Source organism: uncultured Aggregatibacter sp., assembly GCF_938046485.1.
Lineage (GTDB): Bacteria > Pseudomonadota > Gammaproteobacteria > Enterobacterales > Pasteurellaceae > Aggregatibacter.
The window spans coordinates 1-40,519 of sequence record NZ_CALIWN010000015.1 but is presented as its reverse complement, the minus strand read 5'-3'; the positions used below and the strand labels follow the sequence as shown (position 1 = coordinate 40,519).

The 40,519-nt window shown below is 42.8% G+C and carries 41 protein-coding genes; 26 read left to right on the top strand and 15 right to left on the bottom strand.

The window, feature by feature from the left end; genetic code table 11:
* The 6 genes from Q0203_RS01885 to Q0203_RS01860 all read left to right on the top strand — a co-directional run.
* On the top strand, positions 1 to 1,754 hold a 1,754-nt coding region (locus tag Q0203_RS01885; protein WP_297929100.1), incomplete at its 5' end, for an AAA family ATPase.
* Between the two features lie 287 nt (positions 1,755 to 2,041).
* Positions 2,042 to 3,085, top strand: a complete 1,044-nt coding sequence (gene mltG / locus Q0203_RS01880) for an endolytic transglycosylase MltG (RefSeq protein ID WP_297929098.1) — start codon at positions 2,042 to 2,044, stop codon at positions 3,083 to 3,085.
* Between the two features lies 1 nt (position 3,086).
* Positions 3,087 to 3,719, top strand: coding sequence for a dTMP kinase (gene tmk / locus Q0203_RS01875; protein WP_297929097.1), 633 nt, complete (start codon positions 3,087 to 3,089; stop codon positions 3,717 to 3,719).
* Entirely contained in the window at positions 3,716 to 4,699 is a 984-nt protein-coding gene (locus Q0203_RS01870; protein ID WP_297929095.1) for a DNA polymerase III subunit delta', read from the top strand. The genes tmk and Q0203_RS01870 overlap by 4 nt, the downstream gene beginning before the upstream one ends.
* Before the next feature lie 3 nt (positions 4,700 to 4,702).
* Positions 4,703 to 5,485 (top strand): YchF/TatD family DNA exonuclease, encoded by a 783-nt coding sequence (locus Q0203_RS01865; RefSeq protein ID WP_297929093.1) that lies wholly within the window; start codon positions 4,703 to 4,705, stop codon positions 5,483 to 5,485.
* 31 nt (positions 5,486 to 5,516) lie between these two features.
* Complete coding sequence (locus Q0203_RS01860) at positions 5,517 to 6,041, top strand: DUF1523 family protein (RefSeq protein ID WP_297929091.1); 525 nt, start codon at positions 5,517 to 5,519, stop codon at positions 6,039 to 6,041.
* 33 nt (positions 6,042 to 6,074) lie between these two features.
* Here the strand turns inward: Q0203_RS01860 and Q0203_RS01855 are convergent, their stop codons facing one another.
* Genes Q0203_RS01855 through udk form a run of 4 tightly spaced genes read right to left on the bottom strand, consistent with a single transcriptional unit; the run spans position 6,075 to position 9,697 of the window.
* A complete protein-coding gene (locus Q0203_RS01855; protein WP_297929089.1) occupies positions 6,075 to 7,253 on the bottom strand; it encodes a sugar transporter in 1,179 nt (392 codons plus the stop codon).
* Positions 7,253 to 8,452: a hypothetical protein gene (locus Q0203_RS01850; protein WP_297929088.1), complete on the bottom strand. Its 1,200-nt coding sequence runs from the start codon at positions 8,450 to 8,452 to the stop codon at positions 7,253 to 7,255. Before Q0203_RS01850 ends, Q0203_RS01855 begins: the two co-directional genes overlap by 1 nt.
* Positions 8,453 to 9,037, bottom strand: coding sequence for a dCTP deaminase (gene dcd, locus Q0203_RS01845; protein WP_295976535.1), 585 nt, complete (start codon positions 9,035 to 9,037; stop codon positions 8,453 to 8,455).
* 9 nt (positions 9,038 to 9,046) lie between these two features.
* On the bottom strand, positions 9,047 to 9,697 hold the full coding sequence (udk, locus tag Q0203_RS01840; RefSeq protein WP_297929085.1) for a uridine kinase: 651 nt from the start codon (positions 9,695 to 9,697) through the stop codon (positions 9,047 to 9,049).
* A 263-nt stretch (positions 9,698 to 9,960) separates the two neighbouring features.
* Between udk and Q0203_RS01835 the strand changes: the two genes are divergently transcribed.
* The 5 genes from Q0203_RS01835 to Q0203_RS01815 all read left to right on the top strand — a co-directional run bounded on the left by Q0203_RS01835 (position 9,961) and on the right by Q0203_RS01815 (position 17,847).
* Positions 9,961 to 11,001, top strand: coding sequence for an ABC transporter substrate-binding protein (locus Q0203_RS01835; protein ID WP_297929083.1), 1,041 nt, complete (start codon positions 9,961 to 9,963; stop codon positions 10,999 to 11,001).
* A gap of 155 nt (positions 11,002 to 11,156) precedes the next feature.
* Complete coding sequence (locus tag Q0203_RS01830; protein WP_297929081.1) at positions 11,157 to 12,191, top strand: ABC transporter substrate-binding protein; 1,035 nt, start codon at positions 11,157 to 11,159, stop codon at positions 12,189 to 12,191.
* Positions 12,192 to 12,257: 66 nt separating this feature from the next.
* On the top strand, positions 12,258 to 14,315 hold the full coding sequence (locus tag Q0203_RS01825; protein WP_297929080.1) for an iron ABC transporter permease: 2,058 nt from the start codon (positions 12,258 to 12,260) through the stop codon (positions 14,313 to 14,315).
* Between the two features lie 16 nt (positions 14,316 to 14,331).
* A complete protein-coding gene (fbpC, locus tag Q0203_RS01820) occupies positions 14,332 to 15,378 on the top strand; it encodes a ferric ABC transporter ATP-binding protein (RefSeq protein ID WP_297929078.1) in 1,047 nt (348 codons plus the stop codon).
* Positions 15,379 to 15,510: 132 nt separating this feature from the next.
* The gene (locus tag Q0203_RS01815; RefSeq protein WP_297929076.1) at positions 15,511 to 17,847 is read left to right on the top strand and encodes a hypothetical protein; all 2,337 of its coding nucleotides are present in this window, start codon (positions 15,511 to 15,513) and stop codon (positions 17,845 to 17,847) included.
* A gap of 111 nt (positions 17,848 to 17,958) precedes the next feature.
* Here Q0203_RS01815 and rho read toward each other — a convergent pair whose 3' ends face one another.
* Complete coding sequence (rho, locus tag Q0203_RS01810) at positions 17,959 to 19,221, bottom strand: transcription termination factor Rho (RefSeq protein ID WP_021616385.1); 1,263 nt, start codon at positions 19,219 to 19,221, stop codon at positions 17,959 to 17,961.
* A gap of 288 nt (positions 19,222 to 19,509) precedes the next feature.
* Between rho and rhlB the strand changes: the two genes are divergently transcribed.
* The 8 genes from rhlB (at position 19,510) to ybeD (ending at position 27,251) form a co-directional block, all read left to right on the top strand.
* Positions 19,510 to 20,766 (top strand): ATP-dependent RNA helicase RhlB, encoded by a 1,257-nt coding sequence (gene rhlB, locus Q0203_RS01805; RefSeq protein ID WP_297929074.1) that lies wholly within the window; start codon positions 19,510 to 19,512, stop codon positions 20,764 to 20,766.
* 65 nt (positions 20,767 to 20,831) lie between these two features.
* Positions 20,832 to 21,140, top strand: a complete 309-nt coding sequence (rsfS, locus tag Q0203_RS01800; protein WP_021616387.1) for a ribosome silencing factor — start codon at positions 20,832 to 20,834, stop codon at positions 21,138 to 21,140.
* A gap of 58 nt (positions 21,141 to 21,198) precedes the next feature.
* The gene (gene rlmH, locus Q0203_RS01795) at positions 21,199 to 21,666 is read left to right on the top strand and encodes a 23S rRNA (pseudouridine(1915)-N(3))-methyltransferase RlmH (RefSeq protein WP_297929072.1); all 468 of its coding nucleotides are present in this window, start codon (positions 21,199 to 21,201) and stop codon (positions 21,664 to 21,666) included.
* On the top strand, positions 21,667 to 23,607 hold the full coding sequence (mrdA, locus tag Q0203_RS01790; RefSeq protein WP_295976527.1) for a penicillin-binding protein 2: 1,941 nt from the start codon (positions 21,667 to 21,669) through the stop codon (positions 23,605 to 23,607).
* Positions 23,594 to 24,715 carry a rod shape-determining protein RodA gene (gene rodA, locus Q0203_RS01785; RefSeq protein WP_290521674.1) on the top strand — a complete coding sequence of 374 codons (1,122 nt, stop codon included), beginning with the start codon at positions 23,594 to 23,596 and terminating at the stop codon, positions 24,713 to 24,715. Before mrdA ends, rodA begins: the two co-directional genes overlap by 14 nt.
* 48 nt (positions 24,716 to 24,763) lie before the next feature.
* Positions 24,764 to 25,636: a septal ring lytic transglycosylase RlpA family protein gene (locus tag Q0203_RS01780; protein WP_297929071.1), complete on the top strand. Its 873-nt coding sequence runs from the start codon at positions 24,764 to 24,766 to the stop codon at positions 25,634 to 25,636.
* A gap of 26 nt (positions 25,637 to 25,662) precedes the next feature.
* The gene (locus Q0203_RS01775) at positions 25,663 to 26,850 is read left to right on the top strand and encodes a serine hydrolase (protein ID WP_033002608.1); all 1,188 of its coding nucleotides are present in this window, start codon (positions 25,663 to 25,665) and stop codon (positions 26,848 to 26,850) included.
* A gap of 98 nt (positions 26,851 to 26,948) precedes the next feature.
* Positions 26,949 to 27,251, top strand: coding sequence for a DUF493 family protein YbeD (gene ybeD / locus Q0203_RS01770; RefSeq protein ID WP_021616393.1), 303 nt, complete (start codon positions 26,949 to 26,951; stop codon positions 27,249 to 27,251).
* Positions 27,252 to 27,340: 89 nt separating this feature from the next.
* Here ybeD and rapZ read toward each other — a convergent pair whose 3' ends face one another.
* From rapZ to lptC, 5 genes are read right to left on the bottom strand one after another with little or no spacing between them, the layout of a single operon-like run.
* Positions 27,341 to 28,195 carry an RNase adapter RapZ gene (gene rapZ, locus Q0203_RS01765; protein ID WP_033002610.1) on the bottom strand — a complete coding sequence of 285 codons (855 nt, stop codon included), beginning with the start codon at positions 28,193 to 28,195 and terminating at the stop codon, positions 27,341 to 27,343.
* 30 nt (positions 28,196 to 28,225) lie between these two features.
* On the bottom strand, positions 28,226 to 28,753 hold the full coding sequence (gene ptsN, locus Q0203_RS01760) for a PTS IIA-like nitrogen regulatory protein PtsN (RefSeq protein WP_297929070.1): 528 nt from the start codon (positions 28,751 to 28,753) through the stop codon (positions 28,226 to 28,228).
* Positions 28,754 to 28,756: 3 nt separating this feature from the next.
* Positions 28,757 to 29,482: an LPS export ABC transporter ATP-binding protein gene (lptB, locus tag Q0203_RS01755; RefSeq protein WP_297929069.1), complete on the bottom strand. Its 726-nt coding sequence runs from the start codon at positions 29,480 to 29,482 to the stop codon at positions 28,757 to 28,759.
* Between the two features lie 8 nt (positions 29,483 to 29,490).
* Entirely contained in the window at positions 29,491 to 30,012 is a 522-nt protein-coding gene (gene lptA, locus Q0203_RS01750) for a lipopolysaccharide transport periplasmic protein LptA (protein WP_295976522.1), read from the bottom strand.
* The gene (gene lptC / locus Q0203_RS01745; RefSeq protein WP_297929068.1) at positions 29,993 to 30,577 is read right to left on the bottom strand and encodes an LPS export ABC transporter periplasmic protein LptC; all 585 of its coding nucleotides are present in this window, start codon (positions 30,575 to 30,577) and stop codon (positions 29,993 to 29,995) included. Before lptC ends, lptA begins: the two co-directional genes overlap by 20 nt.
* 245 nt (positions 30,578 to 30,822) lie before the next feature.
* Between lptC and mlaF the strand changes: the two genes are divergently transcribed.
* The 7 genes from mlaF to murA are packed head-to-tail and all read left to right on the top strand — an operon-like array spanning position 30,823 to position 35,519.
* On the top strand, positions 30,823 to 31,620 hold the full coding sequence (gene mlaF, locus Q0203_RS01740) for a phospholipid ABC transporter ATP-binding protein MlaF (protein WP_296027431.1): 798 nt from the start codon (positions 30,823 to 30,825) through the stop codon (positions 31,618 to 31,620).
* Positions 31,614 to 32,399: a lipid asymmetry maintenance ABC transporter permease subunit MlaE gene (mlaE, locus tag Q0203_RS01735; protein ID WP_021616400.1), complete on the top strand. Its 786-nt coding sequence runs from the start codon at positions 31,614 to 31,616 to the stop codon at positions 32,397 to 32,399. The genes mlaF and mlaE overlap by 7 nt, the downstream gene beginning before the upstream one ends.
* Before the next feature lie 22 nt (positions 32,400 to 32,421).
* Entirely contained in the window at positions 32,422 to 32,934 is a 513-nt protein-coding gene (gene mlaD, locus Q0203_RS01730) for an outer membrane lipid asymmetry maintenance protein MlaD (protein ID WP_297929067.1), read from the top strand.
* A gap of 27 nt (positions 32,935 to 32,961) precedes the next feature.
* Positions 32,962 to 33,603: a phospholipid-binding protein MlaC gene (gene mlaC / locus Q0203_RS01725; RefSeq protein WP_295976520.1), complete on the top strand. Its 642-nt coding sequence runs from the start codon at positions 32,962 to 32,964 to the stop codon at positions 33,601 to 33,603.
* A gap of 3 nt (positions 33,604 to 33,606) precedes the next feature.
* Positions 33,607 to 33,966, top strand: coding sequence for an STAS domain-containing protein (locus Q0203_RS01720; RefSeq protein ID WP_021616403.1), 360 nt, complete (start codon positions 33,607 to 33,609; stop codon positions 33,964 to 33,966).
* The gene (locus Q0203_RS01715; RefSeq protein WP_297929066.1) at positions 33,966 to 34,223 is read left to right on the top strand and encodes a BolA family protein; all 258 of its coding nucleotides are present in this window, start codon (positions 33,966 to 33,968) and stop codon (positions 34,221 to 34,223) included. Before Q0203_RS01720 ends, Q0203_RS01715 begins: the two co-directional genes overlap by 1 nt.
* A gap of 18 nt (positions 34,224 to 34,241) precedes the next feature.
* Entirely contained in the window at positions 34,242 to 35,519 is a 1,278-nt protein-coding gene (murA, locus tag Q0203_RS01710; RefSeq protein WP_297929065.1) for a UDP-N-acetylglucosamine 1-carboxyvinyltransferase, read from the top strand.
* Between the two features lie 89 nt (positions 35,520 to 35,608).
* Here murA and era read toward each other — a convergent pair whose 3' ends face one another.
* From era to Q0203_RS01685, 5 genes are read right to left on the bottom strand one after another with little or no spacing between them, the layout of a single operon-like run.
* Entirely contained in the window at positions 35,609 to 36,514 is a 906-nt protein-coding gene (gene era / locus Q0203_RS01705) for a GTPase Era (RefSeq protein WP_297929064.1), read from the bottom strand.
* Positions 36,511 to 37,191 carry a ribonuclease III gene (gene rnc, locus Q0203_RS01700; protein WP_297929063.1) on the bottom strand — a complete coding sequence of 227 codons (681 nt, stop codon included), beginning with the start codon at positions 37,189 to 37,191 and terminating at the stop codon, positions 36,511 to 36,513. The genes era and rnc overlap by 4 nt, the downstream gene beginning before the upstream one ends.
* A gap of 1 nt (position 37,192) precedes the next feature.
* On the bottom strand, positions 37,193 to 38,215 hold the full coding sequence (gene lepB / locus Q0203_RS01695; protein ID WP_021616408.1) for a signal peptidase I: 1,023 nt from the start codon (positions 38,213 to 38,215) through the stop codon (positions 37,193 to 37,195).
* Positions 38,216 to 38,226: 11 nt separating this feature from the next.
* Positions 38,227 to 40,023, bottom strand: a complete 1,797-nt coding sequence (gene lepA / locus Q0203_RS01690) for a translation elongation factor 4 (RefSeq protein WP_295976515.1) — start codon at positions 40,021 to 40,023, stop codon at positions 38,227 to 38,229.
* 20 nt (positions 40,024 to 40,043) lie between these two features.
* Entirely contained in the window at positions 40,044 to 40,262 is a 219-nt protein-coding gene (locus Q0203_RS01685) for a hypothetical protein (RefSeq protein ID WP_297929062.1), read from the bottom strand.
* Positions 40,263 to 40,519 lie beyond the last annotated feature (257 nt).

Genomic DNA, 40,519 nt, shown 5'->3' with positions numbered 1-40,519 from the left:
AGCTGAATCCCGTTGAACAGGAAATTCTTCGTTTTGCCATGCATTTACGTAGTGAGGGGCCTATGTGTGATTTGCTTGGGTATTTGCCGAAATCGGATTTGCAAAGAACGGCTGCGATCGTGGCGGATTTACTTAAACAGCCGAAAAATCAGATTCTATCTGCCTTAAAGAAAGGCGGTAAACTCAATACTCATGGGATAATTGTTCGGAATTATCGCCTCGATAAGGTACATGATTATTTCTCGTGGGGTGAAACCTTAGATTTTGATGAATTTGTGACACAACCATTAAACGAAAACGTCCTATTAAAATCTTGTACGGAAGTCGCTCAAGTGCCAAGTTTGCAACTGGATGATTTTGCCCATATTGCCGGCATGAAAGAAATGATGTTGACCTATTTGCAACAGGCACTAAAACATCATCAGAAAGGCGTGAATCTTTTAATTTATGGCGTGCCGGGCACCGGTAAAACCGAATTTGCCGGATTGCTTGCACAAGCATTAGGGATTTCGGCGTATAACATTACTTATATGGATTCTGACGGAGATGTTGTGAAGGCAGAGCAACGCCTTAATTACAGTCGCCTTGCGCAAACGTTGTTGAATGGCAAACAGGCGCTTTTAATTTTTGATGAAATTGAAGATGTGTTTAACGGTTCGTTTATGGAGCGTTCTGTTGCACAAAAAAATAAAGCGTGGACAAATCAGTTGTTGGAAAACAATAACGTGCCGATGATTTGGTTATCCAATTCGGTACACAGCATAGATTCAGCTTTTTTACGTCGCTTTGATTTTGTGTTTGAAATGCCGGATTTGCCGTTAAAAAATAAATCGGCGTTAATTTCACAGCTGGCAGACGGTAAATTAACGGCGGAATACGTGCAGCATTTTGCCAAAGTGCGGTCACTTTCGCCGGCAATTTTAACGCGCGTGTTCAATGTAGCAAATGCGGTTGATAACGGCAAAAAAGCCTTTTCGGAGGTTTTGCTTACGCTATTTAATGAAGCCTTACAGGCACAAGGTAAAAAGAAAATTGAGCCGTTGGTAGAAAATAAACTGAGTTATCAGCTTGAGTGGGTTTCCTGCAATGAAAACATTCATAAAATCAGTGAAGGATTAATGCGAACCAAGAAAGGCAGAATTTGCTGTTATGGCCCACCGGGCACAGGGAAAACCGCTTGGGCTGGTTGGCTTGCCGAGCAGTTAGATATGCCGTTGTTGCTGTGCAAAGGATCTGATTTACTCGCTCCTTATGTGGGCGGAACAGAACAAAAAATTGCGGAGGCATTTGAATCGGCGAAGCGTGATAATTGTTTGTTGGTGCTGGACGAAGTGGATACGTTCTTATTTTCACGCGACGGTGCAGAACGTAGTTGGGAACGTTCTCAAGTCAATGAGATGTTGACACAAATTGAGCGTTTTGAAGGTTTAATGGTGGTTTCAACGAATTTGATGAATGTGCTGGATCCGGCAGCATTACGGCGTTTTGATTTAAAGCTAAAATTTGATTATTTAACGCCACAACAGCGTTTGGATTTTGCTAAACAACAAGCAGAAAAATTGAATTTGGGCGCATGGGCTGACACTCATTCAAAACGTCTCCTTGAGCTGGACTTACTCACGCCGGGCGATTTTGCCGCTGTTGCCAGACGACATAATTTTTCCCCCTTTGAGAATCTAGAGGATTGGTTAGAAGCCTTGTGTGGTGAATGTCGAGTGAAGCCGGCGTTTTCCCGTAAAAAGGTCGGTTTTTAATCGTTGCTATATTTTGATTTATATAGACAATATTCTAAACCTCGTTATTGGGGACCATTGCATTTAGGACGATTTATTAAGGAGAACACATGATTTATTTTTCAGATAAACTTATTACGCCCCACCGGAAGATATTAAAGTGGTGATTGAACGGCAGCCTTAAAAAAACACGGCGAAAAACATCGTGAAAAACCACCGCACTTTCTTGCGCCAAAAAGGGCAAAACAACAGAGCTGAAAAAGGAAAGCTTGTGGTATAATCCGCAAAATTTCTCATTTTCTTAATTTATGAAAAAAATCGTTTTATTTTTCTTTTTATGCTTCATTCTACTTGCCGGCACCGGCTTTTGGGGATATCAACAACTACAACAGTTTGTACAGCAACCCGTCAATGTACAAAAGGATCAACTCCTTACCGTAGAACGTGGCACAACCGGTAATAAATTAGTCACGTTATTAGAGCAAGAAGGTATTTTGGACAGTGCCGCATTATTGCCTTGGGCCTTAAAATTACACCCGGAATTGAGCAAAGTGAAAGCAGGTACTTATTTGTTGGATGATGTGAAAACCGTAGAAGATTTGCTGAAATTACTCAACTCCGGCAAAGAAGCGCAATTTAACGTGCAATTTATTGAAGGCAACACCTTTAAAAATTGGCGAAAACACCTCGAAAACGCACCGCACTTAAAGCAGACCTTAAAAGAGAAATCCGAACAAGAGATTTTCCAGTTATTGGCACTGCCAAAAGTCTCAAAAGCCATTGATGAATGGATGAAAATCGACGGTTGGTTGTATCCGGACACTTATAATTACACGCCGAATTCTACCGACTTAGAACTGTTGCAGCGTGCTGCAGAACGCATGAAAAAAGCCTTGGACAAAGCCTGGAATGAGCGCGATAAGGATTTACCCTTAGAAAATCCTTACGAGATGTTGATTCTCGCGTCTATTGTAGAAAAAGAAACCGGCATCGCCGCAGAACGCCCTCAAGTAGCTTCGGTGTTTATCAATCGTTTGAAAGCCAAAATGAAGCTCCAAACCGATCCGACAGTGATTTACGGCATGGGTGAGGATTACAACGGCAATATTCGTAAAAAAGATTTAGACACGCCGACCCCTTATAACACCTATGTGATTGACGGTTTACCGCCAACGCCGATTGCCATGCCAAGCGAAGATGCATTACAAGCCGTGGCGCATCCTGCGCAAACAGAATTTTATTATTTCGTTGCTGACGGCAAGGGCGGTCACAAATTCAGTCGGAACTTGAATGAACACAATAAAGCGGTGCAGGAATATTTACGCTGGTACCGTCAACAAAACGGAAAATAATATGGCAGGCAAATTTATCGTGATTGAAGGCTTGGAAGGCGCGGGCAAAAGCACCGCCCATCAATGTGTCGTGGATACCTTAAAGGAATTAGGCATTAACGATGTCGTCTTCACCCGTGAACCCGGTGGCACACCGTTAGCTGAAAAATTACGCCACCTCATTAAACATGAAACAGAAGAGCCGGTCACAGACAAAGCCGAATTGTTGATGTTATATGCCGCCCGGATTCAATTAGTGGACAATGTCATTAAGCCCGCCCTCGCCCAAGGCAAATGGGTGGTGGGTGATCGCCATGATATGTCGTCACAAGCGTACCAAGGCGGTGGCCGCCAGTTGGGAGAGGCTTTGTTAACCAACTTAAAACAAACCGTTTTGGGCGATTTTGAGCCGGATCTGACATTGTATTTGGACATTGATCCTGCCATCGGTTTAGCCCGCGCCCGTGGACGTGGTGAGCTGGATCGTATCGAACAACAACACCTGGATTTTTTCCACCGTACCCGTGCCCGTTATTTAGAACTGGTAAAAGACAATCCGAAAGCCGTGATGATCAATGCGGAACAATCCATTGAGCAAGTGCAGGCAGACATTAAAAGTGCGGTCAAAAATTGGTGGATTTCGCTATCAAAATGAGCCTTTTACTCCCTTGGCTGACGCCAACTTATCACAAAATCACACAGGCTTTTGATGAGGCTTTAGGGCACCACGCCCTGCTGATTCGCGCCGATGACGGCCTTGGTGTAGAGCAACTTTGCTCCGCGTTGGCAAAACGTCTGATGTGCTTAACGCCCAACGGGGCGGAGGCTTGTGGCGAATGCCATGCCTGCCATTTAATGCAAGCCAACAGCCACCCCGATTTCCAGCCTATCGCGCCCATTGATAACAAGGACATCGGCGTGGATCAAATTCGTGCCATGAACGAACAAGCGACGCAGCATGCGCAGCAAAACGGCAATAAAGTCATTTATATCGAACAGGCACATCGTTTGACAGAAGCCGCTGCCAACGGCATTTTAAAAACACTGGAAGAGCCGCGTCCAAATACCTATTTCATTTTGCAGTGCGATATGCAAAAGGCGTTGCTGCCAACCATTTACAGTCGCTGCCAAGTGTGGAACCTCTTACCACCGTACACAGACACGGCATTACCATGGTTACAATCACAAACATCCGCCGAAACGCAAGATATATTGACCGCACTTCGGGTGAATTATGGCCGACCACTGCTCGCACTTGCCATGTTAGAGCAAAATTTACTGGCGCAACGACGGGAATTTTTACGTCAATTTTGGTTGTTTTATCGCCGTTGTTCGCCTTTGGAATTACTGCCGTTTTTTACTAAAGAACTTGTCTTGCAGCAGCTGGATTGGTTGTCAGCCTTTTTGAGTGATAGTTTAAAAAATAAACTGCATATTCACGAAGACTGGATTTGTCAGGATATTGAACAAGGCGTCATTCAATTTAGCCAAGGACTGTCTACACCGGCATTATTAAAAGCGACACAAATTGTTGGCAAAGTGCGGTCGGATTTATCGGCAAATTCGGCGTTGAATTTAGAATTGATTTTACTCGACGGGCTGACCCGTTTAATTACTGAAGTGTTTGAAGGATAAAATATGTTTATTGTGGATTCCCATTGCCATTTGGATGCCTTAGATTACGAAACATTACATCAAAATATTGCCGATGTCGTGGCAAAAGCAAAAGCACGCGAGGTGAAACATTTATTAGCGATTGGCGTGACCTTGAGCCGTTTTGAAAAAGTGTATCCGGAATTAGCCAAATTCGATAACGTCTCTTTAGCCTGCGGTGTACACCCGCTGGATTTTGAAGAAGAACCTTATGATGCCGCGCGTTTGTTACGCTTGGCGCAAGATCCGAAAGTCATCGCCATCGGCGAAATCGGCTTAGATTATTATTACAGTGCAGAAAACAAAGCCGCCCAACAAGCCGTGTTTGCCAGCCAAATTGACGTGGCCAACCAGCTCAATAAACCGGTCATTATTCACACACGCCAGGCGCGCGAAGACACGATTCGCCTATTACGCGATAATCAGGCAGAAAAGTGCGGTGGCGTTTTGCATTGTTTTACCGAAAACTATGACATGGCAAAACAAGCGTTAGACTTGGGTTTTTACATTTCCATTTCCGGGATTATCACCTTTAAAAATGCGGAAGAACTTCGGGAGGTGGTGCGCAAACTGCCGCTGGATCGTCTACTGGTGGAAACCGATTCGCCTTACTTGGCACCGGTGCCTTATCGAGGTAAACAAAATCAACCGGCATATACCCGCGAAGTCTGTGAATATATTGCGACATTAAAAGGCATTTCAGCCGAGGAAATGGCGCAAATCACCACACAAAACTTCGAGCGTTTATTTAAAATTCAGGTACAATAATTAACTAATCTTATTTCAATAGGACAAAAAGATGAGAAAATTTTTAAAATATTTTTTTATTTCCGTCATTTTTATTTTTCATTTATGTGTTGCTGCAGCGATAAATTATGCGATGCCGAGCTATGATGTCACCAAAGTGACCGGTGTTGAGGTGAAACGGGTGGATAAAGACGGCCCGATTACAAAAGCCAATCCGGCAGACGGCCCGACCCGCGATGTGTATTTTATCAATACGCAACATGAAAACGGTAAAGTGATGGTATATCGCAACGAAGATACCCGTTGGGGTTTTCCGTTCTATTTCAAATTCGGCTCAGCCAATTTACAGGCATTGGCGCAAGCCTTGGGCAATGAAGAAAAAACCGTGGAAATCAAATATTACGGCTGGCGTCTGACCATGTTTGATGAGTTTCCAAATGCGTTATCCGTAAAAGAAATGGCTGAGACAGATTCGCCCAGCCATCCGGTTGTTTCTTATATTCTTTATGTTGTTTTACTCTTTACGCTCTTTTTCTCCATTCAATTTATCCGTGGTTGGTTTGATAGCGAAAATTAGTGTTTTTAGTCCGTTTAAATATGGATCTTAATATCAGCGGGGCGCTTTTCCATAGCGTATATGAACGGACAGAAATAGCATGATCCCCGCTGTTGCAAATACGGCACCGGAAAAACCGATGTTCGCCAGTCCAAGGTGTTGCATGACTTGATTGCCTAATAGCGCACCACCCCCGATACCAACATTATATAACCCTGAGTAAATCGCCATTGCCACATCCGTTGCATCCGGTGCCAGTTGTAGTACTCTCGCTTGCAAACCAAGCCCAATGCCCGAAATGCCGATTCCCCACACAAATGCCAGTAAGTACATGAAAAAAATATTATGACTGAATGGCAATAGCAAGATCAGAGAAACCATCAATATCGCCATGGATGTCAATAAAAATTTAGTCGGCGAGAGGGGATAGAAGCGACTGAAGATCAGGCTGCCGGTGACCCCGGAGAAACCAAAAATCAACAAAATGGCGGTGGCGACATCATTACTCATTTCACCAATACGAATGATGAACGGTTCGATGTAACTATAGGCGGTAAAATGTGCCGAAATGATAAATACCGTTAATGCATAAAGTCCCACCAATAATGGACGTTTAAATAAAGAGGGAAGGCTACTGAGCGAGCCTGCATTGCGACTGACCAAGTGCGGTAGGAATCGGTAAAGTAATAAGAGGATGCAAAAGGCAAGCAAGGCAATGATACCAAAGGTTTCGCGCCAACCGAAATATTGCCCAATTACGCGCCCAAGCGGCAAGCCAAGCACCATTGCCAATGAGCTTCCCATTGCTAACAAACCGATTGCTTGTGCTTTTTTATCTTTCGGTGCAACGCGAACGGCAAGTGAGGTGGTAATGGACCAAAAGATTGCGTGTGTAAAAGCAATGCCGATGCGAGAAAGCAACAGCACCCCAAAGTCCCATGCCAACACGGAAAGCACATGGCTTGCCACAAAAATAATCAATAATTTAATGAGCAGACTACGTCGTTCCAGTTTTGCCGTCATGAGCATAAAAGGTAAGGACATCAGCGACACAATCCACGCATAAATAGTAATCATCAGCCCGGTTTGTTCTACCGGAATCTGAAAACTTTGGGCTATGTCTGAAAGCAAGGCGACCGGTAAGAATTCTGTTGTGTTAAAAACAAAGGCGGCAAATGCCAACAAAACGACACGAAAAAATTTTAAGCGTCGTACGATTTTTAAAGTGCCCATTATTCCCGCCCTAATTTACGTTTAAGAAGATCTTTAAGTTGATTGCGCAAGTTTTTGTCAAATAGCACTTCATATTGTGGGGAGTAGCAATTATTAAAGAAACGCAGGGGCAGAACAAATTCCGAATATTTTTCATTATTTGCTCGAAGCGTTAAATTCACATCACATTGCATGGATTTTAAGTTTACCTGACCGCTTCCTTCCCCTGAAAGTGCGGTGGTTTTTAACAGGATTTTGTCAATCTTCAATTGATTCTCTTGAAGCATAGAACTCATGACAAATTTTTTATACGGTGTTTTGATCGCATCTTTTTGTTTAACTTCGGCATTCTGCCAATTGATCGGCAAATATTGCCCGGCAAGTTCCAATAAATTTACACCGGATAACTCGCCATCATGCGCACTAAAATAGAATTTACCGGCTTTTATTCGCGACTGAACGAACTCAGCGGTAATGTCAAAATCCGTGTTGCCGGTGAGCGTATTCGGAAAGTTAAATAACGCCAATAAACGTTCGATAGGGTAATTTTTGCCTCGAAAACTGACCGCACTTTGATCGGGATCGCTCGCATAATCTAGGTGTGCGAGGCAAACGAAATCGCAATCCGAGATAATATCAGCGGTAACATATTTAGTGTCTTTGGATAAATCGACTTCCGCACGGAGAGTGCCTAGCGGTTGTTGGTTTAGCTCAGCGTCTTCAAACACCACCGCAAAGTCTTTTTCGGCGAATCGGGAAATTTCCCCTTTATTGAAACGAAAATGAAAACGTTGTAGATCACCATATAATGGTTTATCCCATTCAAGCGTTAAGGACTGAGGCCCATTGAATTGCACGCGATCTTGGCGAACATTATCCAGACTGAAATCGGAGAAATGTATTTGTATATTCGCTGCATTATGTGCCTTATCGGAAAAACGAATCTTTTGAATATCTAACTGCGCAAGTTGCACATTGCCGGAAATTAACGTGGAAAAATTCAATTTCCCGGTTAACTTCCCGATAGTCACTTGGTTGTGTTTAACCCCTTCAAAAGCCACATAGGGCTGCGGGAAAAAGCCAATATGAAGATCTTGAACAACTGTTTTATATTGCGCTAATTTGGTACTGACCGCACTTTCCAGCTTATTCAGTTGAACGTAAAAAAGTGCTGAGATCGCCAACATCACGACCAATGTCATCAGGGCGATCTTTTTCATTTATTTATCCTCATCAATACGACTGGCAACCGCGTTTTGTTGATTTTTGTATTTAGCGTCTTTACGGCTGTTATACGGACGTGCCGCCGCGCCACTTAACACTTCAAAACTCAAGGCGCCAATCACCATATTCGGACGCAACGCCAACGGCAACTTACCGGAATTATAAAACTCCAACACGATTTTGCCTTCCCAACCCGGATCGATACGGTGTGCCGTCACATGCACCATTAAACCCAAACGCGCTAAAGAAGAACGTCCGTCCAACCAACCGATAATATTGGCAGGCAGTTTCACCGACTCCAAAGTGGTGGCAAGAGCAAGCACACCGGGGTGTAAAAAGAAGGCTTCATCATCAGCAATAATAATTTCATCGCTCATGACCGACTCCAACTGCGCCGACACTTCTTCTTTCGGACCGCTTAAATCAATGTAAGGTGCGGAATGTTCACGAAACACGCGAAAAGAATTCCCCAAACGAACATCAATGGTCGCGCCATTAATTTTATCGTTAGACGGTCGTGGATTCAGAGAAATCAAGCCTTCATCCAGATAACGCTCAATGTCGGTATCACATAATCTCATGCCAGGCTCCTATTTTTGGCTTAATAATTGCATAATTTGCGCTTTTAACATATTGATGGCAATGCGGTTTTTACCACCGCGAGGGATCACAATGTCAGCGTGTTGTTTAGACGGTTCGATAAATTGCAGGAACATCGGACGCACAGTAGCACGATATTGATCAATGACTGATTGCAAGGTGCGTCCACGCTCTTCCATATCACGCTGTAAACGACGAATAAAGCAAATATCTAACGGCGTATCCACAAACACGGAAATATCTGCCAACTGACGTACACGCTCGTCTGTAAGTAATAAAATCCCCTCTAGAATCACAATACGTTTTGGCGTGAAATGGGTCACTTCATCGGTTCGGGTATGCTCCACATAACTATACACGGGAATATCAACGGCGTTGCCTGCTTTTAAAGCTTTCAAATGCTCAATGAGCAAATCACGGTCCATAGAATTTGGGTGGTCATAATTCGTTTTAACCCGTTCAGACATCTCTAAGTGGCTTTGATCTTTGTAATAACTATCTTCTGCAATAATACCGATTTCTTCACAGCCTAATTCATGACAAAGCTCTTTGTGCACCGTAGAGGCAATAGAACTTTTTCCTGAAGCCGAAGCGCCTGCAATGGCGATAATAATACAAGATGATGCTTGATGCTCTGACATACCGTTTCCCTTTCTCTCATTGAGTAAATAAATTAGCGAAATTATAAAGAAAAAAGCGTTTTTTTGACATAAATAGATCCATTTACAAACAATTTTTATACAATTAATTTTTTACGCAACATATTCGCTCATAAAATTCTTCGTTTTGTGAGACTTCTCACATTAATTGAGGGGTATTTTATGTAACATGCAAACCTCGAAAGCACTTGCTTGAGCGCATTTCGTATTACATTTTCATTTTATGAACAATAAAGAGGTACAACATGAAACTAAAATCACTTTCTCTTGCAATTTCAACCGCACTTTTAGCCGGTGGATTACTCGCATCACAAGCTGCAACGGCAAAAGGACGTTTAGTCGTGTATTGTAGTGCGACGAACATTTTATGTGAAACCACCACCAAGGCATTCGGTGAAAAATATGATGTCAAAACCTCCTTTATTCGTAACGGCTCAGGCAGTACCTTTGCCAAAGTAGAAGCGGAAAAAAATAACCCACAAGCCGACGTATGGTTCGGTGGTACATTCGACCCGCAAGCGCAAGCGGCTGAATTAGGTTTAATCGAACCTTACAAATCCAAACATATTGATGAAATCGTAGAACGTTTCCGTGATCCGGCAAAAACCAAAGGTCACTATGTTTCTGCCATTTACATGGGGATTTTAGGTTTCGGCGTGAACACAGAACGTCTTGAAAAATTAGGCATCAAAGAAGTGCCGAAATGCTGGAAAGACTTAACGGATCCACGTTTGAAAGGCGAAGTACAAATTGCTGACCCACAAAGTGCCGGTACAGCCTACACTGCGCTTGCCACGTTCGTACAACTTTGGGGCGAAGATAAAGCCTTTGATTTCTTAAAAGCTTTACACCCGAACGTTTCCCAATACACCAAATCCGGTGTCACCCCATCCCGTAACGCGGCTCGCGGTGAAGCGGTTGTTGGTATCGGTTTCTTACACGATTACGCCCTTGAAAAACGCAATGGCGCACCATTGGAACTCGTGGTGCCATGTGAAGGCACCGGCTATGAATTAGGTGGCGTGAGCATCTTAAAAGGTGCACGCAATATCGACAACGCGAAATTATTTGTGGATTGGGCATTATCTAAAGAAGGCCAAGAATTGGCATGGAAACAAGGTGAATCCTTACAAATCTTAACCAACACAACGGCAGAGCAATCTCCAACAGCATTCGATCCAAACAAATTGAACCTTATCAATTATGACTTTGAAAAATACGGCGCCGCCGAACAACGCAAAGCCTTAATTGAAAAATGGGTTCAAGACGTTAAATTAGCGAAATAAACACGCTAAAGTGCGGTCGAAAATTCTTGTATTTTTCTCACCGCACTTTTCTTATATTGATAGCTCGTGCCCCGCTGCGTGAGCCTATCACCATCATTAGGACGCACATCAACAAAAGTGCGTTACCTCGACATCAAAAACACAGGAGTGTTGAAATGAAACTCTCAAAAATTGCGTTAGCGCTTTCAGGCGTTGTACTCGGTGGGATGTTATTAAGTGGCAATGCGGCGGCGAAAGGTCGCTTGGTTATTTATTGCAGTGCGCAAAACACCATGTGCGAGCAAGAAGCCATGGCATTCGAGAAAAAATATGATGTAAAAACCAGTTTTATTCGTGGCGGCACGGGCACTATCTTAGCCAAAATCGATGCGGAAAAAGATAACCCTCAAGGCGACGTTTGGTATGGCGGTACAATGGATCCGCATTCCCAAGCGGGTGAAATGGGCTTGTTAGAACCGTATAAATCACCAAACCTGCCACAAATTGTTGAACAATTCCGTGATCCGGCCAAAATGAAAGGCAACTATTCCTCTGCTATCTATCTTGGTGTGTTAGGTTTTGGTGTGAACCCTGAACGTTTACAAAAACTCAATTTGCCAATACCAAAATGCTGGAAAGATTTAGCCGATCCAATGTATCGCAATGAAATTCAAGCGGCGGATCCGCAAAGCTCCGGTACAGGCTATACTCAATTAGCCACTTATATTCAGCTTTGGGGCGAAGAGGAAGCCTTCAACTATTTGAAAGCGTTAAACAAAAACGTCTCGCAATATACCAAATCCGGTAACACAGCAACTCGCAATACCGCCCGTGGCGAAACGGCTATCGGCATCGGCTTTTTACACGAATATTCGTTAGAAAAAGCCAAAGGTGCTCCGGTTGAATTAGTAGTGCCTTGCGAAGGGACGGGTTATGAAATCGGCGGTGTCAGCGTGATCAAAGGCGCACGCAATCTTGAAAACGCCAAACTTTTCGTGGATTGGGCACTATCGAAAGAAGCGCAAGAATTAACTTGGCAAAAAGGCGAAGCCTATTCCATTTTAACCAATACCACGGCGCAACAATCACCTTATGCGTTGGATTTTAAATCCATTAACCTGATTAACTATGATTTTGACAAATACGGCGCCACCGATTTACGTAAACGCCTTATCACCAAATGGGTCGATGATGTCAAATTAGCCAAATAATTGTAGTAAAATTAAAGAAGCAATGCGCTGTTGCATTGCTTCACTTTTCTACTAATGCGAGGTTGTATGAACGCAAACAAACTTCCAATAACACATTCTGCTCATTTTTGGATCATTTTATCCTTAATTGCATACTTGGTTTTACCTTCCCACGCCCTAGATTACGGCTTGTTCGACAGCACTGCCGATGAATTCTACGATGCCATGGGGTGGTCGTCTTTTAACATTACCGCCCTTTGGTTCTTACCGGTGATTTTATACGGTTTGTTGCCGTGGCTAAAATTACCCGCCAATACCCAAGCTAAAGCGGAACTTTACTTACTGGCAATAGCCACACTATTCACCTTTATCAGTGCGAGCGTGTTAAAAATCAGTATGGGTTATTCGGTCATCGTTTTACTCATCAGTTTCACCGCACTTGCTACGCTATCGCTTGCCAAGCTGAAAATCATGCAAGGCGATAAATTTATTATCGCCTCCTTGCTTTGCATTATTTTGCTGATTTTCTTCTTCATCGTGTATCCAACCTTGGCGATTTTTGTCTCCATGTTCTACGACGGGGACACCTTTGCCCCACAACAAGTGATGCGTATTTTGACGCAAAGCTACATTGTGCGCGTCATCAGTAACTCCTTGTTTTTATCCGGTTTCGTGGGTATCGTTTCTACGGTATTCGGTTTAGCCTTTGCCCTTTATACAACCCGTATCGCACGCCGTACCGCATTTATCGGTAAAATCTTCTCTATTTTGCCGATTGTTACACCACCGTTTGTGGTCGGATTAGGGGTAACTTTAATGCTTGGTCGCTCCGGTTATGTGACCGAGTTTTTATCCACCAATTTCGGCTTCACCAATCACAACTGGTTATACGGTTTTAACGGTATCGCCATTGCGCAGATTTTGGCATTCGCGCCAATTTCCTTCATGATTTTAGACGGCGCATTAAAATCCGTGCACCCGTCCATTGAAGAAGCATCTTATACGTTGCGTGCTAACCGTTATCAAACCTTCTATAACATCATTTTCCCGTTACTGCGCCCGGCCTTGGCGAACTCGTTCCTCATCGTGTTCATCCAATCCCTCGCAGACTTTAGTAACCCGTTGGTGTTGGGGGGTAGCTTCGACGTTATTGCAACGCAAATTTACTTCTACATTGCCGGTTCACAATTAGATTACGCCTCCGCCAGTACCCTTGGCTCCATGTTGTTAATCTTCTCCTTGGCGATTTTTATCATTCAATATTTATGGATTGGTAACCGCTCTTATGTGACCGTTTCCGGTAAATCTTATCGCGGCGATGTACAAGAACTCCCTGCCGGCTTGAAATACACGATTATTTTCATGCTCGGCTCTTGGGTTATCTTCAACCTTGCTTTATACGGCAGTATTTTCTACGGAAGCTTCACCGTCAACTGGGGTGTGGACTATACCTTAACCTTGAAGAACTACGCCATGTTGTTCGGACAAGGATTAAGTGACGGCGCATGGCCTTCCTTAATTAATACCTTAATTTACGCTGGTATCGCGGCACCACTTACCGCCATTTTTGGTTTATTAATTGCCTATATTGTGGTGCGTAAAGACTTCCAAGGGAAAAAATCCCTCGAATTCTTAACCATGCTTTGTTTTGCCGTACCGGGCACCGTAGCGGGGGTCTCTTACATTCTTGCCTTTAACAATGCACCGATGTACATCACCGGCACCAGCATTATCGTGGTGATTTCCATGGTGATGCGTGATTTGCCAATTGGTATGCGTGCTGCAATTGCAGGCTTGGGACAATTAGATAAATCTCTGGACGAAGCGTCTCTTTCACTGAAAGGTAGTTCATGGAAAACCCTATGGTATATCGTGTTGCCATTATTAAAACCGGCCTTGCTTTCTGCGCTTGTCACCAGTTTCGTGCGTGCCATGACGACAGTGAGTGCAATCATCTTCTTGGTGACTGCGGATACCCGCGTGGCAACCGCATACATCCTAAACCGTGTCGAAGACGGTGAGTATGGGATTGCCATTGCATACGGTTCTATCTTAATCGTGGTAATGATGGCGATTATTTTATTCTTCGACTGGATTGTCGGTGACACCCGCATTTCCCGTTCCAAAGCGAAAAAAATGAATTAAGTTGTAGGTAAAAAATATGAGTAATGATTTCTTAGTATTAAAAAATGTCACGAAAGCCTTTGGCAAATCTGTGGTAATTGATGATTTGGATTTAACCATTAAACGCGGCACCATGGTGACGTTGCTTGGGCCATCCGGTTGCGGTAAAACGACCATCTTGCGTTTAGTTGCCGGTCTTGAAAACCCAACTTCCGGACAAATTTTCATTGATGGTGAAGACGTAACCAAATCGTCCATTCAAAATCGCGATATTTGTATCGTGTTCCAATCTTATGCGTTATTCCCGCACATGAGCATCGGCGATAACGTGGGCTACGGCTTACGCATGCAAAACGTCAGCAAGGAAGAGCGTAAACAGCGCGTTAAAGAAGCCTTGGAATTGGTGGATTTGGCTGGGTTTGAAGATCGTTATGTGGACCAAATTTCCGGTGGTCAACAACAACGTGTGGCGCTTGCTCGTGCGCTTGTTCTCAAACCAAAAGTCTTACTGTTCGATGAGCCTTTAAGTAACCTTGATGCTAACTTACGTCGCGCAATGCGGGAAAAAATCCGTGAATTACAACAAAGCCTTGGCATCACCTCTTTATACGTTACCCATGACCAAACGGAAGCCTTTGCGGTATCGGATGAAGTCATCGTGATGAATAAAGGCAAAATCATGCAAAAAGCACCGGCAAAAGATCTGTATCAACGCCCGAACTCCTTATTCTTGGCTAACTTCATGGGCGAATCCAGTATTTTCCCTGCAAAATTGCAAGGCAATACCGTTAACATTCATGGCTATGAACTTGCCTTAAATAATGCGGCGCAATTTAATTTACCGGACGGTGATTGTTTGGCTGGCGTTCGCCCGGAAGCCGTTTATCTCCATGAAACCGGCACAGAAGCCCAACGTTGCACGATTAAAAGTGCGGTGTACATGGGCAACCATTGGGAAGTTGTGGCGATATGGCATGGTCAAGATTTGTTGATTAACTGCCGTCCGGAACAGTTCAACTCGGCATTGCAAGAAGCCTATGTACATCTTTCCGAGCAAGGTATTTTCTTGTTAAAAAATCAGTAAAAATTAAAAAATAATTGAAATTTTAACCGCACTTTGTATTCAAAAGAGTAAAGTGCGGTTATTATTTACGGCACTTTTAAAATTGACGTGATTAATTCGTCTAAACTTCTTTCATCTAAGCTTGAGAATAACATGAGTAAAAAAAGAAAAGTTACTTTAACCCTTGCTGCCATTATTGTTGCACTGGGTGGGGGCGCGCAGTTTTATACCAATCAGCAAGTGGATCAGGTCTTACAAAAATTCCCTTATTCTTTAGATAATCAGCTCAGCCTTCATGTCACCGAAACGGGAAATCATTTTTTTAGTCGAGACCTCACATTTAGCTTGGAAAATAGTGAGGGTAAGCGCACAGAGGTGATTTCGACCAAACTGACGGCGTTGCCTTTTTTTATTACGGCAGAATCTCAGCTTTCCGAACAGTTGGTGCGTCAATTAAATAAAAATCTTAATATCACGCTTGATAAAAACACCATTAACAGCAAATTTTCTCCGGTAGGTGATTATTTGCAATCGGATCTTGTTGCTGAATTTCGTGATTTTACGAACAAAACGCAAACGCTTTCTGTGCTATTTAACTTTGATCCAAGTAGCAAAAATATCAAGGTGAAATCCACGCTGAGCGGATTTAATTATGATAAAAACAGCAAATTAGAACAGCTGCAAGGGCATGCGCAATTACAGCGGGTCGATGATAATGAATATGCTATTCGGCTATTAGAACTGAATGCCAAGCAAGTTGAGGTGGATTTATTAAATGGTGAAAACACGAAAATTCAGTTAAAAAACGCTGCTTACCGTCTTGATGTCAAATCGCATCCGGAGACACAGCAACGAGATTTATTGACGCAATTGAATAGCGAAACCTTCCAAATTACCGATAAAGCGCATAAGGCAGAGGAAAATCCAACGATTGTGCGTGGCTTATCACTGAATCTTGAGCAACAAGGCGTGCAAAGTGCGGTGGATTTTGCCAGTGAATTTAACGCATTGAACAAGCAGCCGAGTGTTAAAAATGCCGTGAATTTTGTCATTGGTGTGCTGACCCATAATGAGCGTTTTAATGGTTCGCTGTCGGTGAAATCCATTGACGTACCGAAAGATCAGCAGCCTTATTTTTCTTTAAAGGACACTGCATTCCAGCTTGAATTAAACAATACAGACCTTGCCAAAGCCGGTATTACATTGCAATTAAAGGCAGCCGATATCAAACAAACACCGGCAGAACCAACGAAACAATGGCAACTTAGCGGCGCGGATATTCGCTATCAACTGGATGACTATCCGTTACAAAATGAATTCGCGTTTATTCCGTTTTATTTAGAGGCGCTGGCGACCAAAACACCACCAAAAGAAGCGAGTCAAGCATTATCTGCCTTGAGAGATCAATGGGTGAAGTCCATGGAAGATAAGGCACATTGGGAGATGACGCTGAAGGCTTTTCGCTATGGTGATGTAGCGTTGGAGGCGTTGGCGGTAAACGGTGATGCGAAGGTGGAAAATAAACATTATTACGGGACATCGCACCTTTCATTGAAAACGTTAGCCTTGCCTGATTTGCAAGTGCAATTTGAGGGATTGCAGATAAATATGCCGATGGTGTTAAACAATTACCCTCAGTTAGCAATAACGCAATTCTGTATGGGAATGCATAGTCTCTTGTGTACTGCGTATTTTCCACCGGAAAGCTATAAGAAAATGTTCGATGATCTCTGGGCTACGCTGGATCTGTCAACAGAGGGCACAACGGTAGCATTGAATCTCAATACCTATCCGACGACTAAAGCTTATCCTGTGAACCTTGCTCTTAAGGGGGCGGCATCTGTGTCACAAGAGAGTAAAAAGTCTACTGGGTTGTTTAAGCAAAATCTTAAGGGAAAAATGACGTTTTCATTTGATAAGGCGCTACTGGATGATACACAGGAAGCCGCTTCAAAAATCAAAAAGGATTCGGTGTTTTGGCAATCATGGCAGACGGAACTCAAGCCCGAAGGTAAGCTGATACCCCTTTTCAATGAGCAAGATGGAAAATATGTCATGACTTTGGAAAAGGATAAGGAATGGCTTGTGAACGGTAAAACGTTAGAGGCGATTCGTCAGGAACGTCTTGCTCAGGCGGAAGCCGAACGGAAAGCCGCGGCTGAACAGGAAGCACTTGAACAAGAAACGCTTCAGAAAGCTGAACAACATGAAACGGAAACGCCTGCGGTGTTAGAGGAGTCGAATAAAGCGGATGAAACAGTTAATCCTCCTGCGGTAGCGATAGAAGCAACGAAAGACTCGGCTGCACCACAGGATTCCGGTAAACCGGAGGTAAAGGAACATTCTGCGAATGAAAGTGCGGTTCAAGAGAATCCTGTTAAAAAGGATGTCGTTCAAAAATCAGAAAGCGTTGAAACCCATAAAGAAAATGTTGAAATGAGCAAGGAAAAGGAAGTAAATAAGGGAAAAGACATCAACAAGGAAAAGTAGAAAAATCGGCGACAACGTCTCATTAAAAGAGACACTAAAAAGGGCTTGATTCATATCAAGCCCTTTGTTTATCTCATGTACTGAATACGCATTCAGTATTTCAAAGATTCATTATGAACGTTTCATAATTTCAAAGAAGGCTTCGTTGGTTTTTGCCACAGCGAGTTTGTCGATAAGGAATTCCATCGCTTCCACTTCGCCCATTGGGTTAAGGATTTTGCGTAGGATCCACATTTTTTGTAGTTCGTCAGGGGTGGTGAGCAAGTCTTCTTTACGGGTGCCTGAACGATTAAAGTCGATAGCCGGGAATACGCGTTTTTCCGCGATCTTACGAGAAAGATGCAATTCCATGTTACCGGTACCTTTAAATTCTTCGAAGATCACTTCATCCATTTTGGAGCCGGTATCTACTAATGCGGTGGCGATAATCGTTAAGCTACCACCTTCTTCCACGTTACGCGCGGCCCCGAAGAAACGTTTTGGACGGTGTAATGCGTTGGCGTCCACACCACCGGATAAAATCTTACCGGATGCCGGAGTCACGGTGTTATAAGCGCGCGCCAAACGGGTAATGGAGTCGAGTAAAATCACCACGTCTTTTTTGTGTTCTACAGAACGTTTGGCTTTTTCGATCACCATTTCTGCCACTTGAACGTGACGGGTTGCCGGTTCATCGAAAGTAGAAGCAATCACTTCTCCTTTTACGGAGCGTTGCATTTCCGTAACTTCTTCAGGGCGCTCATCGATCAATAACACAATAAGTTCCACGTCAGGGTAGTTGTGGGTAATGCTTTGTGCAATATTTTGCAACAACATGGTTTTCCCCGCTTTCGGTGGCGCGACGATCAAACCACGTTGGCCTTTCCCGATAGGGGCGGCTAAATCTAAAATTCGGGCGGTTAAATCTTCGGTAGAGCCGTTGCCGCGTTCCATTCTTAAACGGGAGTTGGCATGTAATGGGGTTAAGTTTTCGAAAAGGATTTTGCTGCGGGAAACTTCCGGTTTGTCGTCATTGACTTGGTCAACTTTAAGGAGGGCAAAGTAGCGTTCGCCTTCTTTTGGCGGTCGAATTTTCCCTTCGATTTTATCCCCGGTTTGCAAATTGAAACGACGGATTTGGCTTGGCGAAACGTAGATGTCATCCGGGCCGGCTAAATAGGAACTGTCTGCCGAACGTAGAAATCCAAAACCATCCGGTAAAATTTCCAAAACGCCACCACCGAAAATATCTTCTCCGCCTTTCGCATGTTGTTTCAAAATGGCAAAAACGATGTCTTGTTTGCGTAAACGGGCTAAATTTTCCAAGCCCATTTGTCCTTCGCCAAGTCTCACAAGATCGGAAACAGGCATATTTTTAAGTTCTGTAAGATGCATAGTTAATTTGAGAGTTGTTTAGATTTGATATTTAGATATAAATAAAAAGAGGTGATTTTGAAATTGGTGCGTAAATTAGCATTAAATTACTAGCCTGTCTAGTTTTAAACGGTCTTTTTCCAATTTTATTAAGCAGGAAAAATCGAAAGTGCGGTTCTTTTTAGCGGTGTTTTTTGAGGGATATTTCGTATTTCACAGTAGCCATTAAATTAATTGTGCCGAATTTTTGGGGATTTTTCCCGTTCATGCTATGCTTAGCGCCAATTTTTTATGATTGAATTGATGATTATGCAAGAGAATTATTTAAGTTCGGCACGTTTTGCCGATTTACCGTTGCATCCTTTGGTACTGCAAGCATTAACGATAAATGGGTTTGAATTTTGTACGCCAATTCAGGCGTTGTCCTTGCCGGTAACATTGCAAGGAAAAGATGTGGCAGGGCAAGCGCAAACCGGCACGGGAAAAACCATCGCATTTTTGACCGCACTTTTTCATCATTTATTAACTCACCCAACCGAGACGGATAAGAATCAACCGCGTGCGTTGATTTTGGCACCGACCCGTGAATTGGCGGTGCAAATTGAACATGATGCACAGATTTTCTTAAAAACAACGAAATTTAAGACCGCACTTGCTTATGGCGGGGATGGCTATGACAAGCAATTAAAAGCCATTGAAAATGGCGTAGATGTGCTTATTGGCACAACCGGACGCGTCATTGATTATGTGAAGCAGGGCATTATCCGCTTGGATCAGATTCAAACGGTGGTATTGGATGAAGCGGATCGGATGTTTGATTTAGGTTTTATTCGCGATATTCGTTATTTGTTGCGTAAATGTCCGCCTCCGCAACAACGTCTGACGATGCTGTTCTCCGCCACGCTGTCTTACAAAGTGCGCGAACTTGCCTTTGAAGATATGAATGACCCGGAATACGTGGAAATTGAGCCGGAACAAAAAACCGGGCAGCAAATTAAAGAAGAATTATTTTACCCATCTAACCAAGATAAAATTCCGCTATTGCTCACGTTGTTAGAAGAAGAATGGCCGGAGCGTTGCATTATTTTTGCCAACACGAAACATCAATGTGAGGCGATTTGGGGCTATTTAGCCGCGGATGGACACCGTGTTGGTTTGTTAACCGGCGATGTGGCGCAGAAAAAACGCCTTTCTTTGTTGAAACAATTTACCGATGGCGAGTTGGATATTTTAGTGGCGACCGATGTGGCGGCACGTGGATTACACATTGCAGAGGTCACCCATGTGTTTAACTATGACTTGCCGGATGATCGGGAAGATTATGTTCATCGCATTGGGCGTACCGGCCGTGCAGGCGAAAGCGGGATTTCCATTAGCTTTGCTTGTGAACAATACGCCATGAATCTCCCGGCGATTGAGGAATACATTGGGCACAGTATTCCGGTGAGTCAATATGATCCGAATGCGTTGTTGCAGGATATTCCAAAGCCTTATCGCTTGAAACGGGAAGGCAATTCTAGCGCGCCGAACAATCAACGTCGTAAGCCGTTTCGCGCGAAACGCTAGCCAAAGGATTGGCGTTGATTTTATTCAATGCTAAAATTCGCCGTTTTTTGAATTGAGGAGAAAATATGTCGTTAGTCGAGTTTGTGGTGAATAAATTAGAGGATTTAAAAGCCACCGACATTTTACCGTTAAACGTAAAAGGGAAGTCATCTATCACCGATACCATGATTTTATGCACCGGCACCTCTTCCCGTCATGTGTCTTCCTTAGCGCAGAAATTAATCACCGAATGTAAGCTTGCCGGCATTGATGTATTTGGTGATGAAGGCAAAGAAACGGCTGATTGGGTCGTAGTGGATTTAGGTGAAGCTATTGTACATATCATGCAGGCGGAAAGCCGTGAGATGTATCAATTAGAAAAACTTTGGGCATAAGGCATATTAAAACATATAAAGTGCGGTCGTTTTTTGCGTTGTTTTTTGAGGAGATAAGGTGAAAATTCAGTTAATTGCCGTTGGAACCAAAATGCCGGCGTGGGTAACCACAGGCTTTGAGGAATATCAACGTCGTTTTCCGAAAGAAATGCCTTTTGAGTTGATTGAAATTCCTGCCGGTAAGCGGGGCAAAAACGCGGATATTAAACGGATTTTGGAACAGGAAGGCAAAGCCATGTTGGCGGCGGCCGGCAAGGGCAAAATCGTGACGCTGGATATTCCCGGCAAACCTTGGACCACTGAGCAACTTGCCCAACAATTAGAAAGTTGGAAAAATGATGGACGTGATCTGTGTTTGTTAATTGGCGGACCGGAAGGACTTTCACCTGAATGTAAGGCAGCCGCTGAACAAAGTTGGTCGCTATCGCCTTTAACCTTGCCACATCCGTTAGTGCGCGTGGTTGTCGCAGAGAGCTTATACCGTGCGTGGTCGTTAACCACCAATCATCCTTATCATCGAGAATAAATGAACTTAAAAAAATTATTGTCGCAACCACAATACGATCCGATTCGTGATAAAAAGGCCGAGCGCAATTTATTTGCTCGTCGCGCCTTGGTGTCATTTATCGGGGTGTTGGCGTTATCAGTAATTTTAATCTTAAATCTTTACGATTTGCAGGTGGTGAATTACGACAGCTATCAAACCCGTTCTAATGGCAATCGAATTAAATTGTTGCCGTTACCGCCGACACGTGGATTAATTTATGATCGTAATGGGCAAATTTTAGCTGAAAATTTAACCTTTTTCGGATTGTATATTGTGCCGGAAAAAGTGGAAAATTTAGACCGCACTTTTGAAGAATTGAAAGTGTTGGTCGGTTTAACCGATACCGATATTGAGAATTTTAAAAAAGAACGTCAACGTTCTTCACGCTATACCCCAATTTTATTAAAGCCTAATTTGACGGAAGAGCAAATCGCGCGTTTTTCAGTAAACCAATACAATTTTCCAAGTTTGGATGTGAAACCTTATTTTAAACGGCATTATTTATACGGCGAGCCGTTAACGCACATTTTAGGGTATGTCTCTAAAATTAACGATCGTGATGTCGAACGATTAAAAAAAGAAGAAAAATTTGCCAACTATTCAGGCACGCATGATTTAGGTAAGTTAGGTATTGAGCGTTATTATGAAGATGCGCTGCATGGCACCACCGGTTTTGAAGAAGTGGAAGTGAATAGTCGCGGCAAAGTGATTCGTAAATTACGCGAACAACCGGCTGTCGCCGGCAAGAGCATTCATCTCACGATTGATTTAAATTTGCAGCTTTATATTACTGATCTCTTGGCGGGGCAAAAAGGGGCAGTTGTGGTGATGGATCCGAAAGATAATAGCGTATTAGCGATGGTTTCAGTGCCAAGTTATGATAATAATTTGTTTGTAGATGGTATTTCCGGTGAAGATTATCGTCGTTTATTAAATGATCCGAATCGCCCCTTGTATAGTCGTGTGACCCAAGGCGCGTATCCGCCGGCATCGACGGTGAAACCGTTTATTGCGGTATCGGCGTTGCAGGAGAACGTGATTACGCCGGAAATGACCATTTCTGACCCCGGTTACTGGGTGTTGCCGAATACCACAAAACGCTTCCGTGATTGGCGTCGTGGCGGGCATGGTATGACGGATTTGAATAAGGCAATTACCGAATCGTCGGATACCTATTTTTATCAAACCGCCTATAATTTAGGCATTGATCGTTTATCCGGTTGGATGAAACGGTTTGGCTTTGGTGTGCCGACCGGTATTGATATTCAAGAGGAAACCAGTGCCAATATGCCCACTCGGGAATGGAAACAGAAACGTTACAAAAAGCCTTGGGTGCAAGGCGATACGATTTCTGTGGGAATTGGGCAAGGGTATTGGACGGCTACGCCACTTCAATTAGCGAAAGCCACCAGTATATTAGTGAATAACGGTAAAGTCATGACGCCTCATTTAATGAAACGTATTGAGGGAACAACGATTGAACCTTATCAAGATCCGAAATTATACGCTGATATTACCGAGCCTAAGCAATATTATTGGGATGTCGCAAAACGCGGCATGTATAACGTCGTGAACTCGGCGGCAGGTACCGGTCGTAAAGCGTTTGCCGGTGCGCCTTATCGGGTGGCAGGCAAATCCGGCACGGCGCAAGTATTTAGTTTAAAAGAAAATCAAAGTTATAATGCCGGTGCGCTAAAAAAAGAATTACATGACCATGCGTGGTTTACTGCTTTTGCACCCTATGACAACCCCAAAGTGGTGGTGTCCATTATTTTAGAAAATGCCGGAGGCGGGTCAAGTAATGCCGCACCGCTGGTGAGAAAAATCATGGATTATTATTTTAGACAGACAAGTGAACCGCTCATGGGCGAACCCACTGACTTTATGCCGGCAGGAGTATCAACAAATGAAAATGAATGAGCGTCAGGTTTGGCAGAAATTATGGCGTCGCCTGCACATTGATTTGTGGTTATTTATTGGTCTAGTCGTGATTACCGGTTACGGCATGCTGGTGTTATATAGCGCGTCCGGCGCGAATGAGGCGATGTTTCAGAGCCGTATTATTCAGGTTGTTTTAGGGTTTGCGGTCATGCTCGTAATGGCACAGCTTTCGCCTAATTTTTATAAGCGCATTGCACCTTATTTATTTGGGCTTGGAATTGCGATGCTCATTTTAGTAGATTTAATTGGAGCAACGAGTAAGGGCGCGCAACGGTGGTTAGATTTAGGGATCGTGCGTTTTCAGCCGTCGGAGATTGTGAAGTTGGCGGTGCCATTAATGGTGGCAGTATATTTAGGGAATCGCCCACAACCGATTAAACTGAAAGAAACCTTTATTGCCTTAATCATTATTATTGTGCCGACCCTGCTGGTGGCAGTTCAGCCGGATTTAGGGACTTCCGTATTGGTTAGCGGCTCAGGGTTATTTGTGATATTTTTGGCGGGGATGAGTTGGTGGCTGATTTTAGCCGCAATTATCGGGCTTGCCGGCTTTATCCCTATTATGTGGTTTTACTTAATGCACGATTATCAACGTGCTCGCGTATTAACCCTTTTTGATCCGGAAAAAGATTTATTGGGAGCGGGATACCACATTTGGCAGTCCAAAATTGCTATCGGTTCAGGTGGCTTATGGGGTAAAGGCTGGATGCAAGGCACGCAATCCCAATTAGAATTTTTACCGGAACCGCATACGGATTTCATTTTTGCTGTATTAAGTGAAGAATATGGGATGGTGGGCTTTTTAATTTTACTAGCGATTTACTTATTTATTATTGCGCGCGGTCTCATGATTGGTGTGAGTGCACAAAGTGCATTCGGACGCATTTTAGTTGGCGCATTAACGTTAATTTTCTTTGTTTATGTTTTTGTGAATATTGGTATGGTCAGTGGCATTTTACCGGTGGTAGGCGTGCCGTTGCCGTTGGTGAGTTATGGCGGCACCTCTTATGTGGCGATTATGGCAGGTTTCGGACTAATTATGTCGATTCATACTCACAAAGAACACTTTCTGAAGGGAACTCATTAAGTTTTCAGTTTTCTTAGTTAGATAACTCGACAGAAGGGGATAACTTCTATGAATATAAAACAAACTGTAACATACGTGCTTTTTTTGTTTCTGTGTTTGACCGCACTTTCTGTGCAAGCGGAAACTAAAAAATTATATGGGATACAAGGGCCGAGTTTAATCTATCGTCAGTTATCTAACTCGCCTAAAACCTATGAAGTCAATGGTGAAGTCTATGTAACGCATCCACCTGAATCTGCCAAGGAATATACGAAAAAAGGTATTGCAAGTTATTATCATCATAAATTTAATGGACGCCCGACTTCAACGGGGGAGCCTTATGATTCCACCCTATACACGGCAGCCCATAAGACACTTCCGCTTAATTCCTATGCGGTAGTGACTAATATGTATAACAAGCGGAAAGTCATTGTACGGATTAATGACAGAGGACCGTTTGCTAAAGATCGCATTATTGATTTATCCCATGCGGCGGCAAAGGAAATCGGGATTGTGAATTATGGAATGGGGTTAGTTAAGATTGAAGCCCTTCACGTGCATACCAATGGCGATATTTCCGGGCCGGGGAGTGCCACATTGGCAAAATCAGCAAAAAATGTGGAGGGCTTAAAACGGTTAAAACCCAATGCTAAAAATAATGCTTCCACCGATGAAAATCGTATTGCCAAAAAGGATAAGGCAGGGAATAAAAAAGAAAGTTATAAAATCAAGATGGTGAATATTCCCAGCAAAAAAGAGGCTGAAAAAATTATTAAGCAATTATCATCAAAAAATATTAAAGCGGAAATGATTGCGCAGGGTAAAAAATACAATGTTCACTTTGGCCCTTTTAAATCAAAAAATGAAATAGAAAAACTCAAAACACAATTGAGACAATGGAAACATTCCGAGCCTTTAATTGTGTATGCTTACAACAAATAATGACCTAATCTAGGATGTTTAATATTATGTTTCATCATATCGCGACAAAAACAAAAATCGCACTTCTTACCGGAATGCTCAGTGCCTCCTTTATCGCAAATGCAAATGACGTAGCCTACGATGTAACTACGCCACAAATTAACGCACAAACCTATATTTTAATGGACTACAATTCCGGTGCGGTGTTAGCGGCATTGAATCCGGATCAAAGACAATATCCCGCCTCATTAACCAAAATGATGACTAGCTATGTCGTGGGGCAAGCATTAAAACAGGGAAAAATCCATAGCACAGATATGGTAACCATTGGGGAAAGCGCATGGGGGAAAAATTTCCCGGGCTCCTCAAAAATGTTCTTAAATTTAAACCAACAGGTTTCCGTAGCAGATCTGAATCGTGGGATTATTATCGTGTCAGGAAATGATGCTTGTGTTGCTATGGCAGAGCATATTTCCGGTAATACCGCCAACTTTATTGAGAGCATGAACAAATATGTGCGTCAGTTTGGGTTAAAAAATACGAATTTTACGACAGTGCATGGCTTAGACGAAGAAGGGCAGTATTCTTCAGCACGTGATATGGCGATTATCGGTTCACATATTATTCATGATTTGCCGGAAGAATATAAAATTTATGCGGAAAAAGAATTTACCTTTAACAAAATTAAGCAACCAAACCGCAACGGTTTATTATGGGATAAAACCATTAATGTAGATGGGATGAAAACCGGTCATACAGATAAAGCCGGTTATAATCTGGTGGCTTCAGCGACGAACCCGAATAATATGCGCTTAATTTCTGTCGTGATGGGTGTGCCGACTTACAAAGGGCGAGAAGTGGAAAGCAAAAAATTATTACAATGGGGTTTTGCGAACTTTGAGACCTTTAAAACATTAGAAGCAGGTAAACCGATTTCCGAACAGCGTGTCTATTATGGCGATGAAAATAACGTGCAATTAGGTGTGCTGCAAGATGGATTTATTACCATCCCGAAAGGTAAAAATACCGAATTGAAAGCACGCTATGAGTTGGATAAAAAATATCTCGAAGCGCCACTTGCTAAAGGTCAAGTCGTCGGGAAAGTCGTTTACCAACTGGATGGAAAAGATGTTGCCAGTTTAAACTTGCAAGTGATGCAAGAAGTCAAAGAAGCGGGGATATTAGGTCGCGTTTGGGATTGGCTGGTCTTGACGATTAAAAGTTTATTTAGTTAGGTTTAAAATCTTGGCAGAAACGACCGCACTTTTTGATTTTTTGATGTAATCAGCGGTGATGAAGTGCGGTGAATTTTTTATTTATTTTAGGAAAAACAATGACTCACGATAAAACCGTTAATTTGACGGATCTTGCACATAATAAGAAACTCAAAGATTTACTTGAATTCCCTTGTGATTTTACATTTAAAGTTGTCGGTGCGGCACGGGCAGATTTGATTGATGATGTTGTGCAAACCGTACATAAAACCATTAAAGGGGATTACACGCCAACCATGAAAGAAAGCGGCAAAGGTACGTATCATTCTGTTTCAATCAAGGTACGTGCAGACAATATTGAACAGATTGAAACGCTTTATAAAACATTGGCAGAAATTAAAGGCGTTCGCATGGTGTTATAGCAAAATAGGCGGAATAAAATTCATTATTTCGCCTATTTTTATTTTTGTATTTTTAAATGACCATGCATTCTTTAGATATGGAAAGGGCATTATTTTTTATGTTTTTCTAAAGAGCGGTGTAAAATTTTGACGTTTTTGCCTTTGTCTTGGAAATATCTTCCCAGCTGTTCAGCAATATAAACGGAGCGATGTTTTCCACCGGTGCATCCGATAGCAATGGTTAAATAACTGCGATTATTTTGTTCCAGCAAGGGTAACCAAGTTTCGATATAAGTGCGGGTTAGATAAATAAATTGGTGTACATCATTGTGTTTATTTAAAAATTCCGCCACCGGCTCATCTAATCCTGTCAGCGGTCGCAAGGCGTGGTTCCAGTGTGGATTAGGCAGAAAGCGCACATCAAATACATAATCCGCATCAAGTGGAATGCCGTATTTAAATCCGAAAGACTCTACCACGATTTTTAATTCTTTATCAGAATGCCCACGTAAAAATTCACGTAAGCGTTCCGCAAGCTCATGGGTGGATAACGCGCCCGTATCAATAATCAAGTTGGCTTGTTGAATTAAAGGGTCAAGCTGTTTCGCTTCTTCTTCAATGGCGGCTTCCAGAGAAAGATCATGGGTAGAAAGCGGATGTAAACGACGAGAATCGCTGTAGCGGCGGACTAAAGTGCTGTTATCAGCATCTAAGAAAATAATTTTAACATTGTGCTGTTGTTGAAGATCATTAATGGTCTTTTCCAACACTTGTGGGGACGCCGGTAAATTGCGAATATCTAAACTAATCGCAGCGGCCGTTTGGCTAACTGACAGGATTTCAATTAATTTTGGCAGTAAATCCAATGGCAAATTATCCACGCAATAATAGCCCATATCTTCTAACGCTCTTAATGCGACGGATTTACCGCCACCCGACCGTCCGCTAATGATGATAATTTCCATGATGTTCCCCTTGATTCGTTCAAATGGCACTTACTCTTCCGCGTTATCCAGCATTGAGATTGGCGTATCTTCCTCATCGGATTCTGACGGCTCATTTTCACATTGATCATAATGCAGAAAAATTTTCCAAATTTCATCCGCACTTTTTGCCGAACGCAGTTGTTTGCATAGTGATTTATCCATTAAAGAGTCCGCCAATTTCGGCAGACACTGGGCATAATCGCTACACATATTTTCCGGAATTAATACCGCAAAAATTAAATCCACATCCCGTTTGTCGGCAGCATCATACTCAATGGGGGTTTCTAATTGAATAAACACACCAATGGGTTTTGTACCTTGTGGCAGACGGCCTTTAGGCATCGCAACGCCACCGCCTAAACCGGAATTGCCTAATTTTTCACGATTAAATAAACAATCAAAATAATATTGTTCCCCATTTTCCATGGGTAATTGTTCTTCCACAATGCGCGCGATAGATTCAAACACCCGTTTTTTGCTGGAAGAAATCATTCCCTGACGAAGGGTTTGAGGCGTTAATAATTCGGTAAATTTCATAAGCTATAGTTGGAAATCTGCACCTAAATACACGTCTTTTACCAATTTGTTATTCATAATTTCAGTAGGTGTGCCGGTAGCAATCATTTTACCGGAACTCACAATATAGGCGCGCTCACACACATCGAGCGTCTCCCGCACATTGTGATCGGTAATCAGCACACCTAAGCCACGATCACGTAAGTCTTTGATAATTTTCTTAATATCAATCACCGAAATAGGATCAACGCCGGCAAAAGGTTCATCTAATAAAATGAACTTCGGATTTGCTGCCAAGGCACGCGCAATTTCCACGCGACGACGTTCGCCACCGGAGAGTGATTGCCCTAGATTGTCTCGAATATGACCAATGTTGAATTCATCAATCAACTCATCGGCACGTTCACGACGTTGAAGTGCGGTCAGATCTTTGCGTATTTCTAATACGGCCATTAAATTTTCATACACAGTCAAGCGGCGAAAAATAGAGGCTTCCTGTGGTAAATAACCTACGCCTTTTTGCGCGCGATTGTGCATTGGCAACAAACTGATGTCTTCTTCATCAATTCGAATTTTGCCTTGATCATGATTTACCAAGCCAACCACCATGTAGAACGTGGTTGTTTTTCCGGCGCCATTTGGCCCGAGTAAACCGACAATTTCACCGGAGTTGACGGTTAAACTTACATCAGAAACCACTTGGCGTTTTTTGTAGCTTTTCGCTAAATTTTCAGCAGACAGAATCGCCATGTTTCACCTTATTTCTTGCCTTTAGCATTATTTAATTGGTTTGGAATTAAGACAGTTTTTACACGAGAGCCGGAAGAACCGTTCGCTTTCAACTGTTGTTTTTTCACATCATAAGTAATGACATTGCCACTAATTTTACTATCTAATTGCTTTAATTCGGCGTTGCCGGTTAAGGTTAAAAATTCTGTACTCAAATCATAAAACACTTTATTGGCTTTACCGTCCACCGGTTTGCCATCATCCATCATTTGATGAAACGTAACAGGATTGCCAAAAGCTTCAACAGTATCTTTCTTATTGGCGTTTTCTTCCGGACGGGTAATGATCACTTTATCCGCTTTGACAAGAATAGAACCCTGTGTAATCACCACGTTATTACTGAGGGTGACCACACGGCTGTTCATATCCAACGATTGGTTATCGGATACTATGTTAATCGGTTGATTGGTATCGTCTTTTAACGCGAATGCGGAGAAAGCGATTAAAGTTAATGTGGAAGCAAGGAAAAGTTTATTGCTTATTAATTTCATAATGTGTTTTTACCTGTTCTTTTAAATTAGCCACTTGTTGTTGCAAATTGCCCGTTAATTTCAAGCCGGTCGAACTAAAATTTTGCCCGTTGAGCGTAACCATTTTGTCCGAACGAATATCCTGCGTTGTTAAATTTACCACCGCACTTTCGGTTTCAATGCGCTGTAAACGGGAGAGGGGAGAGAGGCTTTGTGCCACCACATTGCCCTCTAAATACAACATATTATCTTTGGTTAATCTCGCTTTATCGGCACGGAGTTCCCAGCTTTCTTTTTCTTCGGTATTGGCATTGGGGACATTCAGCTCGAGTAATGTCACTTTAGGTTGTTGAAAGTCGGTATGCCCGTCAGCCGTGTAGTATTCCACTTGCAAAGAGGTGGCGAGGTATTGCTTTTTACCGCTAGGCGAATAAACGACAGTCTCCATTTTTTGTCCGATATATTCCGGCCGATCTTCTGATTTAATGAGTTCAGTTAAATGGTTATCGTCTTGATTTAAACGATAAAACCAAGCTAATAACCCCAGCGCAATGACCGATAAAATAATATTCCAGCGAATATTCATAAGCCTATGTTAAGTCAGTCTAGTTAATAAGAAGGCGCAATCATAGCACAGTTTTGTGAAAAGCATGTAAAAGTGCGGTCTGATTTTATGATGTTTTTATATAGGATACCAAGGTATCGGCAAGGAAAATCGATGGGTAAATTCAGATAATTCTATTTGACATTCAGTGGAATTTCATAGAGTATCGCAGCTTATTTTAGTTAGTGGCGATTTTATAGCCTCTTATTATTTGCAACGAATGTGTTATGAACGAATCTTTAATTGAAGTTAAACATCTGACATTTAAGCGTGGCGATCGAATTATTTATAAGGATCTTAATCTGAGGGTTCCCAAGGGCAAAATTACTGCCATTATGGGGCCTTCCGGCATTGGTAAAACCACGTTATTAAAACTCATTGGTGGGCAGTTGTTGCCGACCGAGGGGGAAATTTTGTTTGATGGGCAAGATATTTGCAAACTGTCAAATCGTGAACTTTATGAAGTGCGCAAACGCATGGGAATGCTATTTCAATCGGGCGCATTGTTTACCGATATTTCTACTTTCGATAATGTGGCATTTGCGATTCGTGAGCATACGAATTTGCCACCGTCATTAATTCGTCAGATCGTGTTAATGAAATTGGAAGCGGTTGGCTTACGTGGTGCAGCTGATTTAATGCCCTCCGAACTTTCCGGAGGGATGGCTCGGCGTGCCGCCCTTGCCCGCGCGATAGCATTAGATCCGGATTTAATGATGTTCGATGAACCGTTCACCGGGCAGGATCCGATTAGTATGGGGGTGATTCTCAGCCTCATTAAACGGTTAAACGAAGCCTTAAATCTCACATCGATCGTGGTGTCGCACGATGTGCAAGAAGTGTTAAGCATTGCGGATTATGCTTATATTATCGCGGATAAACACGTTATCGCGGAAGGCACTTCCGAGCAGCTGCTGGCAAGCCAAGATCCTCAGGTGACTCAGTTCCTACAAGGTCAAGCAGACGGTCCGGTGCATTTTCATTACCCTGCACCGAATTATATTGAGGAGTTGTTTGAATGTTAGTGAATTTCATTTCAGCCCTCGGGCGCAATGTGATTAATTTTGTACGGGCGCTAGGTCGTGCCGGCTTTTTATTGTTCGGCGCATTAGTTGGGAAACCGCAAGTGACGAAGCATTTCCCACTTCTTATTAAGCAACTGCATGTTCTTGGCGTGCAATCTTTATTAATCATCATGCTTTCCGGTTTATTTATTGGCATGGTGCTTGGGTTACAAGGCTATGTGGTTTTAGTGGATTTTTCCGCAGAAACCAGCCTCGGGCAATTAGTCGCCTTATCCTTGTTGCGAGAATTAGGCCCGGTGGTGACCGCACTTTTATTTGCCGGTCGAGCCGGTTCTGCCCTAACGGCAGAAATTGGTTTAATGAAAGCCACCGAACAATTATCCAGCTTGGAAATGATGGCGGTCGATCCGTTGCGTCGGGTGATTGCACCGCGTTTTTGGGCAGGAATTATTGCCATGCCGCTTCTTTCCATGATTTTTATCGCCATTGGAATTTGGGGCGGTTCTTTAGTCGGGGTTGACTGGAAAGGCGTGGATGCCGGTAGTTTTTGGTCTGTTATGCAAAACGCAGTCACATGGGAACATGATATTCTAAACGGCACAATCAAAAGCGTCTTTTTTGCCATTGCTGTTGTATGGATTGCGTTATTTAACGGGTATGACTGTATGCCAACGTCCGAAGGTATTAGTAAAGCCACGACGAGAACGGTAGTTCATGCGTCATTAGTGGTATTGGGTTTAGACTTTGTGCTGACAGCGATGATGTTCGGTGCAAATTAATCTCTGTTTGTAAGGAAAGAGTATGCGACAAACAATTAAATATGAATTTTGGGTGGGTTTATTTTTGCTTTTAGGCATTGCCTCGCTTGTTTTTTTAGGCCTAAAAGTTGCTAACGTACAAGGCTTTAGTGAAACAAAATCTTACCAAGTCTATGCAACTTTCGATAATATCGGCGGACTAAAAGTGCGTGCGCCACTTAAAGTAGGCGGTGTCGTGGTTGGGCGCGTATCCAATATTGAATTGGATCCGAAAACGTATTTGCCGAAAGTAACGATTGCGATTAATCAAGAATACAACAAGATTCCTGAAACCAGTTCGTTATCCATTAAAACCTCAGGATTATTGGGCGAACAGTACATTGCATTAAATGTCGGTTTTGACGACGGTGAAATTGCGATGCTGAAAGACGGCGACAAAATTGTTGATACCAAATCTGCCATGGTGCTGGAAGATCTTATCGGCCAGTTCTTATACGGTAGTAAAGAAGATAAGAAAACGGAAGGCGAAGCAAATGACGCCGCCGAAAGTCACTAAATTACATAACCTACAGGAGAAGGATGTATGTTAAAACTGAATGTAAAACGCTGGTTAGCAAAAACGTTAGTTATTTTCACCGCACTTTTTGCCGTGCAACAAGTGATGGCGGAAGATACGCCCTATGATTTAACGCAAAAAGTGTCGGCAAAACTGTTTAGCGATATTAAAGCGAACCAAAGTAAAATTAAACAAGATCCGAATTACCTCAGAACAATTGTGCGCCAAGATTTAATGCCGTATGTTCATGTAAAGTATGCCGGCTCTAAAATTTTAGGACAAAACTATAAAACCGTAACTCAAGAAGAGCGGGATCGTTACTTTGCCGTTTTGGATAAATACATCGAGCAGGTTTATGCACAAGTGTTAACCATGTATAGCGATCAAAGTATTCAAATCGGCAAAATGAAGGAAGAATCTGCAAGCCTTGCGACCGTGAACGTTAAAGTGGCGCAACCGAATAATCAACCGCCTTTAAACGTGGATTTCTATTGGTATAAAAATAGCAAAACCGGTCAATGGCAGGTGTATGACATGACAGCCGGTGGTGCAAGCATGGTGAATACCAAACAGCAAGAATGGAGCCCAATCATTCGTAAACAAGGGCTGGATGCATTGACTGCACAGCTACAAAAATCAGCGGATACACCAATTACGTTGAGCAAATAATCCATGCAAGAGACACAAAGTTTACATTGGGAATCACAGGTAAATGATGGTAAAATGACGCTCCAATTATCAGGAGAGTTATCTCGTAACACGTTGTTGCCACTTTGGCAACAACGTGCTTCTTTTTTATTGGAAGGGCAGTTAGACGGGCAAATGATTGTTTGGGATTTAAGCCAAATTACCCGTATTGACTCCGCCGGTTTTGCATTACTCTGTGACTTTTTACAACATAACCAAACCTTGTTAACAAAAGCGCAGAGACAAATTCTGCAAAATCCACCATCACAATTACTAACATTAGCTGATCTTTTCGGATTATCCGATTGGATTGCACAATTTATCCCGCAAAATGGAAATCGTTAATGGAAACGCAAGAAATTGAACGAATTTTAAAAGAAGCACTTCAGCTTGATGAAGTTTATGTCCAAGGTGAAAATGCCCATTATGGCGTGATCGCAGTTAGCGATCAGTTTGCCGGGTTATCTAAAGTTAAACAGCAGCAAATGATTTATGCGCCATTGTTGGATCATATTTCCAGCAATGAAATCCACGCACTTTCCATCCGCACTTATACCGTTGAAAAATGGAAACGCGAACGTTTACTTAATTCACCGGCTTAATTCCTACAGGGTATTCTCATGCAAAAATTTCGTGTTTATGGTCAATCTTGTTTAAAAGGCACCGTAGAAATTTCCGGTGCGAAGAATGCGGCATTACCCATTCTTTTTGCTGCAATTTTAGCGACAGAACCTGTCACATTAACCAATGTGCCTGATCTTAAAGATATTGAAACAACACTAAAAATCTTACGCCAACTCGGTGTTGTGGTAACGCGCAATGAGCAAGGTGTTGTGAGCTTAGATGCGTCTAAAATCGATCACTTTGTTGCGCCTTATGAATTAGTTAAAACCATGCGTGCCTCCATTTGGGCGCTTGCTCCTTTAGTCGCTCGTTTTAACCAAGGGCAAGTCTCTCTGCCGGGCGGATGTTCTATCGGTGCCCGTCCTGTGGATTTACACATTAGCGGTTTAGAACGCCTTGGTGCTCAAATTGTTCTTGAAGACGGTTATGTAAAAGCGCACGTCAATGGACGTTTAAGTGGTACGCGTATTGTGATGGAAAAAGTGAGTGTTGGCGCCACTCTTTCCATTATGATTGCTGCAACCCTAGCTAAAGGCACAACGGTAATTGAAAATGCCGCACGCGAACCGGAAATTGCCGATACGGCAGAATTCTTAAATAAAATGGGTGCTAAAATTAGCGGTGCCGGTTCAGACGCGATTACTATCGAAGGGGTAGATCGTTTAACCGGTTGTGAACACAGTGTTGTGCCGGATCGAATTGAAACAGGTACCTTTCTTGTGGCTGCCGCGATTTCCGGTGGGAGAATCGTTTGTAAACATACCAAAGCCGATACACTGGATGCGGTAATTGATAAATTGCGTGAGGCCGGCGCTCAAGTGGATGTAACGGAAGAGACGATTACACTCGATATGCTGGGTAATCGTCCGAAAGCTGTGAATATTCGCACCGCACCTTACCCGGGATTCCCAACGGATATGCAAGCACAGTTCACCTTGCTAAACATGGTAGCAAATGGAACCAGCATCATTACGGAAACCATTTTTGAAAATCGTTTTATGCATATTCCTGAATTGATTCGGATGGGCGGCAAAGCTGAAATTGAAGGTAACACGGCAATCTGCCACGGTGTTGATCATTTATCCGGCGCAGAAGTCATGGCAACGGATTTACGCGCTTCTATCAGTTTGGTTCTTGCCGGCTGTATTGCAACCGGTGAAACCATTGTTGATCGTATCTATCATATCGATCGTGGTTATGAACGCATTGAAGAAAAACTTCGGGGTATTGGCGCTCGCATTGAGCGTTTCTCTGAAGAAAACGAAGAAGTGTAATGATTAATAAAAATCCCTTAAGGCGACAGTCTTAGGGGATTTTTGAAGTATGAAGTGAGTTAAATCAAGTGATGGTGTTTAGCTGAAAGTTAGTCTTCCATATACCCCAGACTTCGCAAAGCGCGCTCATCGTCTGCCCAGCCGGATTTCACTTTCACCCAAAGTTCCAAATGGACTTTATTATCAAATAAACGCGCCATATCTAAACGGGCTTCCATACCGATTTTTTTCAATTTTTCACCTTTATGGCCAATGACGATTTTTTTCTGTCCGTCACGCTCAACCAAAATCAGGGCATTAATTTCATAAGTTCCGCGTTCGTTTACCTTAAATTGCTCGATTTCTACGGTGACAGAATAAGGTAATTCTTCCCCCATAAAGCGCATTAATTTTTCGCGAATAATTTCTGATGCCATAAAACGTTGAGAACGATCGGTGACATAATCTTCCGGGAAATGGTGCACACCCGGGCGCAAAGATTGACGCACAATGTTTTCAATCACCTCTAAATTATTCCCTTTTTCAGCAGAAATCGGCACGATATCGGTAAAGGTAAATTTATGGCTAATTTCCGTAATAAATGGCAATAAATCATCTTTATGCTTAATGTTATCGATTTTATTAATGGCAAGGACAACCGGCACATTGGTTTTGCGCAGTTTGTTCAGTACCATTTCATCGTCATCATTCCAATGAGTGCCATCTACCACAAAAATGACTAAATCCACATCAGTAATCGCACTGCTGGCGGCACGGTTCATTAAACGGTTGATAGCGCGTTTTTCCTCAATATGCAGCCCCGGCGTATCCACGTAAATTTCCTGATACGGACCTTCAGTTTTAATGCCCACAATACGATGGCGGGTCGTTTGCGCTTTGCGCGATGTAATAGAAATTTTTTGTCCAAGAATTTTGTTCAGTAAGGTGGATTTCCCTACGTTCGGACGACCTACAATGGCAATAAAGCCACAATACGTTTCAAGTTGTTCTGTCATTTGATATTTAGCTCTTGAAGAATTTGTTCTGCTGCCGCTTGTTCTGCTTTACGGCGACTGGAACCTTTGCCGATAAAAGTGCGGTCATCATTTTTAATGGAACATTCCACAACAAATAATTGGTTATGGGCTTGCCCTTGAATATTCACAATATTGTATGTCGGCACAGGAAGTTTTTTGCCTTGCAAATATTCTTGTAAACGGGTTTTCGCATCCTTTTGGTTATCGCCCGGTTGAATCTCTTTTAATAAAGGTTGATACCAACGGGTTATGATTTTAGTGGCGTGAGTGAGGCTGCTATCTAACGAAATCGCACCAATAATGGCTTCTACGCAATCAGCTAAAATAGATTCACGACGAAATCCGCCACTTTTTAATTCTCCTTGTCCCAGTGAAAGATAGTCTCCCAACTGGAAATCGCGCGCTAAAATCGCTAAGGTTGGCTCACGCACCAATGTTGCCCGCATTCGACTGAGTTCTCCTTCGTTGCACTTGGGAAATTGATGAAATAAGGCATCGGCAATGGTTAAGTTTAAAATGGCATCGCCTAAAAATTCTAAGCGCTCGTTATGTTTATGCCCTGCACTTTTATGGGTGAGGGCTTGTTTAAGAAGATCGGTATTTTGAAATTGGTAATCAATTTTTTGTTGTAAACGATCTAAATTATGGTCTCTCATATTATTGAATTTTTTGGAATAAGCGTTCAGTACGAATGCCGGTTGGCCATTCATCCTGTTCTTTCTTTAAACTCAGCCAAATATAGGTGGCTTTCCCGACGATATTTTGTGACGGTACAAAGCCCCAAAAACGGCTATCTTCACTGTTGTTACGGTTATCGCCCATGACAAAATACTGCCCTTCCGGCACAACCCATTCTGTTACATAATTTTCTTGTTTGCTAAAGGCTTTATAACGATATCCTTCGTTAATTGGCTGTGGATACCAATGAATGGCGTGTGTCACATCACCGGTTTCAATGGTTTCTAATGGTGCAGGGCCGTATTGCACTTTACCGCTGTGATCTCGTCCTAAAATAAAACGGAAATTTTCATTCGGTTGAGGCAGCGTGTAGCTAAATTCTTTGGTTTCACAATCGGTCAAACATTCTTTGCCGTCTTTGGCGTAAACCAAGGTTAAATGACGATTCGCTTCGTTATAAATTATGCGATCACCGGGGGTGCCGACAACACGTTTAATGTAGTCGGTACTAGGGGATTCCGGTGCTTTGAACACAATGACATCACCACGTTGAGGCTCGCCTCGTTTTATCAACGTATTTTGGAAAACCGGATCTTTAATGCCGTAATCAAATTTATTGACTAAGATGAAATCGCCAATACGCAATGTGGGTTCCATGGAAGAAGAGGGGATTTGAAATGGCTCGAAAATAAATGAGCGCACAATCAATACAAAAGCTAATACCGGAAACAAAGACGCGACAAATTCAGAACTTTCTGAAATCGGTTCAATTTGAGTTTTTTCCTCGTCATTTAACGGTTTGCCACTGCGTTGCTCCAAGCGTGCAATTTGTCTGGCGCGTTTTGGTAACACGCCAAAGCGCAAATAACACCAAACAGCACCAGAAAGTGCGGTAAAAATAATGAGTAAAATGGAAAAGGTATTGGGTAATTGAAAATGATCCAATACTTTCCACAAACCATATCCGACAGCGATTAAAATAATCGTAAATACGTTCGACATGAATACTTTCCTTATTTGTCTTTTCCTACGTGTAAGATGGCTAAGAATGCTTCTTGTGGCACTTCAACATTGCCGAGTTGTTTCATTCGTTTCTTACCTTCTTTTTGTTTTTGTAGTAATTTTTTCTTACGGCTGACATCACCACCATAACATTTTGCCAACACATTTTTGCGTAATTGTTTCACGGTGGAACGCGCGATAATGTGGTTGCCGATTGCCGCTTGAATCGCGATATCAAATTGTTGACGTGGAATGAGTTCACGCATTTTTTCTACCAATTCACGACCGCGATACGGTGCATTGTCTTTATGTACAATTAACGCTAACGCATCGACACGATCACCATTGATCATAATATCCACGCGCACCATATCTGCCGTTTGGAAGCGTTTGAAGCCGTAATCTAAAGACGCATAACCGCGCGAGGTGGATTTCAGGCGATCAAAGAAATCCAGTACCACTTCGCCCATTGGAATTTCATAAGTCAGCGCCACTTGATTGCCGTGATAAACCATATGGGTTTGCACGCCACGTTTTTCAACGCAAAGGGTAATCACATTGCCGAGATATTCTTGTGGCAATAGCATATTACATTCCGCAATGGGTTCACGAATTTCAGCAATATTGTTTAACGGCGGCAGTTTTGACGGACTGTCCACATAGACTACCTCACCATTGGTTAATTCCACTTCATAGACCACGGTTGGTGCCGTCGTGATTAAATCTAAATCGTACTCACGCTCCAAACGTTCTTGAATAATCTCCATGTGCAACAGCCCAAGGAAACCACAGCGGAAACCGAAGCCAAGTGCGGTGGAATTTTCCGGTTCATAGAACAAGGAGGCGTCATTTAAACTTAATTTACCGAGCGCATCACGGAATGCTTCATAATCATCAGAGCTGACCGGGAATAAGCCGGCGTAAACCTGTGGTTTAACTTTCTTAAAGCCCGGTAAAACGGAACTTGCCGGATTATTGTGTAGCGTTAAGGTATCTCCCACCGGTGCGCCTAAAATATCTTTAATGGCACAAACGACCCAACCAACTTCACCGCAATTTAATACAGTGGTATCCACTTGTTTCGGCGTAAAAATCCCCAAACGATCGACGTTATATGATTGACCGGTGGACATCACTTTGATTTTATCGCCTTTGCGTAACGTGCCGTTTTTAATGCGAACCAAAGACACTACACCCAAATAATTATCAAACCAAGAGTCAATAATTAATGCCTGTAATGGCGCATTTGGGTCACCTTCCGGTGCCGGAATTTTGGCAACAATTTCTTCTAATACGTCTTCAATGCCCACGCCCGTTTTAGCCGAACAACGCACGGCTTCCATGGCATCAATTCCCACAATATCTTCAATTTCTTCCGCAACACGTTCAGGATCGGCCGCCGGCAAGTCAATTTTGTTTAAAATCGGCACCACTTCCAAGTTCATTTCGATAGCGGTGTAACAGTTTGCCAACGTTTGTGCTTCTACACCTTGTCCGGCATCGACTACCAATAATGCCCCTTCACAAGCCGCAAGAGAGCGAGATACTTCATAAGAAAAGTCAACGTGTCCCGGTGTGTCGATAAAATTCAGTTGATAGGTTTCGCCATCTTTGGCTTTGTAGTTCAGCGTTACGCTTTGTGCCTTGATGGTAATCCCGCGTTCGCGCTCCAAATCCATAGAATCGAGCACTTGCGCTTCCATTTCACGATCTGAAAGTCCCCCACAGGTTTGAATTAAACGATCAGATAAGGTGGATTTACCGTGGTCAATATGGGCAATAATAGAAAAGTTGCGAATATTCTTCATAAATCAGTCAGTTTTCTCATTCAAAAGTCATTAAATTTAACTGGCGGATTGTACCCGAAAAGCGTGGAAATCGCTAGAAAAGAAAAGGGAAGTGCGGTCAGTAATTCAAACAACATTTGATCGTTATGCGGCATTGGCGGCAAGATGATATACACCACACCATACATCGCTTTCTCGCTCAATTTTGGGGAAGCAAATAAACGCTTGCTTTCCGCCGGAAATTGCGTGATTTTCGGCAAAAATTTTGCTAAATTCGGGGGGATATTCCGTTAGCTGCGTTAAAACCGTCTTTCGTCCAGCAATTCTTCCAACTCGGTGATCGTGCGAGTTACCACTTGCAAAGACGTCGCCAAACGCTGCACAGTCTCACGAAAATTGAAGGTTTCGCAGGCGACGCAAAAAGAGCGCAGAGCACTGATGAATCCCCTAATGATTTTGGTAAAAATCATTAAGTTAAGGTGGATACACATCTTGTCATATGATCAAATGGTTTCGC

What these genes read in the sequence shown, in the direction of transcription:
- mltG (WP_297929098.1), top strand. Translation starts at nt 2,042, where the DNA reads ATGAAAAAAATCGTTTTATTTTTCTTTTTATGCTTCATTCTACTTGCC.
- tmk (WP_297929097.1), top strand. Translation starts at nt 3,087, where the DNA reads ATGGCAGGCAAATTTATCGTGATTGAAGGCTTGGAAGGCGCGGGCAAA.
- Q0203_RS01870 (WP_297929095.1), top strand. Translation starts at nt 3,716, where the DNA reads ATGAGCCTTTTACTCCCTTGGCTGACGCCAACTTATCACAAAATCACA.
- Q0203_RS01865 (WP_297929093.1), top strand. Translation starts at nt 4,703, where the DNA reads ATGTTTATTGTGGATTCCCATTGCCATTTGGATGCCTTAGATTACGAA.
- Q0203_RS01860 (WP_297929091.1), top strand. Translation starts at nt 5,517, where the DNA reads ATGAGAAAATTTTTAAAATATTTTTTTATTTCCGTCATTTTTATTTTT.
- Q0203_RS01855 (WP_297929089.1), bottom strand. Translation starts at nt 7,253, where the DNA reads ATGGGCACTTTAAAAATCGTACGACGCTTAAAATTTTTTCGTGTCGTT.
- Q0203_RS01850 (WP_297929088.1), bottom strand. Translation starts at nt 8,452, where the DNA reads ATGAAAAAGATCGCCCTGATGACATTGGTCGTGATGTTGGCGATCTCA.
- dcd (WP_295976535.1), bottom strand. Translation starts at nt 9,037, where the DNA reads ATGAGATTATGTGATACCGACATTGAGCGTTATCTGGATGAAGGCTTG.
- udk (WP_297929085.1), bottom strand. Translation starts at nt 9,697, where the DNA reads ATGTCAGAGCATCAAGCATCATCTTGTATTATTATCGCCATTGCAGGC.
- Q0203_RS01835 (WP_297929083.1), top strand. Translation starts at nt 9,961, where the DNA reads ATGAAACTAAAATCACTTTCTCTTGCAATTTCAACCGCACTTTTAGCC.
- Q0203_RS01830 (WP_297929081.1), top strand. Translation starts at nt 11,157, where the DNA reads ATGAAACTCTCAAAAATTGCGTTAGCGCTTTCAGGCGTTGTACTCGGT.
- Q0203_RS01825 (WP_297929080.1), top strand. Translation starts at nt 12,258, where the DNA reads ATGAACGCAAACAAACTTCCAATAACACATTCTGCTCATTTTTGGATC.
- fbpC (WP_297929078.1), top strand. Translation starts at nt 14,332, where the DNA reads ATGAGTAATGATTTCTTAGTATTAAAAAATGTCACGAAAGCCTTTGGC.
- Q0203_RS01815 (WP_297929076.1), top strand. Translation starts at nt 15,511, where the DNA reads ATGAGTAAAAAAAGAAAAGTTACTTTAACCCTTGCTGCCATTATTGTT.
- rho (WP_021616385.1), bottom strand. Translation starts at nt 19,221, where the DNA reads ATGCATCTTACAGAACTTAAAAATATGCCTGTTTCCGATCTTGTGAGA.
- rhlB (WP_297929074.1), top strand. Translation starts at nt 19,510, where the DNA reads ATGCAAGAGAATTATTTAAGTTCGGCACGTTTTGCCGATTTACCGTTG.
- rsfS (WP_021616387.1), top strand. Translation starts at nt 20,832, where the DNA reads ATGTCGTTAGTCGAGTTTGTGGTGAATAAATTAGAGGATTTAAAAGCC.
- mrdA (WP_295976527.1), top strand. Translation starts at nt 21,667, where the DNA reads ATGAACTTAAAAAAATTATTGTCGCAACCACAATACGATCCGATTCGT.
- rodA (WP_290521674.1), top strand. Translation starts at nt 23,594, where the DNA reads ATGAAAATGAATGAGCGTCAGGTTTGGCAGAAATTATGGCGTCGCCTG.
- Q0203_RS01780 (WP_297929071.1), top strand. Translation starts at nt 24,764, where the DNA reads ATGAATATAAAACAAACTGTAACATACGTGCTTTTTTTGTTTCTGTGT.
- Q0203_RS01775 (WP_033002608.1), top strand. Translation starts at nt 25,663, where the DNA reads ATGTTTCATCATATCGCGACAAAAACAAAAATCGCACTTCTTACCGGA.
- ybeD (WP_021616393.1), top strand. Translation starts at nt 26,949, where the DNA reads ATGACTCACGATAAAACCGTTAATTTGACGGATCTTGCACATAATAAG.
- rapZ (WP_033002610.1), bottom strand. Translation starts at nt 28,195, where the DNA reads ATGGAAATTATCATCATTAGCGGACGGTCGGGTGGCGGTAAATCCGTC.
- ptsN (WP_297929070.1), bottom strand. Translation starts at nt 28,753, where the DNA reads ATGAAATTTACCGAATTATTAACGCCTCAAACCCTTCGTCAGGGAATG.
- lptB (WP_297929069.1), bottom strand. Translation starts at nt 29,482, where the DNA reads ATGGCGATTCTGTCTGCTGAAAATTTAGCGAAAAGCTACAAAAAACGC.
- lptA (WP_295976522.1), bottom strand. Translation starts at nt 30,012, where the DNA reads ATGAAATTAATAAGCAATAAACTTTTCCTTGCTTCCACATTAACTTTA.
- lptC (WP_297929068.1), bottom strand. Translation starts at nt 30,577, where the DNA reads ATGAATATTCGCTGGAATATTATTTTATCGGTCATTGCGCTGGGGTTA.
- mlaF (WP_296027431.1), top strand. Translation starts at nt 30,823, where the DNA reads ATGAACGAATCTTTAATTGAAGTTAAACATCTGACATTTAAGCGTGGC.
- mlaE (WP_021616400.1), top strand. Translation starts at nt 31,614, where the DNA reads ATGTTAGTGAATTTCATTTCAGCCCTCGGGCGCAATGTGATTAATTTT.
- mlaD (WP_297929067.1), top strand. Translation starts at nt 32,422, where the DNA reads ATGCGACAAACAATTAAATATGAATTTTGGGTGGGTTTATTTTTGCTT.
- mlaC (WP_295976520.1), top strand. Translation starts at nt 32,962, where the DNA reads ATGTTAAAACTGAATGTAAAACGCTGGTTAGCAAAAACGTTAGTTATT.
- Q0203_RS01720 (WP_021616403.1), top strand. Translation starts at nt 33,607, where the DNA reads ATGCAAGAGACACAAAGTTTACATTGGGAATCACAGGTAAATGATGGT.
- Q0203_RS01715 (WP_297929066.1), top strand. Translation starts at nt 33,966, where the DNA reads ATGGAAACGCAAGAAATTGAACGAATTTTAAAAGAAGCACTTCAGCTT.
- murA (WP_297929065.1), top strand. Translation starts at nt 34,242, where the DNA reads ATGCAAAAATTTCGTGTTTATGGTCAATCTTGTTTAAAAGGCACCGTA.
- era (WP_297929064.1), bottom strand. Translation starts at nt 36,514, where the DNA reads ATGACAGAACAACTTGAAACGTATTGTGGCTTTATTGCCATTGTAGGT.
- rnc (WP_297929063.1), bottom strand. Translation starts at nt 37,191, where the DNA reads ATGAGAGACCATAATTTAGATCGTTTACAACAAAAAATTGATTACCAA.
- lepB (WP_021616408.1), bottom strand. Translation starts at nt 38,215, where the DNA reads ATGTCGAACGTATTTACGATTATTTTAATCGCTGTCGGATATGGTTTG.
- lepA (WP_295976515.1), bottom strand. Translation starts at nt 40,023, where the DNA reads ATGAAGAATATTCGCAACTTTTCTATTATTGCCCATATTGACCACGGT.